This window comes from Marinobacter sp. L-46 (assembly GCF_056859535.1).
The window spans coordinates 1-57,671 of sequence record NZ_JBSXOP010000045.1 but is presented as its reverse complement, the minus strand read 5'-3'; the positions used below and the strand labels follow the sequence as shown (position 1 = coordinate 57,671).

Annotated in this window: 54 protein-coding genes and 1 pseudogene; 28 read left to right on the top strand and 27 right to left on the bottom strand. The window is 59.4% G+C overall.

Annotation, left to right across the window (positions count from 1 at the left end):
- The first annotated feature begins 96 nt into the window (after positions 1-96).
- From AC13DJ_RS05255 to AC13DJ_RS05245, 3 genes are all read left to right on the top strand, one after another.
- Complete coding sequence (locus tag AC13DJ_RS05255) at positions 97-2,286, top strand: hypothetical protein (protein WP_482934037.1); 2,190 nt, start codon at positions 97-99, stop codon at positions 2,284-2,286.
- A gap of 61 nt (positions 2,287-2,347) precedes the next feature.
- A complete protein-coding gene (locus AC13DJ_RS05250; RefSeq protein ID WP_476131454.1) occupies positions 2,348-3,166 on the top strand; it encodes a glucosaminidase domain-containing protein in 819 nt (272 codons plus the stop codon).
- A 12-nt stretch (positions 3,167-3,178) separates the two neighbouring features.
- Complete coding sequence (locus AC13DJ_RS05245) at positions 3,179-4,075, top strand: acyltransferase (RefSeq protein WP_474540868.1); 897 nt, start codon at positions 3,179-3,181, stop codon at positions 4,073-4,075.
- On the opposite strand, the gene AC13DJ_RS05240 is transcribed toward AC13DJ_RS05245, so the two are convergent.
- The 4 genes from AC13DJ_RS05240 to zapE all read right to left on the bottom strand — a co-directional run bounded on the left by AC13DJ_RS05240 (position 4,076) and on the right by zapE (position 11,516).
- The gene (locus AC13DJ_RS05240) at positions 4,076-6,766 is read right to left on the bottom strand and encodes a LuxR C-terminal-related transcriptional regulator (RefSeq protein ID WP_482934036.1); all 2,691 of its coding nucleotides are present in this window, start codon (positions 6,764-6,766) and stop codon (positions 4,076-4,078) included.
- A gap of 190 nt (positions 6,767-6,956) precedes the next feature.
- Positions 6,957-8,318: a DUF1329 domain-containing protein gene (locus AC13DJ_RS05235; protein ID WP_482934035.1), complete on the bottom strand. Its 1,362-nt coding sequence runs from the start codon at positions 8,316-8,318 to the stop codon at positions 6,957-6,959.
- A 33-nt stretch (positions 8,319-8,351) separates the two neighbouring features.
- Positions 8,352-10,142 carry a DUF1302 domain-containing protein gene (locus AC13DJ_RS05230; RefSeq protein ID WP_482934034.1) on the bottom strand — a complete coding sequence of 597 codons (1,791 nt, stop codon included), beginning with the start codon at positions 10,140-10,142 and terminating at the stop codon, positions 8,352-8,354.
- A gap of 273 nt (positions 10,143-10,415) precedes the next feature.
- On the bottom strand, positions 10,416-11,516 hold the full coding sequence (zapE, locus tag AC13DJ_RS05225; RefSeq protein ID WP_482934046.1) for a cell division protein ZapE: 1,101 nt from the start codon (positions 11,514-11,516) through the stop codon (positions 10,416-10,418).
- A 233-nt stretch (positions 11,517-11,749) separates the two neighbouring features.
- Here zapE and AC13DJ_RS05220 point away from each other — a divergent pair, with 233 nt between their 5' ends.
- Positions 11,750-12,187, top strand: coding sequence for a Z-ring associated ZapG family protein (locus AC13DJ_RS05220; RefSeq protein ID WP_199457179.1), 438 nt, complete (start codon positions 11,750-11,752; stop codon positions 12,185-12,187).
- Between the two features lie 254 nt (positions 12,188-12,441).
- On the opposite strand, the gene AC13DJ_RS05215 is transcribed toward AC13DJ_RS05220, so the two are convergent.
- From AC13DJ_RS05215 to AC13DJ_RS05165, 11 genes are all read right to left on the bottom strand, one after another.
- Positions 12,442-13,185 (bottom strand): Nif3-like dinuclear metal center hexameric protein, encoded by a 744-nt coding sequence (locus AC13DJ_RS05215; protein ID WP_482934033.1) that lies wholly within the window; start codon positions 13,183-13,185, stop codon positions 12,442-12,444.
- A gap of 220 nt (positions 13,186-13,405) precedes the next feature.
- Entirely contained in the window at positions 13,406-14,467 is a 1,062-nt protein-coding gene (gene hisC / locus AC13DJ_RS05210) for a histidinol-phosphate transaminase (RefSeq protein WP_482934032.1), read from the bottom strand.
- A 253-nt stretch (positions 14,468-14,720) separates the two neighbouring features.
- On the bottom strand, positions 14,721-16,025 hold the full coding sequence (hisD, locus tag AC13DJ_RS05205) for a histidinol dehydrogenase (RefSeq protein WP_482934031.1): 1,305 nt from the start codon (positions 16,023-16,025) through the stop codon (positions 14,721-14,723).
- Between the two features lie 241 nt (positions 16,026-16,266).
- The gene (gene hisG, locus AC13DJ_RS05200; RefSeq protein ID WP_474540234.1) at positions 16,267-16,917 is read right to left on the bottom strand and encodes an ATP phosphoribosyltransferase; all 651 of its coding nucleotides are present in this window, start codon (positions 16,915-16,917) and stop codon (positions 16,267-16,269) included.
- 27 nt (positions 16,918-16,944) lie between these two features.
- Positions 16,945-18,207: a UDP-N-acetylglucosamine 1-carboxyvinyltransferase gene (gene murA, locus AC13DJ_RS05195; RefSeq protein ID WP_273132121.1), complete on the bottom strand. Its 1,263-nt coding sequence runs from the start codon at positions 18,205-18,207 to the stop codon at positions 16,945-16,947.
- Positions 18,208-18,226: 19 nt separating this feature from the next.
- Positions 18,227-18,475: a BolA family protein gene (locus tag AC13DJ_RS05190; protein ID WP_022989665.1), complete on the bottom strand. Its 249-nt coding sequence runs from the start codon at positions 18,473-18,475 to the stop codon at positions 18,227-18,229.
- Between the two features lie 60 nt (positions 18,476-18,535).
- Positions 18,536-18,847 (bottom strand): STAS domain-containing protein, encoded by a 312-nt coding sequence (locus AC13DJ_RS05185; protein ID WP_199457174.1) that lies wholly within the window; start codon positions 18,845-18,847, stop codon positions 18,536-18,538.
- Complete coding sequence (locus AC13DJ_RS05180) at positions 18,844-19,497, bottom strand: MlaC/ttg2D family ABC transporter substrate-binding protein (protein ID WP_058341295.1); 654 nt, start codon at positions 19,495-19,497, stop codon at positions 18,844-18,846. Before AC13DJ_RS05180 ends, AC13DJ_RS05185 begins: the two co-directional genes overlap by 4 nt.
- A 38-nt stretch (positions 19,498-19,535) precedes the next feature.
- Positions 19,536-19,985, bottom strand: coding sequence for an outer membrane lipid asymmetry maintenance protein MlaD (mlaD, locus tag AC13DJ_RS05175; RefSeq protein WP_022989668.1), 450 nt, complete (start codon positions 19,983-19,985; stop codon positions 19,536-19,538).
- Between the two features lie 22 nt (positions 19,986-20,007).
- Positions 20,008-20,790: a lipid asymmetry maintenance ABC transporter permease subunit MlaE gene (gene mlaE, locus AC13DJ_RS05170; RefSeq protein WP_482934030.1), complete on the bottom strand. Its 783-nt coding sequence runs from the start codon at positions 20,788-20,790 to the stop codon at positions 20,008-20,010.
- Positions 20,787-21,599, bottom strand: a complete 813-nt coding sequence (locus AC13DJ_RS05165; protein ID WP_482934029.1) for an ATP-binding cassette domain-containing protein — start codon at positions 21,597-21,599, stop codon at positions 20,787-20,789. Before AC13DJ_RS05165 ends, mlaE begins: the two co-directional genes overlap by 4 nt.
- Before the next feature lie 137 nt (positions 21,600-21,736).
- On the opposite strand from AC13DJ_RS05165, the gene AC13DJ_RS05160 reads away from it, so the two are divergent.
- From AC13DJ_RS05160 to yjgA, 12 genes are all read left to right on the top strand, one after another.
- Complete coding sequence (locus AC13DJ_RS05160) at positions 21,737-22,726, top strand: KpsF/GutQ family sugar-phosphate isomerase (protein WP_482934028.1); 990 nt, start codon at positions 21,737-21,739, stop codon at positions 22,724-22,726.
- On the top strand, positions 22,727-23,308 hold the full coding sequence (locus tag AC13DJ_RS05155; RefSeq protein ID WP_482934027.1) for a KdsC family phosphatase: 582 nt from the start codon (positions 22,727-22,729) through the stop codon (positions 23,306-23,308). It abuts the gene before it with no gap.
- On the top strand, positions 23,305-23,904 hold the full coding sequence (lptC, locus tag AC13DJ_RS05150; protein WP_199457169.1) for an LPS export ABC transporter periplasmic protein LptC: 600 nt from the start codon (positions 23,305-23,307) through the stop codon (positions 23,902-23,904). The genes AC13DJ_RS05155 and lptC overlap by 4 nt, the downstream gene beginning before the upstream one ends.
- Positions 23,888-24,457, top strand: a complete 570-nt coding sequence (gene lptA / locus AC13DJ_RS05145) for a lipopolysaccharide transport periplasmic protein LptA (RefSeq protein ID WP_289102736.1) — start codon at positions 23,888-23,890, stop codon at positions 24,455-24,457. The genes lptC and lptA overlap by 17 nt, the downstream gene beginning before the upstream one ends.
- Positions 24,435-25,160 carry an LPS export ABC transporter ATP-binding protein gene (lptB, locus tag AC13DJ_RS05140; RefSeq protein WP_022989675.1) on the top strand — a complete coding sequence of 242 codons (726 nt, stop codon included), beginning with the start codon at positions 24,435-24,437 and terminating at the stop codon, positions 25,158-25,160. Before lptA ends, lptB begins: the two co-directional genes overlap by 23 nt.
- A gap of 133 nt (positions 25,161-25,293) precedes the next feature.
- A complete protein-coding gene (locus AC13DJ_RS05135; protein WP_199457199.1) occupies positions 25,294-26,826 on the top strand; it encodes an RNA polymerase factor sigma-54 in 1,533 nt (510 codons plus the stop codon).
- A 96-nt stretch (positions 26,827-26,922) separates the two neighbouring features.
- A complete protein-coding gene (gene hpf, locus AC13DJ_RS05130; RefSeq protein ID WP_094623924.1) occupies positions 26,923-27,225 on the top strand; it encodes a ribosome hibernation promoting factor in 303 nt (100 codons plus the stop codon).
- A 95-nt stretch (positions 27,226-27,320) separates the two neighbouring features.
- Positions 27,321-27,791, top strand: a complete 471-nt coding sequence (gene ptsN, locus AC13DJ_RS05125) for a PTS IIA-like nitrogen regulatory protein PtsN (protein WP_058341304.1) — start codon at positions 27,321-27,323, stop codon at positions 27,789-27,791.
- Between the two features lie 34 nt (positions 27,792-27,825).
- The gene (gene rapZ / locus AC13DJ_RS05120) at positions 27,826-28,710 is read left to right on the top strand and encodes an RNase adapter RapZ (protein ID WP_094623923.1); all 885 of its coding nucleotides are present in this window, start codon (positions 27,826-27,828) and stop codon (positions 28,708-28,710) included.
- 6 nt (positions 28,711-28,716) lie between these two features.
- Positions 28,717-28,986 (top strand): HPr family phosphocarrier protein, encoded by a 270-nt coding sequence (locus tag AC13DJ_RS05115; protein ID WP_482934026.1) that lies wholly within the window; start codon positions 28,717-28,719, stop codon positions 28,984-28,986.
- 86 nt (positions 28,987-29,072) lie between these two features.
- A complete protein-coding gene (gene mgtE / locus AC13DJ_RS05110; protein WP_474540232.1) occupies positions 29,073-30,434 on the top strand; it encodes a magnesium transporter in 1,362 nt (453 codons plus the stop codon).
- Between the two features lie 18 nt (positions 30,435-30,452).
- On the top strand, positions 30,453-30,980 hold the full coding sequence (gene yjgA / locus AC13DJ_RS05105) for a ribosome biogenesis factor YjgA (RefSeq protein WP_199457167.1): 528 nt from the start codon (positions 30,453-30,455) through the stop codon (positions 30,978-30,980).
- A gap of 28 nt (positions 30,981-31,008) precedes the next feature.
- Here the strand turns inward: yjgA and AC13DJ_RS05100 are convergent, their stop codons facing one another.
- From AC13DJ_RS05100 to AC13DJ_RS05070, 7 genes are read right to left on the bottom strand one after another with little or no spacing between them, the layout of a single operon-like run.
- Positions 31,009-31,833, bottom strand: a complete 825-nt coding sequence (locus AC13DJ_RS05100) for a carbon-nitrogen hydrolase family protein (RefSeq protein WP_058341307.1) — start codon at positions 31,831-31,833, stop codon at positions 31,009-31,011.
- A 10-nt stretch (positions 31,834-31,843) separates the two neighbouring features.
- Positions 31,844-35,566 (bottom strand): YhdP family phospholipid transporter, encoded by a 3,723-nt coding sequence (locus AC13DJ_RS05095; RefSeq protein WP_474540231.1) that lies wholly within the window; start codon positions 35,564-35,566, stop codon positions 31,844-31,846.
- Between the two features lie 39 nt (positions 35,567-35,605).
- On the bottom strand, positions 35,606-37,087 hold the full coding sequence (gene rng / locus AC13DJ_RS05090; protein ID WP_022989685.1) for a ribonuclease G: 1,482 nt from the start codon (positions 37,085-37,087) through the stop codon (positions 35,606-35,608).
- A complete protein-coding gene (locus AC13DJ_RS05085; RefSeq protein ID WP_474540230.1) occupies positions 37,084-37,686 on the bottom strand; it encodes a Maf family protein in 603 nt (200 codons plus the stop codon). The genes rng and AC13DJ_RS05085 overlap by 4 nt, the downstream gene beginning before the upstream one ends.
- A gap of 4 nt (positions 37,687-37,690) precedes the next feature.
- On the bottom strand, positions 37,691-38,167 hold the full coding sequence (gene mreD / locus AC13DJ_RS05080; RefSeq protein ID WP_022989687.1) for a rod shape-determining protein MreD: 477 nt from the start codon (positions 38,165-38,167) through the stop codon (positions 37,691-37,693).
- Entirely contained in the window at positions 38,167-39,033 is an 867-nt protein-coding gene (gene mreC, locus AC13DJ_RS05075; protein WP_474540235.1) for a rod shape-determining protein MreC, read from the bottom strand. The genes mreD and mreC overlap by 1 nt, the downstream gene beginning before the upstream one ends.
- Positions 39,034-39,062: 29 nt before the next feature.
- The gene (locus tag AC13DJ_RS05070; protein ID WP_036219800.1) at positions 39,063-40,103 is read right to left on the bottom strand and encodes a rod shape-determining protein; all 1,041 of its coding nucleotides are present in this window, start codon (positions 40,101-40,103) and stop codon (positions 39,063-39,065) included.
- 481 nt (positions 40,104-40,584) lie between these two features.
- Here AC13DJ_RS05070 and gatC point away from each other — a divergent pair, with 481 nt between their 5' ends.
- The 3 genes from gatC to gatB are packed head-to-tail and all read left to right on the top strand — an operon-like array spanning position 40,585 to position 43,837.
- Positions 40,585-40,872: an Asp-tRNA(Asn)/Glu-tRNA(Gln) amidotransferase subunit GatC gene (gatC, locus tag AC13DJ_RS05065; RefSeq protein ID WP_482934025.1), complete on the top strand. Its 288-nt coding sequence runs from the start codon at positions 40,585-40,587 to the stop codon at positions 40,870-40,872.
- 33 nt (positions 40,873-40,905) lie between these two features.
- Complete coding sequence (gene gatA, locus AC13DJ_RS05060; RefSeq protein WP_476131100.1) at positions 40,906-42,363, top strand: Asp-tRNA(Asn)/Glu-tRNA(Gln) amidotransferase subunit GatA; 1,458 nt, start codon at positions 40,906-40,908, stop codon at positions 42,361-42,363.
- A 22-nt stretch (positions 42,364-42,385) separates the two neighbouring features.
- Complete coding sequence (gene gatB / locus AC13DJ_RS05055; protein ID WP_482934024.1) at positions 42,386-43,837, top strand: Asp-tRNA(Asn)/Glu-tRNA(Gln) amidotransferase subunit GatB; 1,452 nt, start codon at positions 42,386-42,388, stop codon at positions 43,835-43,837.
- Positions 43,838-44,297: 460 nt separating this feature from the next.
- On the opposite strand, the gene AC13DJ_RS05050 is transcribed toward gatB, so the two are convergent.
- Positions 44,298-45,245: a LysR family transcriptional regulator gene (locus AC13DJ_RS05050; RefSeq protein WP_482934023.1), complete on the bottom strand. Its 948-nt coding sequence runs from the start codon at positions 45,243-45,245 to the stop codon at positions 44,298-44,300.
- 132 nt (positions 45,246-45,377) lie between these two features.
- Here AC13DJ_RS05050 and AC13DJ_RS05045 point away from each other — a divergent pair, with 132 nt between their 5' ends.
- From AC13DJ_RS05045 to AC13DJ_RS05035, 3 genes are read left to right on the top strand one after another with little or no spacing between them, the layout of a single operon-like run.
- Positions 45,378-46,805 (top strand): acetyl-CoA carboxylase biotin carboxylase subunit, encoded by a 1,428-nt coding sequence (locus tag AC13DJ_RS05045; protein WP_476131096.1) that lies wholly within the window; start codon positions 45,378-45,380, stop codon positions 46,803-46,805.
- Positions 46,806-46,841: 36 nt separating this feature from the next.
- Entirely contained in the window at positions 46,842-48,644 is a 1,803-nt protein-coding gene (oadA, locus tag AC13DJ_RS05040) for a sodium-extruding oxaloacetate decarboxylase subunit alpha (protein ID WP_476131124.1), read from the top strand.
- An 18-nt stretch (positions 48,645-48,662) separates the two neighbouring features.
- Positions 48,663-49,328 carry a carbonic anhydrase gene (locus tag AC13DJ_RS05035; RefSeq protein WP_058341316.1) on the top strand — a complete coding sequence of 222 codons (666 nt, stop codon included), beginning with the start codon at positions 48,663-48,665 and terminating at the stop codon, positions 49,326-49,328.
- A gap of 147 nt (positions 49,329-49,475) precedes the next feature.
- On the opposite strand, the gene rimO is transcribed toward AC13DJ_RS05035, so the two are convergent.
- Complete coding sequence (gene rimO / locus AC13DJ_RS05030; protein WP_476131094.1) at positions 49,476-50,816, bottom strand: 30S ribosomal protein S12 methylthiotransferase RimO; 1,341 nt, start codon at positions 50,814-50,816, stop codon at positions 49,476-49,478.
- 262 nt (positions 50,817-51,078) lie between these two features.
- Here rimO and AC13DJ_RS05025 point away from each other — a divergent pair, with 262 nt between their 5' ends.
- The 6 genes from AC13DJ_RS05025 (at position 51,079) to AC13DJ_RS05000 (ending at position 56,179) form a co-directional block, all read left to right on the top strand.
- The gene (locus tag AC13DJ_RS05025; RefSeq protein ID WP_476131092.1) at positions 51,079-51,525 is read left to right on the top strand and encodes a PilZ domain-containing protein; all 447 of its coding nucleotides are present in this window, start codon (positions 51,079-51,081) and stop codon (positions 51,523-51,525) included.
- A gap of 146 nt (positions 51,526-51,671) precedes the next feature.
- Positions 51,672-52,580, top strand: coding sequence for a sulfate adenylyltransferase subunit CysD (cysD, locus tag AC13DJ_RS05020; RefSeq protein WP_199457155.1), 909 nt, complete (start codon positions 51,672-51,674; stop codon positions 52,578-52,580).
- A 1-nt stretch (position 52,581) separates the two neighbouring features.
- On the top strand, positions 52,582-54,240 hold the full coding sequence (cysN, locus tag AC13DJ_RS05015) for a sulfate adenylyltransferase subunit CysN (RefSeq protein ID WP_482934022.1): 1,659 nt from the start codon (positions 52,582-52,584) through the stop codon (positions 54,238-54,240).
- A 198-nt stretch (positions 54,241-54,438) separates the two neighbouring features.
- Positions 54,439-54,651, top strand: a complete 213-nt coding sequence (locus AC13DJ_RS05010) for an addiction module protein (RefSeq protein ID WP_482934021.1) — start codon at positions 54,439-54,441, stop codon at positions 54,649-54,651.
- Positions 54,648-54,950 (top strand): type II toxin-antitoxin system RelE/ParE family toxin, encoded by a 303-nt coding sequence (locus tag AC13DJ_RS05005; RefSeq protein ID WP_482934020.1) that lies wholly within the window; start codon positions 54,648-54,650, stop codon positions 54,948-54,950. The genes AC13DJ_RS05010 and AC13DJ_RS05005 overlap by 4 nt, the downstream gene beginning before the upstream one ends.
- A gap of 212 nt (positions 54,951-55,162) precedes the next feature.
- Positions 55,163-56,179: a nucleoid-associated protein gene (locus AC13DJ_RS05000; protein WP_482934019.1), complete on the top strand. Its 1,017-nt coding sequence runs from the start codon at positions 55,163-55,165 to the stop codon at positions 56,177-56,179.
- 34 nt (positions 56,180-56,213) lie between these two features.
- On the opposite strand, the pseudogene AC13DJ_RS04995 reads toward AC13DJ_RS05000, so the two are convergent.
- The 3 genes and pseudogenes from AC13DJ_RS04995 to AC13DJ_RS04985 all read right to left on the bottom strand — a co-directional run.
- A pseudogene (locus AC13DJ_RS04995) lies at positions 56,214-56,522 on the bottom strand (ISL3 family transposase); the annotation flags it as partial.
- Between the two features lie 21 nt (positions 56,523-56,543).
- On the bottom strand, positions 56,544-57,056 hold the full coding sequence (gene lspA, locus AC13DJ_RS04990; RefSeq protein ID WP_089140475.1) for a signal peptidase II: 513 nt from the start codon (positions 57,054-57,056) through the stop codon (positions 56,544-56,546).
- A gap of 3 nt (positions 57,057-57,059) precedes the next feature.
- On the bottom strand, positions 57,060-57,671 hold a 612-nt coding region (locus AC13DJ_RS04985; RefSeq protein ID WP_482936973.1), incomplete at its 5' end, for a cation efflux transmembrane domain-containing protein.

Genomic DNA, 57,671 nt, shown 5'->3' with positions numbered 1-57,671 from the left:
GTTTGATGCCGGGTGGCCGATTCGTGCCCGCTTTCACGCTCTCCCCTCTGTTTTGCTGCTAGGCTGTGCCGAGATACATCATCCGGATTGCCTTGCATGAAATGTCGCCTGATTTCTGCCCTTGCCCTGCCCTTCCTACTGACCGCCTGCGGCGGTGGTGACAGTGCCATTGATGGCGCCCGCGAGATTCCCAACCGTTTTGGCAATACCGTTAACGCCCTGGACGACTTTAACCCCGGCAGCACCGGCGATTCCGGCAATACCGCCGGCCTGAAAGCCAATGAAGTGCGGATCACCATGGAGGTACCCGCCTTTTATGCCCCGGATGCGGAGCAAACCCGGCGCAACCTGAGAATCGTGATTCCGGACCAGGTGCAGGTATACCGGAGCAACCAGGGTGGGCAAAATCTGGGCACCGTGCCCTACAGCACCAGCACTGGCGAAGACGGCAACTGGATTGTGGCCTTTCCGGACGGCCAGCCCATCGGCCCGGATGTGGTGATTGAAGCCCGTTATTCCGGCGGCGGCCAAACTATTGCGATGAAAGCCCTGGCAGCCGATTCAGACCGGGATGTGAAGGTAAACCCCTTCTCCCATTACCTGGTGCAAAACGGACTTGGCGGTTACTCCTCCACCGAATTTCAGGCCGTGATGGACTGCGTGAACGACCGGGGCGGCGCCCTGTGCCTGAACAAGTATGTGTGGTCCAGCCTGGCCGACCAGGTACACGATTTCGAGATCGATATTGCCGGCAACCTGACGCTGGAGGCCGCAGTCAGTACGCTGGCCGGGCGGGCGGATTTCGCCGGCTATATTGAGCAGATGGCGGACTATGCCCTGCTGGGCCCGAATGCGTCTGGCACCATCCGCGCCAGCTCCGCAGATTACAACTCGGTGTTTCTGGGGCTGGAGCTGGGCCCGACTTTCCGTGATGCCCGCTTCCCCGGTGCCGGCCAGTGGGGTGCTCGTACCGCACAGGAAGAAGACCTTGGCGGGGCATTTCTGTACCCGGCCCTGACCCTAACCTCCTTCGAGGCCTTCAATATCAACGTGACCTCCCTGGCCACGGATATTCCCTACGACCGGAGCACCCTGGTTCACGGCTTTACCAATCCGGACGGCCACCAGTTCGCCCGGGAAACCGGCTGGACCCGGAACAGCCATTCCAGCTCACCGGGAGCGGCTACTCTCACACCGCCCTCAGAAGACGGCTCCGACCCTGCCCGCCTGCTGGCCGGCCGCGCCCTGTACCAGAGCATTACCGATGAGCCGGGCAGCGCCAACAATGGCTGGACCCGCAATCCCTATTTCATGGATGCCTTCACCTCCGCCCCCGGCGATGAGAACCAAAGCCCGGACCGGGTGCTGGGCAGTTACTTTACCGCCGGCAAGGCCATCGCCCTGGCTGATGCAGACGGCAAGCTGAAGCGCCAGGAAACCCTGGAAGAACAGTATCTCTCCGTGCTGGAGCTGCATCTGTTACGCAGCGAAGATTTCGACATGGCCGGCATTACCGGCAGCGATTACAACCTGGTGTACCTTACTGCCCAGTTTGGTGGCAGTAATCCGGCAGCCTTCGAGACCGGCTATGGTGAGCTGGGCGGCGCTGATGGTGCACTGACCACAAATAACTCTACGATCTATCGTGACAACACGGGGGCTGCGGGTGCAGGAGCGTCATCCGCCGTGACCGACACCTGGAACATTGCCAACCGGCCGGCCCAGCTCAGTTCCGGCACCAAGAATATCGGCCGGCTGGCCCTGTGCCGCAGCTGTACCGAAAGCGAGCCGCCGCTGGGTCTTGGCGCCGCTACGCCCGATGGCTCCCTGCTGGCGTTCAATCTCGACGACGCGGGACTTGGCGATGGCCTGGTGATCGCCGGCAAAACAACCTCCCTGGCCGCCCCCGTTACCGGCGATTACCGGGTTCAGGGCACGATGATCGCTTTGGATACCAACCAGAACCAGCTGTACCAGGTGGCCGGAGGAACGCTCACATTATCCGAAACCGGCGCAGACCTTACCGCCGCCAGCTACCGGGTTAGCCATACCATCACAGAGAACGCGGTCGGCACTCCGGAAAATGAGTTGCTCGACCTTGGGTTCACCGTGACACCCGGTGGCAACGGCACCATCCAACTGGCGGGAGGCGAGCTGGTTCTGAACGGCTTCTATACGGAATCCGGTGACCAGATCTTCCTGGTAGTTCAAGACAACACCGGCCCGGAATTACGCACCGGCTTGCTGATCGCGACACTCATTCCGGAATCACCCGCAGCTCAGTGAACAGGCGTAAGCCGTATAACCTGTTATAATTCCAGCCATATCGATTTTGGCGAGAGGTTTTATGACGTTAATCTCCCGGGCACTTTTGCTGTGTGTTCCCCTGGTGTTATTTGCAATTGCCGGTGCTTTGTACTCCCCCGAAGCCCCGAAAAGTGAAGACACCGACATTGCCCTGGGCTCCCTGCCCAAGTTGCCTGAGTGGACCGCCGACGGCCTGCCGGATTTTTCCGGGTACCAGGACACCACCGAAAAGAAGGCCGCCTTTTTCTCGTTTCTTTACCCTCGCATTGAACTGGCCAACAACCGCATTCTGCTGGAGCGGGAATACCTGCTATCCCTTTCTGGCAAAGACGAGCTGGCTGACGATGAACTGGAGTGGCTGGAACGGCAGGCGGACCGGCTGAGAGTTGAGGCGAAGAACGGCAGCCCCAAACAGTTTGAGCAACTCACGGAAAAGCTGGATGTGATTCCTCCGTCCCTGATTATGGCCCAGGCCGCCAATGAATCTGCCTGGGGCACTTCCCGCTTTGCCACCGAAGGCAACAACCTGTTTGGCCAGTGGTGTTTTACCCGTGGCTGCGGGCTGGTGCCGCTGAGCCGCCCGGAAGGGGCCAACCATGAGGTGGCAAAGTTTTCGTCGCCTTATTATTCTGTGCGCTCTTACATCCAGAATCTGAACCGGCACCCTGCCTACCAGCAGCTGCGGTCGATACGCTCGGCAGCCCGGGCCGACGGTGATGCGTTTTCCGGCATTGCCCTGGCACAAGGCCTGCTGAGCTATTCCGAAAGGGGCGAGGAATATATAAAAGAGATCCGCGCCATGATTCGCTACAACAACCTGGAATTCTACGACAAGCAATTCCGGGCTCAACTGGACTGACGAGACTTTTCCATGCTGGACTTTTTGCCCGCCCCGTTGAAAGGGGTCCTGGTGGTTTTGCTCATCTTGCTGAACACCCTGATTTTCCTGCCGTTTTTGCTGCTGTTCGCCATCATCAAACTGATTATTCCGGTGAAATTGGTGCGTACCCTGTGCACACGGATGGTGAACCTGATTGCCTGGTACTGGATTGGCTTCAACAACACCCTGGCGGACCTGTTCCACAAGATTGAGTGGGATATTCGCGGCGCCCGGGAGCTGAGCAAGAAGCACTGGTACTTCGTAACCTGCAACCACCAGAGCTGGACCGACATCACCGCCATCCAGTACGCCCTGAACAACAAGATTCCTTTGCTAAAGTTTTTCCTGAAGAAGGAGCTGATCTGGGTGCCACTGCTGGGCATTGCCTGGTGGGGGCTGGACTTCCCCTTCATGCACCGGCACACCAAGGAGCAAATCGCCAGGCGGCCGGAGCTGAAGGGCAAGGATATAGAGGCCACCCGCAAGGCCTGCGAGAAGTTCCGCTACACCCCGGTGACCATTTTCAATTTTATGGAGGGCACCCGCTTTACCCCGGAAAAGCGCGCCCGGCAGAACTCCCCCTACAAGAACCTGCTGAAGCCGAAGGCCGGCGGCACCGCGTTTGTGTTCGGCGCCATGGGCGAGATGATCCACACCATGCTGGATGTGACCATTGTGTACCCGGACGGACGGCCCGGCATCTGGGATTATCTGAGCGGCCGGGTGCGCCGGATTATCATCGATATCCGCACCCGGGAAGTGCCGGAGCGTTTTCTGGGCATGGATTATGAAGGCAACCGGGAGCTGCGGGCTGACTTCCAGCGCTGGGTAAGCGGGATCTGGGCCGAGAAAGATACCCGCATCGAGGAACTTAAAGCGGGCGCCTGATTACAGGATGCCCAGCTCGCGAGCCCGGACAATGGCCTGGGTTCGTGATTTCACGTCCAGCTTGGCGTTGATCCGGCGGGCGTGGGTTTTCACGGTATGCAGGGAGATGTGCAGCTTGTCTGCGATCTCCTGGTTCGACAAACCCTGGGCGATCAGCTCCAGCACACCCTGCTCCCGGTCGCTGATGGGCTCGGCAAGGGTCTCGGTGGCGACAGGCGCATTGTTGAGACCAAACAGCTGGCCCAAATCCCGATTGAAGGCGTTTTCCGGTAGTTGCCGGAAGCATTTCTGCATCAGTGGTGTGAGTTCGTTGACCAGCTCCGCAAACGGACTGATAAAGCGCTCGCTGGCAGCCTGGCGAACCACCTGCTCCAGCTGTTTCCTGGCGGCCGGCAAACCCTTCTCCTGTTGCAGCAGGACGGCACTCAGCAGGCCAACGTGCAGTTCCAGCCCCCAGGGCAAGGTATCGCCGTAACGGCCCAGAACGGCGTCCAGCTGCTCCCTGGCACGAACCAGGTCACCACTGGCCATGTCCGCCCGAACCTGCAGGCAGTCCATCAGCCCCGGCATCATGGGGAACAATTCCGGCACGCAACCACCCTGTCGATACGGCTGAAGCTTTTCGATGGCCTGGGCGGCACTGTCTGTCTGGCCATGGGATAACCAGCAGCTGGCTTTCAAGGCTTCCAGTACCGGCACGTACAGGGATTCATCCACCTGCCAGGCGTGCATGGCCCGCTCTGCCCGGCCAATCCACACAAAGGCATCTTCCAGCCGGCCCTCGGCTTTACACATCAGTACCCTCAGGGCCATGGCCAGCAACAGGCCAAGGTCCCGGGTCTGTTCGGCATGGCGGGAGCAACTTACCAACAGGCGGTCGGCTTCGTCCAACCGGCCCTGATGCCACAGCACCAGCACCAGGTTCAGTTCCAGCCGGGTTTCGCCGATGCGCGCCGGGCGGCTGAGTTCGTGCATGGCGGTGTCCAGGCCGGTTCTGAGCAGCTGCTCGGCATGCCCGAGCGCGCCCTTGCCCAGCTCAATGCGGGCGTGGGCGTAAACCGCCAGCGCCTCGGAACCGGAGTCTCCCGCTTCCCGGGCCAGCTTGGCCGCGGCGCGGTTGGCGTCCCGGGCTTCATGAAATTTGCCGGCGGCACACAAGGCGCTGGCACGAACAATCTGGGTGACCAGCTGGGCCTGGGGTGATAAGCCTCCGGCAGCGAGCGCCTTGTCTGCCATGGCCAGGGCTGGCTGCACGTAGCCTTCGCCCCGCAGGATAAAGGCTTTCAGGGCATAAATACGGGCTTCCTGCTGTTCCCGGTCTTCCGGCGAGAAGCCTTCGAGCAACTGCCGGGCCTGGTGGAACTGTCCGCCAATGGCATGAACCCAGCTGTAAACAATGCGTAATCGCGCGCTGCGCTCCAGCAAGCCGGCAGGCAGGTGTTTGCGCAGGGTAAGCAGCGATGCGGTGTCCTGCCCCAGCAACAGGGCTTCAGTGCCCTCAGAGGCAATGCGCACGACTTCTTCGGCATCTCCGGACAGCAGTGCGTACTTCAATGCCTCCGGAAACTGGTTGCGCTGCCCGAACCAGCGGCTGGCCAGCAGCATGCGAGTGTTGTAACCACCCAGTGCCGGTGTTTTCAGCCAGGCCTGAAGTAAAGGATTGAGGCGATACCAGCGGCCACGGCCGGATACCGGCTGCAGGGGCAAGCCCTTTTCACAGGCAACGGACGGCAGTATGCCCGAGGCGCCAACCGATGCCTGCAGGGCGATAAACAGTTCATCCGACACCCCGTCCAGCTCCGCCATCATGCGCAGCGAATTCATCTGGCCGGGCGCCATCTGCCCCAGCACCGAGCCTTTCAGGAAGCGTTCAACGGAGGCGGTTTCCTGCATCGGCCGGCGTTCCGGACTGCGCAGCAACTCCCGCCGGTACAGGGCCAGCGGTGTAGGCCAACCTTCGGTGAGGCTGTACAGGTGATCAATGGCGACACTGGTAATCAGGCTGTCCGGCCGGGCGTCCCGGAAGTAGGCAAAGGTTTCCGAGCGGGTAAATGCCAGGCTCTCGCGGCCGACACATTGGTAACGGTTTTCCAGCTCAAGGGTGTGGCATTCGAACGGCAACGGCAGCCGGGAGGTAAAGGCTACCGACAGGTTGCCCGGCATATCGCAGACAAGCTGCTGTAGCAGCCCGCCCACCGCAGGATTGGTCAGGTGGTGCAGGTTATCCAGCACCAGGACATCCCGGCCTTGCTGCTCCAGGCGGCCCTTGGCCACCAGCATAACGGCCAGGTTGTCTTCAAACGTGCCGCCACCCTGATTCCCGGGATGAAGGGACTGGGGCAAATCCAGCGCCATGGCGATGAGGGATAATAAACGGGACGGCGCGTTGTCGCCGGCATTCAGGGTAACCCAGCGAATCCGGTCAAACTCACTGGCACCCTCGCTCAGGGCGCTGACCAGGCTGTGGGTTTTGCCGTAACCGCAGGGTGCTTCCAGCATTAACAGTGAGCGGGGCGCGAGGCTATCCAGAATCTGCCTGGAAAGCGCGGGGCGGGGCTGGTGATCTTTGGGAATGGCCGGCAACTGAAGCCGGTGCTCCAGTAAATCCCGAACCAGCTCGCCATTTTGCAGGCTGGTGTTGGCGCCCTGAAACTCGTCGTTGGCGGCGTTGCCTTCGTTAAAGGATTTCACTCACAGTCCCGATTACACCTTTAGTATTAGTGATTAGCCTCGAGAGTAAACCAAAGCAGGGTCTGACTGCAAAAAATTGGCGGGGGCAGACAAAGTCTGTGACGATTTTCCATCGTCACAACGTGATAGCGATCACAAAAAAGGCGGACCATTGCTGGCCCGCCTTTCGATTCCGGCTAAGGGAAACCGGTTAGCGCGTACCCGCCCGGCGCAAAGCCGCCGGCGTGAAATCACGGGACTGGCGCTGAACACCGAAGGAGTACGGGTTGTTTTCTTCGTTGGTCAGGCCCAGAGCCAGGTAGCGACCGGAGAGCAGGTCGTACAGCGCTTCGACGGCGTACCAGGGAACGTCCTGGTCATACATCTGAATCGCGTGGGCCTCGCCCACACGCCACAGTTCGCCACGGCCATCGTAATGGTCGATAACAGAGGCCTGCCAGCTGTCTTCGTCAATGTAGAAGTCACGCTGGGCATAGACATGGCGCTCGCCCTCTTTCAGGGTGGCGCGCACGTGCCACACGCGGTGCAGCTCGTAGCGGGCCAGGTCCTGGTTGATGTGGCCAGGCTGGATAATCTCGTCGTAGCTCAGACCACGATCCAGCAGCTTGTAGGAGTTGTACGGGATGTACATCTCTTTCTTGCCAATCAGCTCCCAGTTGTAGCGGTCCGGAGCACCGTTGTACATGTCCAGGTTGTCTGAGGTACGCATACCGTCAGCCGCGGTACCCGGGCCGTCATAGGCCACCTGTGGCGCACGGCGCACACGGCGCTGGCCGGCGTTGTACAACCAGGCACGGCGTGGTTCGGCTACCTGGTCCAGGGTTTCGTGAACCAGCAGTACGTTACCGGCCAGGCGCGCCGGCGCGGTGATGGACTGCTTGAAGTAGAACAGGACGTTGTCGTCTTTACCCGGCTCGTAGTCGGTCAGGTAGCTGTTCCACACCAGTTCTTCCTGGAACTTCACCACAGAGAAGTCGCCGCCCGCGGTCGGTGTTACCTGGCCCACGTTGCGCTGCACAGAGCCACCCCGGTAACGGGTAATGTGGTTCCAGATCACTTCCAGGCCATTCTGGGGAATCGGGAACGGCGTGGCATCCTGGTAGTTGTCGATACCGTTACCGCCAGACACCAGTTCTGTCTTGGTGGCATTCGCAACCGTCTCATCCATGATCTTCTTCGGATAAGTGGCGGTACGATGGGTCGGGTATACCGGAATCTTGTAGTTATCGTACTTGCGAATCATCGCCACCTGGCCCGGAGACAGTTTGTCTGCGTGCTGGTCTACGTTGCTCCGGTCAATCACGAACTTCGGCTGCTCATCGGCGAAAGGGTTCAGGTAAATGCCATCGCCCTTGTAACCGGCCGGCGGCGTAGACAGCCCGCCGTCCCACGCCGGGATGTCGCCGCCGTTACCGGCTTTCTCCGCACCCATCGGGGTGAGGGTATCACCCAGCTTGGCCGCTTCCTGGGCAGAAACCGCGCCCCAGGCCTGCCCTGCAAACAGGGATGCAGTCAGAACGCCGGTAGCCAGTAGTTTCTTGTTCAGTTTCATTTAAATTACCTCGTTAAACGAATTCGATCCGGTTCAGAAGGAGTAGGAAACACTCGCGCTCACGAAATCCCGGTCGGTCATTTCGTTATACGGCTTGCCACCAAAGTAGTTGGTATAACCGATGTTGCCGGTGATCTTGTTCTGGTATACGCCTGTCAGCGACAAACCGATGGCTTTGTTGCCTTCGTTGAAGGCACCGCCGGGTTGCGGGGCGTAGCCTTTGATGTCGTGACTCCAGAAAACAGACGGAGTCAGGTTAATGCCCGCGATAGCGTTCGGGTAGTCCCAGGACAGGTTGGTGCGGTAGCCCCAGGAGAAGGAGGTTACGAAGCCGTCGTTGGTGCAGTTTTCGGGGTTGAGGTTCTTAAGAGGACCATCCTCACAAAGCCCGCCTTCAATCGCACCAATACCAAAGGTACCGGAGCGGCCATAGCGAGCTTCGTCTTTACCTGGCAAGTCGTGGATATAGGTTGCACCTACTTCTGCCACCAGTGACATCCGACTGGCACCCATCACCTGATCAAAGAACTTGATCAATGTCATCTGAGCCTGGGAAACACCGTAGCGGTCGTATCCAGATACGGCTACACCATCAGTGCCATCATTTTCAGCGGCGATCCGCTCTGCATCACGCGCATACAACAAACTGTATTCTGGGGACTGAAGTCCACCATAAATCAGCTCAAACGCGTTCCACTGAATCGGCATCTTGTCACGATACGAATATTCTGCACCCAGCGACCAACCACCAGGCGTTGTGGTGTTAATACTCACACCATAGAGATTGATATCTTCCGGATATTCAATGAAATAGTTCGGGAAGTTCGGGTTGTCTTCGCCACCATTCGTACGTCCGCTGATGTAGGGCAGACGGCTGTGGTACTTGATGTAGTAAAAGCCGAGTTCGGAATCGTTCAGCGCCGGCACATACCAGCGCATAGCAACACCGAACTGGTCTTTGGCATCCGGTTCCTTATCACCCTCACGCTGAATGACCAAACCGGATACGTTGTTAACTGCTTCTGACAGATCACCCCTCAGAAACACCGGACCACAACCATCGGCCACGAAATCTATAGTAGAAAAAAAGGTTCCGCAGTCATCTATGCGAACCTTTTCCCAGTCTGCCTGGACAAAGCCTTCAACCGTGATGTTCTCGGTAATACCGGCTGACATATAGAACATCTCGACCGGCAGCAGCGCGTCTTTCAGCTGGGCACCGGGAGCACGGAAAGCCCGAATATCTACCGAGTTAATGATGTTGATACCGCCCTGGATATAGGTACTCTCACCCCAGCTGACCACCTGTTTGCCGTAGCGGGCACTGACCGGTATGTCGCCCAGATACCAATCGGTGAATACATAGGCATCCAGCAGTTCGCCAACGGAGGCATATGCCTTAGCCTCGTCGTTCAGCTCAACGTAACGCCGACCTTCGTCCTTGAGCTCAAAGTCATACCAATAACGACCACGAACAAGCGCACCCACACGGGTCAGATAGTTGGAGTCAACGCTGTAATCAAGAAACAGCTCACTGTTGCCTTTAACAATCTTGGAAACGGTGTCACCTTTGTCGAAGTTCCGGTTACCGTCATCGTAGTTGTTGGTAGACGCTGTACCACGACCATCGTGGGGAGCGAGCAGGCGCTTGTCCGCATCTTCCGTCCGCCAGGAGGCACCCGCCGAGAGCGTGGTGTTGAACTGCGCTTCAACATCGCCCATGTAAAAGGAGATGGCGGAGGCCGGGGTGGATACGCCGGCGGCTATGGCTACGGCCAGTGGTAACTTGGTCCAACGCTGCCACGGTTGAGTTTTTCTTGTCATTGGAAGGCTACTCCGTTGTTGTTCTGAGTCGCTGCTCGATTGTTCTGGTGTTTTTGTCCTGGCGGCTGTACTTACAGTGCCGTGATGGTTGCACTATAACTAAGGCCTTTGGGAGCTTTGATCAGTCAAAAGTATGATTTTGCTGTCTCTCTCCCTTCATGGTGTTCTCGCACTCCCTCACTATAGACAAGATTCGGGAGTGCAACCATTTCGGAATGACTAAGGGCGAGGCTTAGGTAGAGCAGCCACGAGTGTTCGTGACCGAAAGGCTCTTTAAGGCTTGTGCGGTGCTTCCAGATACTCCCGGGACTGCATTTCCAGCAACCGGGACTCGGTACGCTCGAACTCGAAACTCAACCGGCCGCCGCTGTACAGCTCGGTGATGGGCGCGGCGGCGGAGATGATGACTTTTACGTTGCGGTCGTAGAACTCGTCGATCATGTTGATAAACCGGCGGGCCTGGTCGTCATTGTTCTTGCCCAGCTGCGGCACGTTGCTGATGATGATGGCGTGGAACTGGCGGGCCATTTCGATGTAGTCGTTCTGGCTGCGGGGGCCGTCGCACACGGCTTTGAAATCGAACCACACCACATCGTCGGCATGGGCTTCGGCCGGGATTTTGCGGCCGTTAATTTCCATGGTTTTGCTGTGCTTTGCCGCTTCTACCGCCAGGGCATCGAAGCTGTTACGCAGGCTGATATCAGCCTGGTCGTCCAGCGGGCAGTGGTAGAGCTCCGCCTGCTCCAGGGTGCGCAGCCGGTAGTCCACGCCACCGTCGACATTCACCACATCGGTGTGCTGTTTCACCAGGGCGATGGCCGGCAGGAAACGGGCCCGCTGCAGGCCGTCTTTGTAGAGGCCATCCGGCACAATGTTGGAGGTACACACCAGGGTGACGCCCCGGCTGAACAGACCATCCATCAGGGTGGCGAGGATCATGGCGTCGCCGATGTCGGACACAAAGAATTCGTCAAAACAGATAACCCGGGTTTCGTCTGCGAATTTCTTGGCGACCATTTCCAGCGGGTTCTTCTCGCCTTTGAGCTGCTTCAGCTCGTTGTGCACCCGCTGCATAAAGCGGTGAAAGTGCACACGCATTTTGCGATCAAACGGCAGCGCCTCGAAGAAGGTGTCCATCAGGTAGGTTTTACCACGGCCAACGCCGCCCCAGAAGTACAGGCCTTTGACCGGATCTTCCTTACCCTTCTTCAATTTGCGGCGGAGCTTGGACAGGCCGCCCTTGCTGCGTTCGCTTTCGGCCTCCACCAGTTTGTCGTACAGTGCCTGCAGGCGCTTTACGGCATCTTCCTGGGCCGGATCCTTGTGAAAGTCCGGGCGCTCAAGATCCTTTTGGTAGCGTTGCCAAGGGGTCAGGTTCGCGACGGTTTCGGAGGACATGGCTTCTGTCATCAGGATTTTCCTGCCTGCTAGGTGGATTTTCGGGCGCGGTATTGTCGCTTATTTCACGTTTTTTCGCCACGCCGCACGGGCGCCGGGGCAATAAGACGATTGGCGCAGTGTTTCGGCATGGGATACATCCGTTCGGGGGGGTATACTCCTTGAACGAGGAATGGCTCACTTGCAGGCAATGAAAGGACGATTTTTATATGACAAACCTGATTGTGGCGGCGGTTGTCGCGTTGGTGGTTGGCATTGTCATCGGGCTTATGTTTGGCCGGTCTGGCCAGGGAGCTTCGTTGCGACAGCGCCGGGCGGAGCAGCAGGTTGATGAGTTGCGTAGTGAGTTTACGCGGTATCAGGCCCAGGTGAATGAGCACTTTATGGAGTCTGCGCATTTGCTGCGGCGGTTTAATGATGCGTACCGGGATGTGAATCAGCATATGGCCCGGGGCGCGAATCGTCTGTGCAATGATGAAGACTGGCTGGAGGAGCTGGGGCAGGATTCTTCTGGTCGTCTTGGCCATTCCGAGGCTGAGCCTTCCGAGCCGCCTCGGGATTATGCGCCGAAGTCTGATCCGGAGGCCAAGGGTACGCTGGCCGAAGATTACGGTCTGAATGCGGATGGGTCTAAGCGGTCAGCTTAATTACATTTTAGCCCCCTGATATGGGGGTTTGGTTTTCTGGCTTGGTACCACGACTCTCCTAGCCTTCTGAGTTTGGTGTCTGGCCAGTCTGGGGAACGGCTTTCCAAAAACCGCTCCTTGCGGCACATCCATGTGGCGCTTCTGCTCCGCCATCCATGGCTCCGCAAATTTTTGGAAAGCCGTTCCCCAGACTGGCCGATCCTAACTGCTCAGGGATCGCTGGAATGAGCCTCCCCTTTCAGCTTCCCTGTCGTTTACACCGGGTTATCGCAGTCGATGAACTGGTGCATTACTCCGAATTCCCTTGCTAATGCTTCGCCCAGAGCCTGAACACCATACCGTTCGGTCGCATGGTGGCCGGCCGCGTAGTAGTGAATCCCGCACTCTCTGGCCGTGTGAGTCGTCGGCTCGGAGATCTCGCCGCTGATGTAGGCGTCGACACCCGCATCCAAAGCCGCGTTGATGAACCCCTGAGCTGCCCCGGTGCACCAGGCGACAGTCTTGATCATTTCCGGGCCATTGCCTACGTGAAGCGGCTGCCGGTTCAGGGCTCTGGCGAGGTGCAGGCCGAACTTTTCGGATGACATGGCTTCGGGCAATTCACCTTGCCACACTAATCCACTCATTGGGCGTGGATTCTGGATGCCAAGTATATCGGCGAGCTGGCGGTTGTTGCCGTACTCGGGGTGGTCATCCAGTGGCAGGTGGTAGGCGACGAGGTTTATGTCGTTGTCCAGAAGCTGCTTGATGCGGTTCTTTTTCATTCCGCGAATGGTCTGATCTTCACCTTTCCAGAAATAGCCGTGGTGGACCAGGATCATGTCTGCGTTTTGTTTTACGGCTTCGTCGATCAGGGCCTGTGATGCGGTCACACCGGAAACGATGACGTCTACATGTTCACGCCCCTCGACTTGGAGGCCATTCGGAGCGTAGTCCTGAAAATTTTCGGGCGCTAACCATTCGTTTATTTTCGCGAGAACGTCGCTTCGGTTTGCCATGTCTACCTCCCTTATTCTTGCGATATTTCTGAACGGATCAGCGCGCACACTGTACGAGGCGAGGGGCTGGAAAGGCTTTCCAAAAATGTGCGGAGCCATGGATGGCGGAGCAGAAGCGCCACAGGGAAGTGCCGCAAGGAGCGGTTTTTGGAAAGCCTTTCCTGCCCCTTGCTATGCACGATAGATGAAGCGCTGATTTTCTCCCAAATTCGCTGCCGATTTAGAGAGAATCCAGGCCCTTGATCAAAGCGTTGTTCTGATCGCTGGTGCCAATGGTGATTCGCAGGAAGTCACTAATTCGCGGCTTATTGAAGTGGCGAACGATGATGCCCTGCTCTCTCAATTTTGCTGCGATCTCTGCACCTTCGTGGTCGGGATGACGAGCGAACACAAAGTTCGCTTTTGATGGCAGCACTTCAAAGCCCCTCTGCTCAAGCTCTTCCGTCACTCTCTTCCGCTCACGGATCACACCGCTACAAGAATCTTCAAACCATTGCCTGTCTTCAAAAGCGGCAACGGCGCCAGCCAGCGCCAGGCGGTCCAGCGGATAGGAATTAAAGCTGTCTTTCACGCGATTCAGAGCCTCGATCAGCTCTTCATTACCCACCGCAAAGCCGACGCGCAGCCCTGCCAGCGAACGGGCCTTGGAGAGGGTCTGACAAACCAGCAGGTTCGGATACTGGTTTACCAGACGAATCGCCGTATCACCGCCGAAGTCCACGTAAGCTTCGTCTACCACCACCACGCTGTCCGGGTTGGCTTGCAGGATCTCTTCCACGTGTTGCAGGCCCAGGTAGCGACCAGTCGGCGCGTTCGGGTTCGGGAAGATGATGCCACCGTTGGGGCGTTTGTAGTCTTCCGGGTTGATCTCGAAGCTGTCGGTCAGCGGAATCACCGTGCTTTCGATCTGGTACAGGCCGCAGTACACCGGGTAGAAGCTGTAGGTGATATCCGGGAACAGGATCGGTTTGTCGTGTTTCAGCAAGCCCTGAAAAATGTGCGCAAGAACTTCGTCCGAGCCGTTGCCGACAAACACTTGCTTTGCATTAATCACAAAATCAACGTGGTAGTCGGCGATCGCTTCTTTCAGCGCCAGGCCTTCCGGATCCGGATACAGGCGCAGGTTGTCGTTCAGCTCTTTTTGAATCGCTTCGATCACCTTCGGCGACGGACCAAACGGATTTTCATTGGTGTTCAGCTTCACCAAATTAGCCATTTTTGGCTGTTCGCCAGGTACATACGGCTGCAATTCGCTGACCAGCGGGCTCCAGTATTTACTCATATATCTTGAACTCCAAAATGGTGCAGGAGCCGGGTTGGTTGTATTTATTTGGGAGTTTTCGCAGGGCAGGTAGGGCTTTCCAAAAACCGCTCCTTACAGCACATCCATGTGGCGCTTCTGCTCCGCCATCCATGGCTCCGCAAATTTTTGGAAAGCCCTACCTGCCCTGCTATTCGAACCTTCCAGTACAACCAACCCGGCTCTCAAGCTATTCAGATAGACCAGCAGCACCCAAGGCCACCGCAGAAATCAGTCAGTCTTTGATACGGTACTCGGCCGAACGGGCGTGGGCCGTAAGGCCTTCACCGCGCGCCAACACAGAAGCCACACGGCCCATGCGGTCAGCGCCTTCCGGAGTAAAACCGATCAGGGACGATCGTTTTTGAAAATCGTATACACCCAGCGGGGAACTGAACCTGGCAGTACCACTGGTAGGCAGTACGTGGTTCGGACCAGCACAGTAGTCGCCCAAAGCCTCGGCAGTGTAGCGGCCCATAAAAATAGCCCCGGCATGGCGGATATCATCCAGCATCGCCTGCGGGTCTTCTACCGACAGCTCCAGGTGCTCCGGAGCAATGCGGTTGGAAACCTCAGCCGCTTCTTTCAGGTCAGCCACTTTGATCAGTGCACCACGGCCCAGCATGGAAGTGCGAATGATGTCTTCACGCTCCATAGTCGGCAGCAGCTTGTTAATGCTCGCTTCCACGGCATCCAGGAAATCCGCATCCGGGCTCACCAGAATGCTCTGGGCCTGCTCATCGTGCTCGGCCTGGGAGAACAAGTCCATGGCAATCCAGTCCGGGTCGGTCTTGCCATCGCAGATCACCAGAATCTCGGAAGGCCCGGCGATCATGTCGATACCGACCACACCAAACACCTCCCGCTTGGCCGTGGCCACGAAAATATTCCCCGGACCCACAATCTTATCTACCGAAGGCACAGTTTCCGTACCGTACGCCAAAGCCGCAACCGCCTGGGCGCCACCGATGGTGAACACCCGGTCCACACCCGCAATCGCCGCCGCCGCCAGCACCATGTCGTTCACCACGCCATCCGGCGTAGGAACCACCATGATCACCTCGGCAACCCCGGCAACCTTGGCAGGAATCGCATTCATCAGCACAGACGATGGATACGCAGCCTTACCACCCGGCACATACAAACCAGCCCGATCCAGCGGCGTCACCTTCTGCCCCAGAATCGTTCCGTCTTCATCCTGATACTGCCAGGACTTCTGATTCTGCCGCTCATGATAACCCCGAACCCGCTCAGCAGCCTTCTCAAGAGCCACCCGCTGATCCTGCGGAATCCGCTCCAAAGCCTCCTGAAGACGCCCCTGATCCATCTCCAGCTCCGCCATGGAGTTAACCTTCAACCGGTCAAACTTCTCGGTAAACTCCAGAACCGCCGCATCGCCGCGGGTTTTCACCTCACGCAGGATATGCCGAACCGACTCATTCACCTGGTGGTCAACACTGTCATCCCACGCCAAAAGCTTGGCCAGCGCACTGTCAAAGTCGCCTTGTGTGGTGTTCAGTCTGGTGATTCTGTCGTTCATCTCGTTAATCCTGCGTTGGATTGAATACTGATTTCCGTCGGATTACCCGCCAACAGTTCGGGGATTAAAAAACTCTGGGGCTTCCTAACTCAAAAGTATGCGGAAACCATCGGGTTGGCCCTTCCAAAAATGTGCGGAGCCATGGATGGCGGAGCAGAAGCGCCACAGGGACGTGCCGTAAGGAGCGGTTTTTGGAAGGGCCAACCCGATGGGTGACACACTCCCAAAGTATAGGGAAGCCTTACTCCTGAGAACCGCGCCGACGATCCACAGCCAGTGCCATCTTCTCGATGATGGGATTAATCTGCCCATGTTTCATCTTCATGGAAGCCCGATTCACCACCAACCGCGAACTGATATGGTCAATCAGCTCCCGCGGCTCCAGACCATTGGCCTTCAAGGTATTACCGGTATCCACGATATCTACAATCTCGTCGGCCAGGTCCAGAATCGGCGCCAGCTCCATCGCCCCGTAGAGCTTGATGATATCCGCCTGCCGCCCCTGGGCCGCGTAATAGCGCCGCGCCAGGTTCACAAACTTGGTGGCCACGCGGATGCGCCCCGCCGGAGGCTGCTCGCCCTTCTTGCCAGCGGTCATCAACCGGCAGCGGGAAATGTTCAGATCCAGCGGCTCGTAAAGCCCCGCGCCACCGTGCTCCATCAGCACATCTTTGCCCGTCACGCCCAGATCGGCGCCGCCGTACTGAACGTAAGTGGGCACATCCGTGGCACGGATAATCAGTACCCGCACGTTCGGATCCGTGGTCGGAAACACCAGCTTGCGGGACTTTTTCACGTCGTCCACCAGCTCAATACCGGCTTCCGCCAGCAGCGGCAGGGTTTCTTCGAGGATTCGTCCCTTCGACAAGGCGATGGTGATGGAATCTGTCATGGATCTATCCGGTTTCCCGTTGGTTAATTATGCCGGCAAACGGCGAATACTTGCGCCCAGCAGCTGCAGTTTTTCTTCAATACATTCATAGCCGCGATCTATGTGATAAATGCGGTCCACAATGGTATCGCCATCGGCAACCAGCCCGGCAATCACCAGGCTCGCAGAAGCCCGAAGGTCGGTGGCCATCACCGGAGCGCCGGTCAGGTGCTCCACGCCCTTGATGATGGCGGCATTACCTTCCAGGGTAATATCGGCACCCATGCGGATCAGTTCCTGCAGGTGCATAAAGCGGTTTTCGAACACGGTTTCCACGATGGTACCGGTGCCTTCCGCCACGGCGTTCATGGCCGCAAACTGGGCCTGCATGTCGGTGGGGAACGCCGGGTACGGTGCAGTGCGCAGGCTGACCGCTTTCGGGCGCTTGCCCTTCATGTCCAGCTCGATCCAGTCCGGGCCGGTGGTGATTTCCGCGCCGGCTTCTTCCAGCTTCAGCAGTACCGCTTCCAGCAGGTCTTCCCGGGTGTCTTTCAGTTTTACCCGACCACCGGTCGCCGCTGCCGCCACCAGGTAGGTGCCGGTCTCAATACGGTCCGGCAGTACGTTGTAGTGGCAACCATGCAGGCGCTCTACCCCGTTGATCTCGATGGTCGCGGTGCCGTGGCCCTTGATGTCTGCACCCATGGCGATCAGGCATTCGGCCAGGTCGACCACTTCCGGTTCCCGGGCGGCGTTTTCCAGAATGGTCTTACCTTCCGCCAGGGTGGCCGCCATCAACAGGTTCTCGGTACCGGTTACGGTAACCGTGTCCATGAAGATGTGTGCACCTTTCAGGCGACCGTTGGTTTTCGCCTTGATGTAACCGTTCTCCACCGTGATGTCTGCACCCATCAGCTCCAGGCCGTGGATGTGCAGGTTCACCGGGCGGGTACCGATGGCACAGCCACCGGGCAGGGACACTTCCGCTTCGCCGAAGTGCGCCACCAGCGGGCCCAGCACCAGGATGGAGGCGCGCATGGTTTTCACCAGCTCGTAGGGCGCGTGGAAGTGCTTGATGGTGTTGGCGTGAATTTCCACACTCATCTTTTCGTCGATCATCAGCTCCACGCCCATGCGGCCCAGCAGCTCGATCATGGTGGTGATGTCGTTCAGGTGCGGCAGGTTGCCGATGGTTACCGGCTCATCGGCCAGCAGCGTGGCCGCCAGAATGGGCAGTGCCGCGTTCTTGGCGCCGGAAATGCGAATCTCGCCATCCAGGGGCTTGCGGCCCCCGATCAGAAGTTTGTCCACAATACTTGTCCTGTGCTGTTCAGGCCTGGGCCTGCCGCTCGGCCCACTCGCTCGGGGTGTAGGCTTTCGGGTGAAGGGCGTGAATGGTGCCGTCCATAATGTGCTGGAACAGTACCTTGTTGATCATCTGCTGCCGTTTGATGGTGGGCAGGCCTTCAAATACGTCACCCACAGCAACCACAAGGTAGTGGCTGCCATCGACCTGTACCTGAACCTCGCAACCGGGCAGGGCTTCTTTAACAAGTTCGGTAACCTGGGCGGCGTCCATAGGGATTCCTCGACTGGTTTGAAATCAGGGGCGGAATTGTAACCAATTCCCGGGCGCCGGTCAGCTGTGTGTGGCAAATCCGGGAATCTGGTCTTCCAGATTGCTGAGGGCGGCCAGCGACAACAGGCGGTCGCTGGCACCCTGAAAGGTGAGGGGTTGCTGTTTTCCCAGGGCCAGCCGGTGCCAGCACAACAGCATGGACAACACCACACTGTGGGCGGTGGCCAGGCCGGAAAGGTCAACGGTTAACGGGACGCTGGCCGCCCCGATCAACTGTTCACCCTGCTTGCGCAGGGCGATCACGGTATCGGCGTTCACCTCACCGGTTACGGCGAGAGTATTACCTGAGAGCTCGACAGCCGGAGCGGTCATGAACGGTCCAGCTCCTCATCAAGCTTCAGGGCTTCAACAGCATCGCCCCAACCATCAATCACGGCCTGAACCTGGCCACGGTTCTGCTCCATTTCCTGGGCAAAGCGATCCCGGAATGCCAGGCCGATGTTCACGCCTTCCACAATCACGTTCTCCATCATCCAGCGGCCTTCGCCATTGCGGTACATGGAGTAGGTGACCGGATAGCGGTTGCCGGACGCGCTGATTACTTCCATCTGCACAGACGCACGGTCGTCGTTCTGAGCCAGGATTTCCGCGTCCAGCACGTTGATTTCGAAGTTCTCGGCACTCACCAGCGCCTGGGCGTAGCTATCGAACAGGCTGCGCTTGAACTTGGCCACAAACTCGTCCCGCTGTTCGGGAGAGGTCTGGCGAGCGTAGCGCCCCATTACCCGGGCTGCAATGCGGCGAAAATCCACAAACTGGTCCAGGGTTTCATCCATGCTGGCATAGAAGGCTTCCGGGTCCTGCTCGTAGAGGCCCTTTTCTTCATTGAGCTTCTGCACCAGCTTCTGGGTGTTTTCGTCTACATACTGTTTCAGGTCATCTTCCGGACCGGCCCAGGCCTGGCCCGCCACCAGGGCAACCATGGCAAACATCCAGATGAATCGTTGTTTCAGGGCAAGCATTGTGTTCTCCCGCATTCGTTTCTGTGCTCTGCCCCGCATCAGCGTCCGGAGGCAAAGTTACTGATCAGCCGCTCGAGATTCATGGCAGACTGAGTGGAATAAAAGGTGTCGCCCGGGCTCAGGGACTCGAGGTCGCCACCAACAGATATATCAATGTACTGATCTCCCAGCAGGCCGGATGTACGTATTACTGCTGCACTGTCCGCCGGGATATTGTCGATACCGGCATCGATAGCCAGCACTACCCGGGCCTGGAAGGTTTCGGTATCCAGCTCGATGGATTCGATGGCACCGATGGTGACACCCGCCATCGACACCTTGCCCCGGGGCGCCAGGCCTCCGGTGTCATTGAAGTTGGCATAGAGGGTGTAACGATCACCAGCCGATTTCGGAGACAGTCCGCTCACCTGCAACGCCAGGAACAGCAGGGCGGCCAACCCGGCGATCATGAACAGGCCTACGATTACTTCTGTGGTTCTTTGTGCCATTGCAGGCTCCCTGAAAATTTGATCAGAAATCGCCGAACATGACGGCCGTCAGGACGAAGTCCAGCCCGAGCACCGCCAGCGATGAATAAACAACGGTTTTGGTGGTGGCAGAACTGATGCCGGCGGAGGTGGGCACACAATCATAGCCCTGATACACCGCAATCCAGGCGCAGACAAAACCGAACACCACGCTCTTGATAACGCCATTCAGTACGTCATCCACAAAATCCACTGACGACTGCATGTTGCCCCAGAAGGCGCCTTCGAACACGCCCAGCCAGTCCACGCCCACCAGCATGCCACCCCAGATACCGACTACGGAGAAAATCATGGCCAGCACCGGCATGGCGATAAATCCGGCCCAGAGCCTGGGCGCAATCACCCGGCGCAAGGGGTCCACACCCATCATCTCCATACTGGAAAGCTGCTCGGTGGCTTTCATCAGGCCGATCTCTGCAGTCAATGCTGAACCAGCCCGACCGGCAAACAGCAGAGCCGTTACCACCGGCCCCAGCTCACGCACCAGCGTCAGGGCGATCATCTGGCCGATCGCAGCCTCGGAGCCGTAATCGCTGAGAATGGTGTAACCCTGCAGGCCCAGCACCATGCCGATAAACAGCCCGGACACCACCACAATGGCCAGCGACAGTACACCGACAAAATACAACTGGCGCAGCAACAGCGGAAACCCGGTCGCCGGCCGGGGAATGCCTGCCAGAACGCCCACCAGGAAACGCCCGGACCGGCCAAAGGAAGAAATCACATCCAACCCGCCACGGCCCAGGGCGGCAATACGGTCGATCATAGTGCGCCTCCGTTTACGCCGAAGTCCGCAGCGGCATCGCTGGCCGGATAATGGAACGGCACCGGGCCATCGGGCTGGCCATTCAGAAATTGCTGGACTCGGTCAGACGGATGCTGGCGCAGTTCCTCCGGAGTACCTTCTCCGATCACCTTACCGTCCGCCAGGATACAGGCGTAGTGGCAAATACTGAGAGATTCCGGCACATCGTGGGAGACCAGCACGCTGGTCAGCCCCATGGAACTGTTCAGATCCCGGATCAACTTCACCAGCACGCCCATGGCAATGGGGTCCTGCCCGGCAAACGGCTCGTCGTACATGATCAGTTCCGGGTCCAGGGCAATGCTACGGGCCAGTGCAACCCGGCGGGTCATGCCGCCGGACAGTTCGGAAGGCATGAGTTTACGGGCACCACGCAGGCCCACGGCCTCAAGCTTCATCAGCACGATGTCGCGAATCATGTCTTCCGGCAACCTGGTGTGCACCCTCAGCGGGAAGGCCACGTTTTCATAAACGCTCAGGTCAGTGAACAGGGCACCACTCTGGAACAGCATGCCCATCTTTTCCCGCAACCGGTAAAGGTCTTTGCGCTTGAGGGCCGGCACATTATGGCCGTCCACGGAAACCTGCCCGGAATCCGGCCTTAGCTGGCCGCCGATCAGGCGCAAAAGCGTGGTCTTGCCGGTGCCGCTGGGGCCCATAATGGCGGTGATCTTGCCCTTGGGTATATCCAGCGTTACGCCGTCGAAAATGCGGCGACCACCTCGGGAAAACACCACATCCTTAAGTGTTATGTAAGCAGATGACTCCATAATCCATCCTTCTCGGGGAGCGCCTACATTAAGACAAGAGGTTCATAAATGATATACTTGCCAGCCAATCGCTCACGGCCCGGATGGTAGCCGGGGCAGCCAAACCAAGCAAGCGGACAGAGGGAAAACCAGCCGAGATGACAGACTCCAACTCTTCAGGTGGCCAGGACTACCGCACCTCTGCCCTGCGGGCTATCCGCATCGAACGGGAAGCTATCGAAGCCCTTGAGGGCCGCATTAATGGCGACTTCACCCGGGCTTGCGAGGTCATCATGGCCTGCAAGGGCCGCGTGGTGGTGACCGGCATGGGCAAATCCGGCCACATCGGCAACAAGATTGCCGCCACCCTGGCCAGCACCGGCACGCCTTCATTCTTTGTACACCCCGGCGAAGCCAGCCACGGCGACATGGGCATGATTACCCCGCAGGACGTAGTGATTGCCATCTCCAACAGTGGCAGCACCAGCGAAGTGGTTACCATCCTGCCCCTGATCAAGCGCATGGGCGCTCCGCTGATCAGCATGACCGGCAACCCCAACTCGGTCCTGGCCAAGGAAGCCATCGCCAACCTGGATGTCAGCGTGGCTATTGAAGCCTGCCCCCTGGGCCTGGCCCCCACCTCCAGTACCACCGCCACCCTGGTGATGGGCGATGCCCTGGCCGTGGCCCTGCTGGAAGCCCGCGGCTTCAGCGCCGAAGACTTCGCGTTCTCCCACCCCGGCGGCAGCCTGGGCCGGCGCTTGCTGCTGCGGGTCTCCGACATCATGCATTCCGGCGATGCAATTCCGAAAGTCACCGAAGATGTCAGCCTCAGCACCGCGCTGCTGGAAATCACCCGCAAGGGTCTGGGTATGACCACGGTAGTGAATACAAAGGACGAACTGACCGGCATCTTCACCGATGGTGACCTGCGCCGTACCCTGGATAAATCCGTGGATGTGCACACCACTGTCATCCGGGATGTCATGACCCGCCACGGCAAAACCATCCGCGCCGACCACCTGGCCGCCGAAGCCCTGAACATGATGGAAGAACTGAAGATCAACGCCCTGCCGGTCACCGATGAAAACGGCCAGCTGACCGGCGCCATCAACATGCACGACCTGCTGCGCGCGGGGGTTATCTGAATGACCGGCATGGTTCACCCCCTGCAAAACCAGTGGAACGACGCACTGAAAGCCAAAGCCGCCGCCATCCGCCTGGTGGCCTTTGACGTAGACGGCATTATGAGTGATGGCCGCCTGTACTTCAGCGCCGGCGGCGACGAGCTGAAAACCTTCAACATCCTGGATGGCCTGGGCCTGAAACAGCTGATGCACGCCGGCATTACCGTGGCGGTGATTACCGGCAGGCGCTCGCCGCTCACCGAAAAGCGCATGAACGACCTGGGCATCAGCCACCTGATGCAGGGCCGGGAAGACAAGCGGGTGGCCTTGCAGGAACTGGTGGCTGACATGGACATTACCGCCGGGCAAATCGGCTACATGGGCGATGACCTGCCGGACCTCCCTGCCCTGCAGTACGCGGGCCTTGGCATCAGCGTGCCCAACGGCCACTGGCTGGTCCGTCAGCATGCCGACTACTGCACGCAGGCAGCGGGCGGTCAGGGCGCCGTGCGCGAAGCCTGCGAACTGATTCTCTGGGCCCAGGGCCAGCTGGAAAACACCCTGGCCCCCTACCTGGCCGAATCACAGGACGACCGGGCATGATCCGGCGGTTCTTTTCCTCACAGGCCGGCAAACCCTGGCTGCGCACCCTGGCCCTGGCGGCTACTGTTGCCGCCACGATTTACCTGATGTGGCAAAGCGGCGAGCCACCGGTACCCGATCCCGAAGCGGCACAGCTTCGGGGCCCCGCCGAGCCGGACGGCTTCGTGGTGGGCGCCGACTACCGGGCCTGGAATGAACAGGGCACCCTGGAAATCCACATGACCAGCCCCCGCATCGAGCAGTTCGATCACGACAGCAGCGCCAGGATGACAGACCCGAGCGCCCGCCTGTTCGGCGAGGGTGAGGCCGAACCGTGGATAATTGAAGCCGATGCAGGTAGCCTGCTGCAGTCTCAGGGGCTGATGCACCTGGAAGGTAACGTGACCGTACTGCGCACCAGCGGCGACTCCCGGGCCACGCTGGCCACGGAAGCGCTGACCCTGGACAACAACGAAGGCACCGTATTCACCGACCTGCCGGTAACCATTACCGAGCCGTTCGGTACCACCCAGGCCACCGGCATGAAGGCCTGGATTGATCAACGCATACTGGAACTCAACTCCCGGGTGGAAGGGCAATATGAAACCGTCAGGTAAGCTCCGTTTTTATCCGCCGGCGCTGCTGGCTGCCGCGCTGATGCTGGCCGCCCCGGCGATGGCCTTTGATATGGACTCGAACACCCCCATCCAGGTGAGTGCCGACTCCGCCCGGCTGGATGACAGCGCCGGCGTGGCCACCTACACCGGCGACGTGGAACTGGTGCAGGGCAGCACCCGGCTGGAAGCCCAGCGGGCGGTGCTGTACCGGGACGACCAGGGCCTGAGCCGCATTGAAGCCAGTGGATCACCCGCCCATTACCGCCAGCCCTCCCGGGAAGGCGAAGGCATGACCAATGCCAGCGCCCTGAACATTACCTGGGCCGCGAAAGACAACCAGCTGACCTTCGAGCGCCAGGCCGTCATCGAACAGGCGGGCAACACCTTCAAGGGTGATGTTATTCATTACAATACGGTCAGCCGGGTGGTCACCGCCGAGGGCGGCAATACAGAAACCGGCGGTTCCGGCCGGGTCGAAATGGTCATCCAGCCGCGTAACACCGGCCAGTCCAGTAACGGGGAAGGTTCTGATGGCAGTACTCAGGGCCAGTAATCTGGCCAAAAGCTACAAGCAGAAAAAAGTGGTCCTGGATGTTTCCCTGGAGATCCGCTCCGGAGAAATCGTCGGCCTGCTGGGCCCTAATGGCGCAGGCAAAACCACCTGCTTTTACATGATCGTAGGCCTGGTGCCGGCAGACCGGGGCCGCATCACCATCGACAGCCAGGACATCACTCCGCTGCCCATGCACGGCCGCGCCCGTAAGGGCATCGGTTACCTGCCCCAGGAAGCCTCGGTATTCCGCAAACTCACCGTGCGGGACAACATCATGGCCATCCTGGAAACCCGCAAGGGCCTGAACCGGGCCGACCGGGAAGCCAAGCTGGAAGAGCTGCTGGAAGAATTCCACATCACCCATATCCGGGACAGCCTCGGCATGGCCCTGTCCGGTGGCGAACGTCGCCGGGTGGAAATTGCCCGGGCCCTGGCCATGGAGCCTGCCTTCATCCTGTTGGACGAGCCCTTCGCCGGGGTAGACCCCATTTCCGTCAGCGACATCAAACACATTATCCGGCACCTGCGGGATAAGGGCATTGGCGTACTGATTACCGACCATAACGTGCGGGAAACCCTGGACATCTGTGAGAACGCCTACATTGTGTCCGGCGGCCACATCATTGCCTCCGGCAACTCCGAGGCCATCCTCGCCAACCAGCAGGTAAAAGAGGTGTATCTGGGGGACGAATTCCGCCTTTAAGCGGAGCGCCCCGCCCTTTCACCGAGGTCTGATTGTGTTGCAGAACGGTAACAAGTAAACTCGGCAAAGATCTTGCAAGGAAATTCGATTTTTTACCGGGATACCAGTCTGTTATGGATCTAAAGCCATGGTTATGAAAGCCTCGTTACAGCTAAAACTGGGCCAGAGCCTGACCATGACGCCCCAGTTGCAGCAGGCCATCCGCCTGTTGCAGCTTTCTACCCTCGATCTCCAGCAGGAAATCCAGCAGGCGCTGGACTCCAACCCCATGCTGGAAACCGCCGAGGACGACGACCACGGCCCGGACGACACCACCGAACAGCAAAGTTCTGACGACCAGCACAACGAAACCGCCAGCGCCCAGGATGACAACGCCCCGGAAAGCAGCAACGACTGGGACGAATCCGAAAACGGGCCGGACTGGAACTCGGAAAACGACATTACCGACACCATTCCTGACGACCTGCCGGTCGATACCGCCTGGGAAGACATCTACCAAACCGCCCCGGCCAGCACTCCGAAAGACGACGACGAGAACGACTCGGACTTCGAAACCCGCAACTCCCCTACGGAAACCCTGCGGGATCACCTGGAATGGCAGCTGAACCTCACCCCCCTGAGCGAACGGGACCAGGCCATCGCGCACGCCCTGATGGACGCCGTGGACGACCGGGGCTATCTCACCTCGCCGCTGGACGAAATCCACGCCGGCCTGCGTGAAGACAGCGATGAAGACCCACTGGACCTGGATGAGGTAGAAGCCGTGCTGCACCGGCTGCAGCATTTCGACCCCCCGGGTGTGTTTGCCCGGGACCTTCAGGAATGCCTGCTGATCCAGCTGAACCAGCTGCCACCGGACACCCCCTGGCTGCGCCAGGCGCGCCAGGTTGTCACCCAGTTCCTGCACCTGCTGGGCAACCGTGACTACGCGCAGCTGCTGCGCCGCAGCCGGCTGAAGGAAGACCAGTTGCGGGAAGTCCTGGCCCTGATTACCAGCCTGAACCCGAAACCGGGGGATGTGATTGATCACGGTGATACCGACTACGTAATCCCCGATGTGATCGTGCGCAAGCATGAAGGCCGGTGGCGGGTGGAACTGAACCCGGAAATTGCTCCGCGCATCCGGGTGAACGCCAGTTACGCCTCGCTGATTCGCCGGGCCGACAGCAGCGCCGACAACACTTACCTGCGCGACCAGCTGCAGGAAGCCAAGTGGTTTATCAAGAGTCTGCAGAGCCGCAACGAAACCCTGCTGAAAGTGGCCACCCGCATTGTCGAGCACCAGCAGGGCTTCCTGGACCAGGGTGAGGAGGCCATGAAGCCCCTGATCCTGTCGGACATCGCCCAGGCCGTGGAGATGCACGAGTCCACCATCTCCCGGGTAACCACCCAGAAATACATGCACACACCCCGGGGCATCTTCGAGCTGAAGTATTTCTTCTCCAGCCACGTGGGCACCGCCGAAGGCGGGGAGTGTTCCTCTACGGCAATTCGTGCCATGATCAGGAAACTGATTGCAGAGGAAACCCCGAAAAAGCCGTTGAGCGACAGCAAAATTGCGGCCATGCTAGGGGAACAGGGTATCAACGTGGCCCGGCGCACCGTGGCCAAGTATCGGGAGGCCATGCACATACCTCCTTCGAACGAACGCAAGCGACTGGTTTAAGCCTTTACCGGCAATCGTTTACCAATATTCACCGGGGCACGAAGCTCTGGTACTCAGTCCGGCGGAACGCCGGCATGATGACAACAGGAGACGCCAATGCAACTCAACATTTCAGGCCATCACGTAGAACTGACCCCTGCACTGAAGGATTACGTCAACACCAAGTTCGAGAAGCTTGAGCGCCACTTTGACCACATCAGTAACTGTCAGGTGACGCTGGAAGTTGAGAAAGTTCGCCAGATGGCTGAAGCTACCCTCCACGTAATTGGTGGCGAGATTCACGCAAAGGCTGAAAACGAGGATATGTACGCGGCAATCGATGCCCTGGTGGACAAGCTTGACCGCCAGATCCTCAAGCACAAGGAAAAGAACGTAGACCGGATGCACGGTAACGGCTAAGCGCCTTCAGGCGCAGGCTACCGGGTAATTCAATCGAACGAGCTGCGGCAGGGCTACCGGCCGCAGCCTTTTTTTTACGGGTTCACAGTTAATCCATGAGCGATACATCCCTGACCATCGACAACATCCTGGCCCCTGCACTGACGCTGTGCCAGGTACCGGCGTCCAGCAAGAAACGGGTGTTGGAGTTTATTGCCGAGCGGATTCACTATCAGGACGAGACTCTCAACGATAACGACATCTTCAACAACCTGGTGTCCCGGGAGCGTCTTGGCAGCACAGGTATCGGGCAGGGTATCGCCATACCCCACTGCCGCCTGGAAGGCCTGGATCGGGTAATCGGAGTGTTGATGACCCTGGCCGAGCCGGTGGACTTCGATGCCATCGACAACCAGCCGGTAGACCTGGTGTTTGCCCTGGTTGTGCCCAAAGAAGCCACCAGCGAGCACCTGGAGCTGTTGAGCCAGCTTGCTGAACGTTTCAACGACAGCGCATTCTGCGAGCGCCTGCGCAAATGCCAGGATGCCGACTCCCTGTATAAGGGCATGACCACCGACAGCCAGTAACCGAGGGCTGTCAAAGTACGGGAGAAGCCTAACCATGAAGCTGATCATCGTCAGTGGCCGGTCCGGGTCGGGCAAAAGTACGGCACTGCACGTACTGGAAGACCTGGGGTTCTATTGCATAGACAACCTGCCCATCGGCCTGCTGTTTCCCCTGACCCGGGAAGCCGTGGCCCACGAGGCCCCCGGCCGCCTGAAGAAAATGGCGGTCAGTATCGATGCCCGCAACCTGTCCGGTGAACTGGCCAATTTCGAGGACATCTACCAGCGGCTGGGTGATACCGGGATCGAGATCGAAATCATCTTCCTGGATGCCGACGAGCAATCCCTGCTCCAACGGTTCCACGCCACCCGGCGCAAGCACCCCCTGAGCGACGACAAGACCTCTCTGCGCGAAGCCATCAGCAACGAGAAACAGCTGCTGGAACCGCTGTCGAAGCTGGCCGACCTGTATATCAACACCACCGGCCTATCCATGTACGAGTTGCGCGACATGGTGAAACAGCGGGTGGCCGGCCGCAAGGAACAGGAAATCGCCCTGCTGTTCCAGTCATTCGGTTTCAAGCACGGCGTGCCGGTAGATTCCGATTATGTATTCGACGTGCGCTGCCTGCCCAATCCGTACTGGGACACCAGCCTGCGCAAGCACACCGGCACCGACCAGCCGGTAATCGATTTCCTGGAGCGGGAACCGCTGACCGGGCAAATGGTGGACGACCTCACCGGTTTCCTGAACACCTGGCTACCGTCCTTTGCCGACAGCAACCGCAGCTACATGACCATTTCCATCGGCTGCACCGGTGGCCAGCACCGGTCGGTGTATGTGTGCGAGCAATTGGGCGCTTACTTCCGCAAGCAGTACCGCAACGTGCAGGTGCGCCATACCGAGTTGCCTCACCTGCAAGCCCGGGGAGAGATCTGAGCCGCCATGATCTGCCGCCCCATCACAATTATCAACAAGCTCGGGCTGCACGCCCGGGCCACCAACAAGCTGGTGACCACCGCCTCCCGGTTTGACAGCAAGATCACCCTGAAGGCCAAGGGCCGGGAAGTGGATGCCCGCAACATCATGCAGGTGATGATGCTGGCCGCCAGCCAGGGCACCGAAGTGGAGCTGACCGCCGATGGCCCGGACGAACAGGAAGCCATCGACGCCCTGATTGCACTGATCGACGACTATTTCGGCGAGGGTGAATAAAACTTCGTAATTCACCTGCAAGTCTTCCTCACCTGTGTAACCTAACTCCGCTATAATACAAAGGTTTTCTGATCGCAGGTGGTTTCATGACCGACATTCTGGAAAAAAGTCAGGCCCGACAGCGGCTTCGCTCCCTCAGTGAGGCCCTCGACAGTGGTGCCCTCAAACAGGTAGCGCGCATCCTGAATGGCGGCCTGAGCCCCAGTGATATTGCCCACCTGCTGGAATCTTCCCCGCCACGGCAGCGGGTTTTGCTGTGGAAGCTGGTCGACAAACAACTGGAAGGTGAAGTCCTCCAGTACATGTCGGACGACATCCGGGCCGACTTCCTGAGCGAGTTCAACGCCCAGGAACTGGCCAACCTGCTGGAAGACTTCGAATCGGACGACCTGGCCGACTTGCTGCAGCAGCTGCCGGATACGGTGATCCAGGAAGTCTTGGACACCATGGACGAGCAGGACCGGCAGCGGGTAGAGGAAGTACTCTCGTACCCGGAAGACACCGCCGGTGGTCTGATGAACACCGATACGGTGACGGTGCGCCCGGACATCACCATTGACGTTGTTCTACGTTACCTGCGCCGGCACCGTACCCTGCCGCCGATGACCGACAGCCTGATTGTGGTCAGCCGGCGCGACGAATTTATCGGTATTCTTCCCATTACCCGCATGCTGGTATCCAATCCCGGTGCCACCGTGCGGGAGGTCATGGATACCGATATAGAGCCGATCCACGTCACCCTGTCCGACACCAAGGTTGCCACCCTGTTCGAGCGCTACGACCTGATCTCCGCGCCGGTGGTGGATGAAACCAACCGGCTGCTGGGCCGGATCACCATCGATGACGTGGTCGACGTTATCCGGGATGATGCCGACCACTCCCTGATGAGCATGGCCGGCCTGGACGAAGACGAAGACACATTTGCCCCGGTGATGAAAACCACCAAGCGCCGGGCGGTCTGGCTGGGCGTAAACCTGATTACTGCCTTTACCGCCTCGGCAGTCATCGGCCTGTTTGAAGAAACCATCCAGCAGGTGGTTGCCCTGGCGGTACTGATGCCCATCGTAGCCAGCATGGGCGGCATTGCCGGCAGCCAGACCCTGACCCTGGTTATCCGCGGCATGGCCGTGGGCCAGATCAGCGGCGCCAACGTAGGCTGGCTGCTGAACCGGGAGTTTCTTTCCGGCGTACTCAACGGCCTGTTATGGGCCCTGGTGGTGGCGACAGCCGCGGTGCTCTGGTTTAACGACTGGCTGATTGGTGCGGTAATTGCCGCTGCCCTGGTGATCAACCTGGTAGCTGCGGCCCTGGTGGGCACGGTGTTGCCCCTGTTCCTGAAATCCCGGAACATTGACCCGGCGCTGGCCGGCAGCGTTATCCTGACAACGGTAACCGATGTTGTCGGTTTCATGGCCTTCCTGGGATTGGCCACCCTTTTCTACGCCTGACAGACAAGCCTTATTGCCATGACAGACCAACACGAAGACCAGTTCGAGGAAGATTTCGGCCCTAGTAAATCCCAGCTCAAACGGGAAATGCACGCCCTGCAGGAACTGGGCAAACGCATGCTGGACCTGAGCGATGAACAACTGGCCTCGCTGACCATCAGCGAAACCCTGAAAGCCGCCATTGTGGAATCACGCCGGATTAACCAGCGCGAAGCCCGGCGCCGGCACCTGCAATACATCGGCAAGGTGATCCGCCAGGAAGATGACCCTGAAGCAGTGAGCCGGGCCATTGATGCCTTCCACGCCGGCAGCGAGGAACACACGCGCCGGCACCACCTGGCCGAGCGCTGGCGCGACCGGATGATTGCCGAGGGCGACAAGGTAGTGGGCGAGTTTATTGACTACTGTCCGACCGCCGAGGTGCAGCATCTGCGCAACCTGGTGCGCAACGCCCGCAAGGATGTGGAGAAAGAGAAGAATACCGGCCAGTCCCGAAAACTGTTCCGCGCCCTGCGGGAATGGATCGACGACGCCGAGCAGCAGTAATCACGGTGGGGCGCAACGCCCCACCGCTTTACAAGCGCCGGTGCTGCCACACCGGCATGCGGGTTCTCAGCTGTTCCAGCCGCTCCAGGTCCAGGTCGGCCAGCACCACGCCGGGGCCCTGCTCTAGTTCGCAGACCACCTCGCCCCAGGGATCACAAATCAAGCTATGGCCGTAGGTTTTGCGGCGTTCGCTGTTCTGGCCACCCTGCCCCGCTGCAACCACCCATACCTGGTTCTCGATGGCCCGGGCGCGAATCAGGGCATGCCAGTGGGCATCACCAGTTTGCCAGGTGAAGGCGCTGGGCAGGCACACCCAGTCCGCCCCTTGCTCCCGTAGCGCCCGGAACAGCTCCGGGAAGCGCAGGTCGTAGCAGATTGCCAGCCCCAGCCTGCCCGCCGGCGTATCCACAGTAACCACCTGCTGCCCGGGCTCGAAGCTGTCTGACTCCCGGTACTGGCCGTGGGCATCGTCCACCATGGCATCGAACAGGTGGATTTTGTCATAGCGGGCGACTTCGTGGCCCTGGTCGTCATACACCAGGCAGCTGGCCCGCACCCGGTCCGGAATATCGCTGCCGTCAGGCCGGTTCGCCAGCGGCAGGGAGCCGCCGACAATCCAGAGTTTGTTTTGCCGGGCCTGGTCAGCCAGGAAACGGCGGATGACCGGTTCCGGCCCGGCCTCCTGCTCACCGCAGCCACGCATCTTCCCCGTGGCCAGTACGGCAAAGTTCTCGGGAAGCACGGCCACCTTCGCGCCCTGCCCTGCGGCTTCGGCCAGCAAGCGCCCGGCTTCGTCCAGGTTGGCTGCAACATCGTGGCTGCTGACCATCTGTATGGCGGCTACCTGTGTCATCCTTCCCTCCTTACTGTTCGGCAGTATCAAATACACTGCGCAGATCAACTTTGGGTTCGCTCCAGCTACCGGTGACACTGTAGGTGGCGCTGGTCAGTTTGCTCAAGGGGTCGCCAAGGATCTTGTCCAGCACAAACAAGGCGCCACCAATCGGAGCGCTGGCTCCCATCAGTATGGCAGCCAGGGGCAGGTTCTGGGTAACCGGTAACACCACCACCAGTCGCATATCCAGGCTTTCATCGGCCATGTTGGTGGAGCCGTTGATCTTGAAGGCACCGGATGGGCCCACCAGTTGCAGCTCCGGGTCCATGGTAACCAGCCCGTCACTGATGCGGGCCTTGCCGGAAATGGCATCAAAGGCCACACCCCGCTCGTACAGGTCGGAAAAGTCCAGGCGCAGGCGGCGCCACAAAGTGTCGGTGTTCAGCAGGTTGAAGACCCGGAACAATTGGGCCGAGTTGTTCTGCTCCAGGATCACGCCATCGTCCAGCCGCACGCTGACTTCCCCGCTGAGCGCACTCAGGCCGATATCATTGGGGCCGCCAGGCCAGTCAATATCCAGCTCCACCGCCGTGGCCTGGTTGGTCATGGGGATGGAGCTGCCGGTGAGGGCTTCCAGGTCTTTCAGGGCACCGCCGGTCAGCTGGCCCTGAAAGCGGGTGGTTTCCCGGTCATCCACGACCCGCCAGACCATGTCACCTGCCAGTTCCAGGGCACCCAGGCGGCCTTCAATCGCCTCCACATTCAGCTGGTGCGGGGCCGGGCGCAACCGGAAGCTCCAGCTGCCCGCCGACTCACCCCCAAGCTTGAGGTTACTGATGCGGCCGTCCACATCCGGCCAGCTGCCAATATCCAGCTGGCGGAAGGCTTCCAGCTGTTGCTCCAGGGTCAGCAGCTCAGGCGCTTGGTCCTGTTCGGTTGAAGCGTCCTCCCGACTTAGGTGCAGGATGTGCAGGTCGACCTCAACCACGCCGTCGCCCTGCGGAATAACAACCCGGCCGGCGGCCCGTTCCGATTCGGTATTGACCACCCAGCGGTCGCCCAGGTCCAGCGCGCTGATGGTGATATCGGTGAGCCGGTGGCTGCCCAGGCTCAGGTAATCAAACTGCAGGTCCACGGCAGACTCCTTCCAGAGCAGGTCGAACGCCATCCGGTCCTGCCAGTCTCCGGTAATGCGCACACCTTCCGGAGCGAAAGGATCAACCCGGGCTTCCAGCTGCGCGGTTTGGTCGGCGGTTTTGCCCAGCGGTTCCGGCCAGTCTACGTTCAGGCCGGCAAGGTCGGAGGTCATCACAATGCTCGAGGGCCCGCTGGCATCAATCCGCATCCGCGCGCTGTAATCCAGGGTACCCGCCAGGCCAAAGCTGCTGTCCTCACCCGGCTCCCACTGCTGCAAGAACGCCGGCAGGGCCAGGCGGCCGTCCTGGCGGATCGACAGTGCATCACCCGCCGCATTCTGTGTGAACGAGACGCTGACCGGCTGATCCATAAAACGGGCATGGACCGGGCCACCGGAAAAACCCCGTTCGGTGTGGTAGGTCAGGTCCGTGCGGATTCCGGTCCAGCTGAGGTCGGGCCCTGGCAGGCGGAAACCGCCGTTTTCGGTTTGAACCCGGGCCTGCACGGCGGTATCAGCGCCATCGCTCAGGGGAATATCGATGTTCAGGCCGAGCTGGAACTGGCCGGCAAACCCGGCGCCACTGACCGCCTGCCCTGCCAGTTCGCCCAAGGGGCTGTTCGCCATCCACCAGGCGACTGCCTCGCCCGGCACGCCGGATGCCACATCCACCAGCACCCGGGTAGGCTGCTCGTCACTGCCCGGCACCACCCGGACCACGCCTTCGCTGACCTCAAGGCCCCCGGTCCGGGCCCTGTTCAGGGTAACCAGGGTGTCGGCATTCTGGACTTCAACCCGGCCGGCGGCGGCCTCTACCTCCGGCCAGCGGTCGTCGTAGCGAACCCGGGCATTCTCGAACTCGTACCACATGGATGACACAAAGGAGCCTTTGGGCGCGCCGGAATCAATCCGGCCGTGACCATAGTACTGGCCGCCGGTGATGTCGGCTTCGGTAATCCGGGTGGTGAGCCACTGATACAGCCCCTCGTCGACCACTTTCGATGGTACAAATTCCGCCAGCATTCCGGCCTCGGCGTTCTCCACGCCTACGCGCAGGCCCAGGTAGTCGTCCCCGGCGCGGTCCAGCCGCAGCTCGAAGGCACCGGTCAGGCGGGTATTGTCCTGATAGGAAAACACCAGGTCATCTGCCCGAACCCGGCTGACACCACCAGACACTTGCCAGGACACCCGGCCGGTCATGGCGTTAAAAGCCCAGCTGCCGGTATACAATTCCGGGAAACCCAGGGTGACAGGCTGGTGGGTATCCAGCTCAACAAAGCCCTGATCGGCTGTCAGCTGCAGACGGCCGTTGAGCCCGGTGGCACCAGGTGCGCCGCGCCAAGGCTCAACCCCTAAGCCCCTTACCTGCCCGGACAACATGAAATCCCGGGTCTGCTCCGGCAAATCCAGCAGCATGTCGTCCAGATAGCCGGTGGGGCGGTAGTGGTCCAGTGCATCTTCGGCCACCTCGGGCAAGACAGACAGAGCCCGCACCAGCCGCCGGATCGGGCCCAGCGGCACCGCATCAGCCACCAGCGCAGAGGAATCGGGCTGGTTCAGCAGGCGCACACTGAACGGTTCCACCTGGTCGCCATCCCATTGCCACTTGAGCTCCTGCAGCATCAGGTCGCCGCCCCGGCGCCAGCCAAAGCGGGTGCTGATGTCTTCCAGCGGAGCCAGTGACGCCATGCCGACACCCAGCTGAAGGTACGGGGTTTCCAGGGTGCCCTGTATCTGCTGCAAGTTGCCGTTTTCAAAGGTCAGCCAGGCCCGTCCGCCCAGATCGAACCCTTCCACCCGGATGCCGCGCCAGCTCAGGTCGTCGATCAGGCCATCAAACAGGCGGCCCGAATCCACATCCACATACAGCTGGCCGGTAAAGTCGCCCCGGAAAAAGCGCTGGCCTACCAGCGCGAAACTGGCCAGCTGGGTGGCCATGCCGCTTTGCATGGCACGGCCGGAGGCCTGGAACAGACCACGGGTATACAGCAAATCAAGTCTGGGAATATAGAGATGGCGCAGGTCGTCCTCGTTCTGGCCGATGGCCAGGCTAACCCGGGTAATCCGTACCTCCGGCTCCGACAACCACTGGCCCGCCAGCTTCAGCCACTCCCGGGCTGCCCCTTCATTGAGCGGTTCCAGTTCAGCCATCTGCTCGACCGGGTCCGAGAGCTGGTCTCCGAGTGCCCGAATCAGGGTAAGCACCAGACCATCGGCCTCGAAATCCTCGAACACCAGCCGAAGCCGTGATACCGACGCCAGGAAATCCAGCCGCAGGCGCAGGTGTTCCAGCTCGGCAATGGTGCGGCCGGAATCGGGATTGGAGAGCGTCAGTCCGGAGGCGGTCAGGGACGGGTCGAGCCAGTTCCAGCTGGAGGACAGCCGGGTAATATCTACATCCAGCCCGGTCTGGGCAGATATTTCAGCCGCAATACGGTCGGAAAAGCGGTCGACCTGGGCGGTCAGCTGCCGGCCGATGCCGGCATACAGGGCGAGCAATACCAGAACCACCAGGATCGACCACCAGACCGCGCCTGCAATCAGCTCCAATAGCCGGCCAACCGGGCCGCTTTTTGGCAGCTCCGGCTGATCGGTGTTCTGATCGCGGCTCGACATATGGCAGAGAACTCCCCGGCTGGTTCCGCCGGTCAGGCGTCAGAGCAGAACCACATCGTACTGCTCCTGGCTGTAGAAAGGCTCTACCTGGAAGCGAATGGTCTTACTGATAAAGGTTTCAAGGTCGGCCACGTTGTCGGATTCTTCGTCCAGCAGCCGGTCTACCACTTTCTGGGACGCCATCACGAGGTAGTTTTCCGCCTCGTAGGCCCGGTTTACCCGCAGGATCTCCCGGAAAATTTCATAGCACACCGTTTCGGCCGTTTTCAGGAAACCCCGACCATCGCAAATCGGGCACGGCTCGCACAACACCTGGCCCAGGCTTTCGGTGGTGCGCTTGCGTGTCATCTCCACCAGCCCGAGTTCCGACACCCCGGTAATCTTGGTCTTGGCGTGGTCCCGCTCGAGCATTTTTTCCAGCATGCGGTGCACCTGGCGCTGGTGCTCCGGGTCTTCCATGTCGATAAAATCGATAATGATGATGCCGCCGAGGTTGCGCAGGCGTAGTTGCCGGCTGATAGCCCGGGCCGCTTCCAGGTTTGTCTTGAAAATGGTTTCTTCAAGGTTCCGGTGGCCGACAAAGGCGCCGGTGTTGATGTCGATGGTGGTCATTGCCTCGGTCTGGTCGATGATCACATAGCCACCGGACTTCAGCTGCACCTTGCGGCTGAGCGCCTTCTGGATTTCATCTTCCACGGAATACAGGTCGAAGATCGGTCGCTCACCGGGGTAGTACTCAACCTTGTCGGCAAACTCGGTAACAAACTCCCGCACAAACTCCATCACCCGCTGGTAGCTCTCGCGGCTGTCGATGCGTACCTTTTCGGTTTGCGGCCGGATCAGGTCCCGGATGGTGCGGATAAACAGCGGCAGGTCCTGGTAAACAACGGCCGGAGCCTGCACCTTGCCGATCCGTTCCTTGATAGACACACTCAGCCGGTGCAGGTAGGTCATGTCGGCGATCAACTCTTCCGCCTGGGCAGCTTCTGCCGCTGTGCGGATGATGTAACCGCCCTGCACGTCGCTGTCTTCGGCCGCGGCTTCTTCGATCAGGGTTTTCAGGCGGGCGCGTTCGGTTTCGTCTTCGATGCGCTGGGAAATACCGACGTGGCTGACCCCGGGCATAAAGACCAGATAGCGGGACGGGATCGATAACTGGGTGGTCAGGCGAGCGCCCTTGGTGCCAATCGGGTCCTTGGTGACCTGCACCACCAGGGACTGGCCTTCGCGCAGCAGGGTGCGGATGTCGGGCACGGTTTTCGGGCCGTCTCCGCCTTCGTCGCTGGGCTGTTGGGTGCAGGCTACGTCAGAGGCATGGATAAACGCCGCCCGTTCCAGGCCGATATCCACGAATGCTGCTTCCATGCCCGGCAGCACCCGAACCACCTTGCCTTTATAGATGTTGCCAACGATGCCTTTGCGGCTGGTCCGCTCGATATAGGCTTCCTGCAACATGCCGTTTTCAACCAGTGCCACCCGGGTTTCCACCGGGGTTACGTTGATCAGAATTTCTTCGCTCATACCTGGTTTTCCTTACTGCGCGGCCAGTTCTGCCAGACCGGACAACCGGCCTGAGCGAGTAATTCGGCGGTTTCCTGTAGTGGCAATCCCACTACGGCACTGTAACTGCCTTTCAGTTCCCTGACAAAAATACCGCCACGGCCCTGAATGCCGTAGCCGCCGGCCTTATCCATCGGCTCACCACTGGCCACGTAGGCCCGAATTTCCGGCTCGTCCAGGGTACGGAACGTTACTTCGCTGATGCTCACCCGGGACTGGCAATCGCTTCCCCTGGCGAGCGCCACGGCGGTCATGACCTGGTGGGTTTGCCCGGACAAACGGGACAGCATACTGCAAGCATGGTCATCCGACTCCGGCTTGGCCAGGATCTCGCCGGCCAATACCACGGTGGTGTCTGAGCCCAGCACCAGGTTGTCCGGATGGCCAGCAGCAACCACCAGGGCCTTTTCCCGGGCCAGCCGCTCTACGTAGTGTTCAGGGGATTCGCCGGCCAGCGGGGTTTCGTCGATATCCGCCGGGCAGGCCCGGTGGCTTACGCCAATCTGGCTCAGCAGCTCGGCACGTCGGGGAGAAGCAGATGCCAGGATCAGGCCGGTCATAGGGTTATCCGAGTTTGCGGTTCAGGCTGTCGAGCAGTCCAGACACGAAGGGCCAGGCGACGGCACTGGTCAGCGCCGGCCACAGGTAACTGAAGCCGGGTGTGTCGGCGCCGAACAGCTGTTTAACGAAATGCACCAGCATCTGGTTGATGCCCACTAACAGAAACACCATCAGACACTGCTGGGGCAAGGGATACATGCGCAGGCGGTGATGAACCGTCAGAACCAGGAAGGCAATCAGGGCCATGGCCATGGCGTTGACGCCCAGCGGTGTGGATTCCAGGATATCCAGCAACAGACCCAGGCACCAGGCCATCACGATGCCGAATTGAGCAGGCGCCCGGAAGGTCCAGTAAAAGACGATAAGCCCCAGCCACTCGGGGCGGAACTCGAACCAGCCCACCGGGAACCAGGAAATACTGAGCACCAGCGCCAGCACAACCGTCAGGGCAAACAGGGGGTAGCTGATCACCGACAACATCAGTTCTGCTCCTCCACTTCTCCGAGCGGTACCAGCGGGGCTTCGGCTGGCTCATCCTTCTGCTGGAACACCACCAGTACCAGGCGGCTCTGGTTCAGCCGGGCCTTTGGCACGGCGACAATATCCACAAAGGGCTCGCCCGGCTCCTTGGAAATGCTGCTGACTTCTGCCACCGGATAGCCCCGGGGAAAACGACCGCCCAGGCCCGAGCTCACCAGCATATCGCCTTCGCGGATATCGGCAGTGTCGGGCACATGCACCAGCTCCAGTTCGTCGGTCTCGCCGTTACCCAGCAGAATCGAGCGCAGGCCGTTGCGAACCACTTCCACGGGCACGGCATGGCTGCTGTCCGACACCAGCAAGACCCGGGAGGTAAACTGGCTGGTCTGGATCACCTGGCCCAGCAGGCCTTCGGCATCGAGCACCGCCTGCCCGGCGGTTACACCGTCGTTACTGCCTTTGTTGATGACAACCTCATGGGAGAAAGGGTCAGGGGAGACCGCAACCACTTCGCCGACAATCACCCGGTCGTCCAGCACTTCGGAGGAGTTCAGCAAGCGGCGCAGTTCGTTGTTTTCAGACGCCAGGGCGGCGTATTTGAGGGCCCGGCGCTCGAGAATGAGCAGGCGGGTTTTGAGTTCTTCGTTCTCCTGCTGCAGGTCGTCGCGGCTGACAAACAGGCCGGAGAACCAGTCGCTGAAGCGGTAGGGCGCGTTGCCCAGCCAGTAGACGGGGCCAAGGCCGGTAGCAATCACGCTGCGCACCGGTGCCAGCTTGTCAAAACGGCCATCGGCAGCGATTAACGCTGCCGATACCAGAATCACAAGCAGAAGTCTGAAGCCGGGAACCGGCCCCTGAACGAAGATGGTCTTAATGGCTTAGCCCTCCCACGGGGTCACCCCTCCTGGGAGAACATTCCGATGCCACCGCGATCAATGACTTCCAGCGCCTTGCCGCCACCACGGGCGACACAGGTGAGCGGGTCTTCGGCGATGATCACCGGCAGACCGGTCTCTTCACTGATGAGTTTGTCGAGGCCACGCAGCAGGGCGCCACCACCGGTCAATACGATGCCGCGCTCTGCGATATCAGAGGCCAGTTCGGGCGGAGACTGCTCGAGAGCACTTTTCACGGTCTGGACGATCTGGGCCAGGGATTCCTGCAGGGCGTCCAGGATTTCTTCACTGTTCAGGGTGAAGGCCCGGGGAACACCTTCAGCCAGGTTGCGACCGCGAACGTCGATTTCGCGCACTTCCAGGCCTTCGTAGGCGCAGCCGATTTCGTGCTTGATGCGCTCGGCGGTGGAATCACCGATCAGGCTGCCGTAGTTGCGGCGCACGTAGGTGACGATGGCTTCGTCGAATTTGTCGCCGCCGACACGCACGGAATCCGCATAAACGATGCCGTTCAGGGAGATGATGGCGATTTCGGTGGTGCCGCCGCCGATGTCGACAATCATGGAGCCGCTGGCTTCCTCTACCGGCAGGCCGGCACCGATGGCCGCCGCCATGGGCTCTTCAATCAGGAACACTTCACGGGCGCCGGCGCCCAGGGCAGATTCGCGGATGGCTTTGCGTTCTACCTGGGTGGATTTGCTGGGCACACACACCAGTACGCGGGGGCTCGGGGTGATGAAGCTGTTTTCGTGCACTTTGTGGATGAAGTGCTGGAGCATTTTTTCGGTGACTACGAAGTCTGCAATCACGCCGTCTTTCATCGGGCGGATGGCGGTAATGTTGCCCGGGGTACGGCCAAGCATGCGCTTCGCTTCGGCGCCTACGGCGGCGACCATTTTCTGGGACCCGCTGGTGCGGATGGCGACAACGGAGGGTTCGTCCAGTACGATTCCGCGATCACGTACAAAAATCAGTGTGTTGGCGGTGCCCAGGTCGATGGACAGGTCGCTTGAGAACAGGCCTCGGAGTCTTTTGATCAGCATTAGTGTAGTTTCAACCTGAGAGTTGCGGTTGCGGATGTAGAAGAATCCGGCAACTTTAGCAGTGGCGCCATTTTCAGGCAAGGCGCCATCCGGGGCGGGAGCTTACCATTCTCACATTTTTGGGCGTGTTCCGGGGCCAATCTCTGGCGGGATTCTGGTAATATAAGCGGCTTGTTTTTTTATTCGTGCAAGGATGCCTTGGGGAACCGCCTTCCGAAAACCGCTCCTTCGGCCCCTGCTGGGTCCGGCCCGCAATCACAGATTGCGGTCGCTCAGCAGTCGCATGAAGCTTTGCTTCATAAGCGCTCGGCTGAGCCCATGTGGCGCTTCTGCTCCGCCATCCATGGCTCCGCAAATTTTCGGAAGGCGGTTCCCCAAGGCATCCCCAGGCGGCAGTGCAGTTTCAAACACAACCTGCTTCTGCGGCTGGGTATCATTGCATTAAATTGTTTTCACACACTCTTCTATTGGAGGCAACGTGAGCATTTCCCGCGAGGACATCGAAAAAGTTGCCGTGCTCGCCCGCATCAAGGTGGACGGCGAGCAGGTTTCGGCTCTGGAGAAAGATCTCGGCAATATCCTGGATCTGGTGGACCAGTTGAGTGCCGCAGATACCGATTCGGTGGAGCCCATGGCGCATCCGCTGGATGCGGTGCAGAAGCTGCGGCCGGATGTGGTTACCGAGACCAATCATCGGGAGGCGTTCCAGGCGATTGCGCCGGCTACCGAGGATGGGTTGTATCTGGTGCCCAGGGTTATTGAGTGATTTGGTCGTCCATCAGAGATTTCGGGATTTATCATGCATAACAAGTCTGTAGCAGAGCTTTCCAGAGAGCTGGAGAGTGGCAGGATTTCGAGTGTGGAGCTGACTCAGCAGTTCCTGGACCGTCTGAAGACTGAAGACGGCAAGTACAACAGCTTTATTACCATCTCCGACGAGCAGGCGCTGGCTGAGGCGAAGGCCGCTGATGAGATGCGCGCAGCCGGTAAGGCCACGGTGTGGACCGGGGTGCCGTTTGCTCACAAGGATATCTTCTGCACCAGCGGGGTTCGCACCAGCTGTGGTTCGAAGATGCTGGATAATTTTGTGCCTCCTTACGACGCCACGGTAACCGCCAATTTCAAGGCGGCCGGTGCGGTGTGTCTGGGCAAGACCAATATGGATGAGTTCGCCATGGGTTCGTCCAACGAGTCCAGTTTCTATGGCGCGGTGACCAATCCCTGGGGGCTGTCCAGCGGTGACAAGCGGGTGCCGGGTGGTTCTTCCGGTGGTTCTGCCGCTGCGGTTGCCGCGAGGCTGGTGCCGGCAGCGACGGGGACGGATACCGGCGGTTCTATTCGCCAGCCAGCGGCGCTGTGTGGCATTACTGGCCTGAAGCCGACTTACGGCCGGGTGTCCCGGTACGGGATGATTGCCTTTGCATCTTCCCTGGATCAGGGCGGGCCGATGGCGCGCACGGCAGAGGACGCGGCGTTGATGATGAATGTGATGGCGGGGCACGATCCGAAGGATTCCACCTGTATCGACCGGGAGGTTCCGGATTACACGGCCACCCTGAACGAGCCGCTTAAGGGCCTGAAGATTGGCTTGCCGAAGGAATACTTCAGCGACCAGCTGGCTCCGGCTATGGAAGAGCAGGTTCGCAATGCCATTCGCGAGTATGAAAAGCTGGGCGCGACGGTGAAGGAAGTGTCGCTGCCGAACGCGAAGCTGGCCATTGCGGCTTATTACGTGATTGCGCCGGCAGAGGCGTCCGCCAACCTGTCCCGGTTTGACGGTGTGCGTTACGGCTACCGCTGTGAAGATCCGAAAGACCTGATGGATCTGTACACCCGCACCCGGGCGGAAGGGTTTGGTAACGAGGTGAAGCGCCGGATTCTGGTGGGTTCCTATGCCCTGTCCGCCGGTTACTTTGATGCTTATTACCTGAAAGCCCAGAAGGTTCGGCGTTTGATCCAGCAGGATTTCATCAATGCGTTTAAAGAAGTGGACGTGCTGATGAGCCCGGTGTCGCCAACACCGGCGTTCAAACAGGGCGAGAAGAACACCGATCCGGTGTCCATGTACCTGGAAGACGTGTTCACCATCGCCATCAACCTGGCGGGCATTCCGGCCATGTCGGTGCCGGCCGGGTTTGTTGACGGCTTGCCGGTGGGGCTGCAGATTATCGGGGACTACTTCTCCGAAGCCCGCCTGCTGAACGCCGCCCATCAGTTCCAGCAGGTGACCGACTGGCACCAACGTGAACCCCAATAAGCCCGGACTAGGAGACGAACACATGCAGTGGGATATCGTGATCGGGCTGGAAATTCACGTTCAGCTCGCCACCCAGACCAAGATTTTCTCCGGCTCCAGCACCGCTTTCGGTGCCGAGCCCAACACCCAGGCCAACGCTGTTGACCTGGCCATGCCCGGCACCCTGCCGGTGCCCAACGAGCAGGCATTTCGCTACGCGGTGATGTTCGGCCTGGCCACCAATGCAGAAATCGGCCGCCGCTCGGTCTTCGAGCGCAAGAACTACTTCTACCCGGACCTGCCCAAGGGCTACCAGACCACCCAGCTGGCGCAGCCCATTGTCGGCCCCGGCTATGTCGACATCGACCTGGCTGACGGCAGCACCAAGCGCGTGCGTATTCACCACGCCCACCTGGAAGAAGACGCCGGTAAGTCCCTGCACGAGGACTATCATGGCATGTCCGGCATCGACCTGAACCGCGCCGGCACACCGCTGATCGAGGTGGTCACCGAGCCGGACATGAACACCGCCGAGGAAGCCGTAGCCTTCGCAAAGAAGCTGCACAGCATCGTGACCTCCCTGGGCATCTGCGATGGTGACATGTCTCAGGGCTCCATGCGCTTTGACGTGAACATCTCCCTGAAACCGAAAGGCTCCGACACCCTGGGCACCCGCACCGAAACCAAGAATCTGAACTCCTTCCGGTTCATGGAACAGGCCATCGCCCACGAAGTGGAGCGGCAGATGGATATCCTGGAAGACGGCGGCAGCATCACCCAGGAAACCCGCCTGTACAACGGCGACCGGGACGAGTCCCGCTCTATGCGCACCAAGGAAGAAGCCAACGACTACCGCTACTTCCCCTGCCCGGATCTTCTGCCGGTGGAAATCGACGATGCCTTCATCGAAGACGCCCGCGCCCGCCTGCCGGAGCTACCCGACGCCCGCAAGGCCCGCTTCAAGGAGCAATACGGCCTGAACGACTACGACGCCGGCATCCTGTCTGCCGACGCCAAACTGGCCGCGTTCTTCGAAGAAACCGCTGAACACGGCAAAGATGCCAAACTGGCCTCCAACTGGATTCAGGGCGAGTTCTCCGCACGCCTGAATGCGGAAGAAAAGTCCGTAGCCGAAGCCCCGATTACCGGCGCACAACTGGGCGCCATGGTGACCCGCATCGCCGACAACACCCTGTCCTCTGCGGGCGCCAAGAAGGTGTTCGAGGCGTTGTGGGCGGGTGAGAACGACGATGTAGATGCCATCATCGAAGCCAAGGGCCTGAAGCAGGTGTCTGACACCGGCGCCCTGGAATCCATGGTTGATGAGGTGCTGGCCGGCATGCCGGATCAGGTGGCTCAATACCAGAACGAGGAAGATCCGAAGAAGCGCAAGAAGATGCTCGGCGGCTTCATGGGGCCACTGATGAAGGCTTCCAAGGGCCAGGGCAACCCCAAGCTGTTCAATGAGATTCTTGTTCGCAAGCTTGGCGGTTGATGGTTCTGGCTAGGTGCCGAGGGTCTGACTCCGGCCCTAGCCTGTTAGATATGAGGAGGGTCGGGTTTGGGGCCCCTTCCCAAAAAACGCTCCTTGCGGCACATCCCTGTGGCGCTTCGCTCCGGCCATCCATGGCCTCCGAGATTTTTGGGAAGGGGCCCCAAACCCACCCGTTCAAACTATCGGGGCATAGGCTGTAAAAAAACTGCGCCCAGGATACTTACTTTTTCGGCCGAACCTCTCCATCACATTCTTCCAAACAGCCCGCCCTTCTATTTTTCGATTTTCTTGAGCCTATTACTCCGCGTGCCTGAAGGCCTTGGCGGGAGGTGCCTCCCAAAAATTTGCGGAGCCATGGATGGCGGAGCAGAAGCGCCACAGGGATGTGCCGTAAGGAGCGGTTTTTGGGAGGCACCTCCCGCCAAGGCCCACCACCGAAGTCGACAGGCTAGGGCCGAAACTAAGATCCCAAACGGCGAAACAGCCGCTCAAACTGGGCGATGTTTTGCTGGATGTAGTCGATGAACGCCTGCATGGCCGGCGTCGGGTGCCGGGCCTGGGGGTAGACCACGCACCAGCTGCGGCGCAGGGGGAAGCCGGTGATGTTGAGGGCCTGCAGGGAACCCAGGGCCAGTTCTGAAAGCACGCTGAGCTTTGGCACCACCGCCACACCCAGTCCGGCCAGGACTGCGTGCTTCACTGCATCGTTGGAACCCAGTTCGATGGTTGGCTCCATCTTCAGGCGGTGTTGCTGGCAATAGACCTCCAGCGCCAGGCGGCTGCCGGAGCCGGTTTCCCGGGTTAGCAGCTGGCTGTTGAGGAAGTCCAGAGGCGCTACAACCTCCTGCTCCAGCAGCGGATGGCCGGCCGGGACGATGGGTATGAGTTCGTTGTCGAGAAACGGCAGCGAGGTCAGCGGACGGTCCGGCGGCACCATGCCCATGATCACCAGGTCGTCGCTGTTGTCGTTCAGGCGCTGCAGTGCGGTGGCGCGGTTGACCACGGCCACCGAGACGTTGACCTGCGGGTTCAGTTGCAGGAATGAACGCAGCAGGTAGGGCACCACGTATTGTGCGGTGCTGACGGCCACCAGTTTTAGATCCCCCGCTACCCTGCCCTCCAGAGCCGCCAGGCGGTTCTGCATGTCGGCCAGTTCCTGGAACACGGAGCGCACGCAGGCGGCCATTTCTTCGCCTGCCGCGGTGCAATACAGTTTTCGACCCACGTATTCGAACATGGGCATGCCCAGGGCCTGCTCCAGGTGGCGTACCTGGCTGCTGACGGCGGGCTGGGTCAGGCCCAGCAGGTCGCCGGCTTTGCTGTAGCTTTTCAGGTCGTAGACCGCCTTGAATACCTGCAGCTGCCGGAAGGTCAGGCGGTTGGCGAGTTTCTGGATACTCAGGGGCATGGGCGTTCCCGAATCAGTCTATTCATAAGATATTAGTTATACATAAGCGAAATAATATCAATTTTTCGTGATCCGTCATCCCCGTTACTCTTTTCCCACCTTCATTCGGGACGACGAGACGAGGAATCGCCCATGTTGAAGCCCACGCTTAAAAAAGTTCTGATCGCCAACCGTGGCGAGATTGCGGTGCGTATTGTCCGCGCCTGCGCCGAGATGGGCATCCGCTCGGTGGCGATTTATACCGAGCCGGATCGCTACGGCCTGCACGTGAAGCGCGCCGATGAAGCCTACTCACTGGGCGAAGACCCCCTGACCGGCTACCTGGACCCGGCGCGGATTGTGAACCTGGCGCTGGAGACCGGCTGCGATGCCATTCATCCCGGCTACGGTTTTCTGTCGGAGAATGCCCGCTTTGCCCAGCTGTGCGAGCAGCACGGGATTACCTTTATTGGCCCCAAATCCGATGTTATCCACAAGATGGGCGACAAAACCCAGGCCCGGGACAGTATGCGGGCGGCCGGTGTGCCCATCACCCCGGGTTCCGAGGGCAACCTGGCAGACCTGGATCACGCGCTGAAGCTGGCCAACGAGATCGGCTACCCGGTGATGCTGAAAGCCACCTCCGGTGGTGGTGGCCGGGGCATTCGCCGGTGTGATTCTCCGGAAGAGCTGAAAACCCAGTACCCGCGGGTGATCTCCGAGGCCACCAAGGCTTTCGGTTCGGCCGAAGTGTTCATGGAAAAATGCATTGTGAACCCGCGCCATATCGAGGTTCAGGTGCTGGCTGACAGCCACGGCAATGCCATCCACCTGTTCGAGCGGGACTGCTCCATCCAGCGCCGCAACCAGAAGCTGATCGAGATCGCCCCCAGCCCTCAGCTTACCCCGGAACAGCGCCAGTACATCGGCGGCCTGGCGGTAAAGGCGGCGAAAGCGGTGGGTTACGAGAACGCCGGTACGGTGGAGTTTCTGCTTACCGGCAACGAAGTCTACTTTATGGAGATGAACACCCGGGTGCAGGTGGAGCACACCATTACCGAAGCCATCACCGGGGTGGATATTGTCCGGGAGCAGCTGCGCATCGCCGCCGGCGAACCTCTGAGCTACCGGCAGGAGGACATTTCCTACCGGGGTTACGCCCTGCAGTTCCGGATCAATGCGGAAGACCCGAAGAATGACTTTCTGCCCAGCTTCGGCCGCATTACCCATTATTACGCACCGGGCGGCCCCGGCGTGCGGGTGGATACGGCCATCTATACCGGCTATGAAATTCCGCCCTACTACGACTCCATGTGCCTGAAGCTGGTGGTCTGCGCCCTGACCTGGGACGAGGTGATTGCCCGGGGCAAGCGGGCGCTGGATGACATGCGTCTGCACGGCATTACCACCACCGCCAACTATTACCAGCAGATCCTGGACCATCCGGATTTCCGGGCCGGGGTGTTCGATACCAGCTTTGTGCCGAGCCACCCGGAGCTGCTGAACTATTCCGCCAAACGTCATCCCAGTGAAATTGCCCTGGCCATTGCCGCCACGATCGCAGCCCATGCCGGCTGGTAATCCGCAGGAGGATTGAACATGAGTAACGCCAAGAAAATTGCCAAACGAATTGAAGTATCCGACGTTATCCTTCGTGACGCGCACCAGTCCCTGATTGCTACCCGCATGCGCACCGAAGACATGCTACCGATCTGCGACAAGCTGGACCAGGTGGGTTACTGGTCCCTGGAAGTCTGGGGCGGCGCCACTTTTGATGCCTGCGTGCGTTTTCTGAAGGAAGACCCGTGGGAGCGCCTGCGCCAGCTACGCCAGGCCCTGCCCAACACCCGCCTGCAGATGCTGCTGCGGGGCCAGAACCTGCTGGGTTACCGGCATTACGCCGATGACGTGGTGGAAGCTTTTGTGCAGAAAGCCGCCGACAACGGTATTGATGTGTTCCGGGTGTTCGACGCCCTGAACGATCTGCGCAACCTGGAAACCGCCATGAAAGCGGTGAAAAAAGCCGGCAAGCATGCCCAGGGCACCATTTGCTACACCACCAGCCCGGTGCACACTCCTGAGCTGTTTGTCGAACAGGCCCTGCAACTGAAAGACATGGGCGCGGATTCCATCGCCATCAAGGATATGGCCGGCCTGCTCACCCCCTATGCCACCTTTGAGCTGGTGAAAGCCATCAAATCCGCCGTCGACCTGCCACTGGTGATTCACAGCCATGCCACCGCAGGCCTGGCGGCCATGTGCCAGTTGAAAGCCATCGAAGCCGGTGCCGACCGGATTGATACCGCCATTTCTTCCTTTGCCAACGGCACCAGCCATCCGGCCACCGAATCCCAGGTGGCCGCCCTGAAAGGCACCGACTACGACACCGGGCTGGACCTGGAACTGCTGAGCGAAATTGCCGATTACTTCCGGGAAGTGCGCAAGAAGTACCATCAGTTCGAAAGCGAATTCACCCGGGAAGACGTATCGGTACAGATCAACCAGGTGCCGGGCGGCATGATGTCCAACCTGGCCAACCAGCTGAAGGAGCAGAATGCGCTGGACAAGATCCGGGATGTGTTCAGCGAGATCCCCCGGGTGCGGGCCGACCTGGGCTACCCTCCGCTGGTAACACCCACGTCCCAGATTGTCGGCACCCAGGCGGTGTACAACGTTCTGGCTGGCCAGCGTTACAAGACCATCACCAACGAAGTAAAGCGCTACCTGCAGGGCGGCTACGGCCATCCGCCGGCTGAGGTGAATGCGGATATCCAGAAGAAAGCCATCGGCAATGAAAGCGTAAACGAAGGCCGGCCGGCAGACCTGCTGAGCCCGGAGCTGAACAAATTGCGAGAAGACATTGGTAGTCTGGCCAGCTGCGAGGAAGATGTGCTCACATACGCCATGTTCCCGGACCTCGGCCGGGAGTTCCTGCAGCAGCGCAAAGACGGCACCCTCAAGCCGGAAGAACTCCTGCCGGCCGAGCACAAGGGCCGTGACCGCATGGGCACTTCTGTGGCCACCGAGTTCCGCATTGACGTGCACGGGGAAACCTACGAAGTCGCCGTTACCGGCGTAGGCGCATCCGGCCCCGGAAAGCGCAAGCTGTACCTGTCGCTGGACGGCATGCCCCAGGAAGTGGTGTTCGAGTCGCTGAACGAATACGAGGCCTCAGCCGGCGGTAGCGGCCGCAAGCAGGCCACGGATCCGGGCCATGTCACCACCACCATGCCCGGCAATGTGGTGGATGTACTGGTCAAGGAAGGCGATACTGTCGCCGCTGGCCAGGCGGTGATGATCACCGAAGCCATGAAAATGGAAACCGAAATTCACACCAGCGTGGACGGCACCGTGCAGGCGGTTTACGTCACCAAGGGCGACCGGGTTACTCCGGGCGAAGTATTGATCGAGATTGCCTGACCGGCAGGAGGAAACACTATGGACCACATTGTTCGCGGCGTACTGGATTTTCGCAAGAACGTTTACCCGGAGCACAAAGACCTGTTTGGCGCCCTGGCCGACAGTCAGAACCCGGATGTTCTGTTCTTCACCTGTTCCGATTCACGCATCGACCCGAACATGGTGACCGGCTCCAACCCCGGTGACCTGTTCATCTGCCGTAATGCCGGCAACGTGATCCCGCCCCACAGCAACGAGACCGGAGGCATGACCGCTTCCATCGAATATGCTGTGGCGGTGCTCGGCGTGCGACACATCATCGTCTGCGGCCACACCGACTGCGGTGCCATCAAAGGTGCACTGGATATCCCGGCCCTTAAGGGCCTGCCGCACGTAAAGGAATGGCTGGGCCATTGCCGTTCCGCCATGGAAATCGTTCGTGAACGCCATGGCATTGACGGTGACACGCCGCTGGATCCGAAATACCTGAACGAAGCCATTGAGGAAAATGTGCTGCAGCAGGTTCAGCACCTGCGCACGCACCCTGTGGTGGCGGCCAAGCTGGCTACCGGAAAGATCGAGATTCACGGCTGGGTGTACGATATCAAGTCCGGCAACATTCGTTGCTGCGGGCGGGATAGCATCGAGTTCAAGAATTTCGATGACTATTATGCGGAGACGATTGCTCGGGTTGCTGAGGCCTGACGTCTTTGTGTGGTGTTTGGGCGGGGTTTGGGCGGGGTGGGGATACCTTCCCTCCGGGAAAAAAGAACTCGCTTCGCTCAGACATCTTTTTTTCCTGCGGGAAGGCATCCCCACCCCACCCTTTCTAACTCTTAGCTAACATCCCGATCAGGCCAGTACGGCCCAGAGGTCGTGCTCGTCGGCATGTTCTACTACCGCCTGGACAATCTGGCCTGGCTGCAGCTCGGTCTCGCCATTGAGGTAGACCATGCCGTCGATTTCAGGGGCGTCGGCCTTGGAGCGGCCGATGGCGCCTTCTTCGTCTACTTCGTCAATCAGCACATCAATGGTCTTGCCGATCTTCGCCTGCAGGCGGGCAGCTGAGATTTCTGCCTGTTTGGCCATAAAACGGGCCAGGCGCCCCTCCTTCACTTCTTCCGGCACGGCACCTTCCAGCTCGTTGGCTTTCGCGCCCTCTACCGGGCTGTAGGTAAAGGCGCCCACGCGGTCGAGCTGGGCTTCGTCCAGCCAGTCGAGCAGGTACTGGAAGTCTTCTTCGGTTTCACCGGGGAAGCCGACAATGAAGGTGGAACGGATGGTCAGTTCCGGGCAGATCTCCCGCCACTTTTTGATGCGCTCCAGGGTTTTGCTGTCGTGGGCCGGGCGCTTCATGGCCTTGAGCACGTTCGGGCTGGCGTGCTGGAAAGGGATATCCAGGTACGGCAGGATCTTGCCTTCCGCCATCAGAGGAATAATGTCGTCCACATGGGGGTACGGATATACGTAGTGCAGGCGAACCCACACGCCCATGTCACCCAGCGCTTCACACAGGGACTGCATCTTCGTTTTAACCGGCCGGCCCTGCCAGAAACCGGTACGGTATTTGATATCGACACCGTAGGCAGAGGTGTCCTGGGAGATCACCAGCAGTTCCTTCACGCCTGCATCCACCAGGCGCCTGGCTTCGTCCATCACATCACCAATGGGACGGCTGACCAGCTTGCCGCGCATGTCCGGGATGATGCAGAAGGTGCAGCTGTGGTTGCAGCCTTCGGAAATCTTCAGGTAGGCATAGTGGCGCGGGGTCAGCTTTATGCCCTGGGGCGGCACCAGGTCCACAAAGGGGTCATGGTCTTTATTCGGGGGCACAAACTGGTGCACCGCGCCTACCACTTCTTCATAAGCCTGGGGGCCGGATACCGCCAGCACACCGGGGTGGGTTTCACGGATTTTGTCTGCTTCCACGCCCATGCAACCGGTTACGATGACCTTGCCATTCTCGCTGATGGCCTCGCCGATGGCGTCCAGGGATTCCTGCTTGGCGGCGTCGATAAAGCCGCAGGTGTTTACCACCACGATGTCGGCGTCGTTGTAGGTGGGCACCACGTCGTACCCGTCCAGGCGCAGCTGGGTAAGAATGCGCTCGGAATCAACCAGTGCCTTCGGGCAACCCAGGCTGATAAAGCCGACTTTTCGGCCCTTGGCGGTGTTTTCTGTTTTCTCGGTCATAACGGTTCTGCAGGAATCCCGGAGCAAAGCTCCTGATGAATGTAGGCGGCGATTTTACCTCAGCGGAATTGCAACTGCAGCACTATCCGGTTACCGGTAGCGGGTGGATAGTACGGATCACAGCAGAAAATCCGGGTCATTCTGTGAACCATGGTTCAGATTTAATTCATAAATTTGCAATACTATGCATTAACACCCTTGCTGATCACAATTTGAGCAACTACACTCTCCCAGCAATCAAACACCTGTTCGGAAGTCATCTATGGGAAAGGCAACACATCTGGAAACTGCATTCGCCAGAAGGGTTCGGGTCAAGCCCGTCGCTGCACGGCACAACCTGCGTAACCAGCAGCGGGTGGATGTGTCTGCCGACATATTGATTGAACGAGCGGACGGCAGCCGTCTTGACTGCAAAATTGCCAACCTTTCCCGCTCCGGTGTGATGATATCCTGCTCACAGGACACTGCCCGGACACTGCTACCCGGCCTTATCCCGCCGGCTCCCGGCCAGTCGCTGGAAGTAACCACCCGTTTCAGCGTGCCGGTATTACCCACCCAACCGGTTGCCGTGGTAGCCGAAGGCAATATCGTACACATGCGCCGCGTTGCCAGGGACGAGTTTCATCTGGGCATCCGTTTCTGCGAATTTGAAGGCAACGGCTTTGATTATGTAGACCGTTACGTGGCCAAGCTGCTGGCAGGAAGCTGACCGGCATACCCGCCGGACTGCCCGCGAGTCGCTATATTTTTAGAACAAGAAGTTCTTTTTGCCCATCTTCTTATTCCATATTGCCCTCTGATATAGTCGGTTTTCTGAGTTAAAGCCCTTACTGGCCTTTGCGGCAACGGAAAACCATGACCACATACAACCTCACCCATCTCAAGCAGCTGGAAGCGGAAAGCATCCACATCATCCGGGAAGTGGCGGCCGAGTTCGACAACCCGGTTATGCTGTATTCCATCGGCAAGGATTCCGCCGTGATGCTGCACCTGGCCCTCAAAGCCTTCTACCCGGGCAAGCCCCCCTTTCCCCTGATGCACGTAGACACCACCTGGAAATTCCGGGAGATGATCGAATTCCGTGACAAGCAGGTGAGCCGTTACGGGCTGGATCTGATCGTGCACACCAACGAAGAAGGCGTGAAGCAAGGCATAGGGCCGTTCACCCACGGCAGCGCCAAGCACACCGACATGATGAAAACCCAGGCCCTGAAACAGGCTCTGAACAAGTACAAGTTTGATGCCGCCTTCGGTGGCGCGCGCCGGGATGAAGAGAAATCCCGGGCCAAGGAGCGGGTGTATTCGTTCCGGGATGAACACCACCGCTGGGATCCAAAAAACCAGCGCCCGGAGCTTTGGAATATCTACAACGGCAAGGTCAACAAGGGCGAAAGCATTCGCGTGTTCCCGCTGTCGAACTGGACCGAGCTGGATATCTGGCAATACATCTACCTGGAAAACATCGACATAGTGCCCCTGTATTTCGCCGCCGAGCGCCCGGTGGTGGAGCGCGACGGCACCCTGATTATGGTGGACGACGACCGCATGCCACTGAAAGAAGGCGAAAATCCGGTGATGAAATCGGTGCGGTTCCGGACCCTGGGCTGCTACCCCCTGACCGGCGCCATTGAATCCGGGGCCAACACGCTGCCGGAAATTATCCAGGAAATGCTGCTGGCCACCAGCTCCGAACGGCAAGGCCGGGTAATCGACCACGATTCCGCCGGCTCCATGGAACAGAAAAAGCGGGAAGGGTACTTCTGAGATGTCACACCAGTCTGAACTGATCGCCGACGATATTCTGGCGTACCTGAAACAACACGAAAACAAAGAGCTGCTGCGCCTGCTCACCTGCGGCAGCGTGGATGACGGCAAAAGCACCCTGATTGGCCGCCTGCTGCACGACACCAAAATGATCTACGAAGATCACATGGCCAGCCTGAAAACGGACAGTGCCAAGATGGGCACCACCGGTGAAAAACTGGACCTGGCCCTGCTGGTCGACGGCCTGCAGGCCGAGCGTGAACAGGGCATCACCATTGACGTGGCCTACCGCTACTTCAGCACCGACAAGCGCAAGTTCATCATTGCCGACACCCCGGGCCACGAGCAGTACACCCGCAACATGGCCACCGGCGCCTCCACCGCGCAACTGGCGATCCTGATGATCGACGCCCGCCACGGCGTAATGACCCAGACCCGCCGGCACTCGTTCATCGCCTCGCTTCTGGGCATTCGCCACATTGTGGTGGCGGTGAACAAGATGGACCTGGTGGACTTCAGCGAACAGCGCTTCAATGAAATCCGCGACGAATACCTGGCCTTTGCCACCAAACTCGGCCTGAAGGATGTCCGCTTTGTGCCGATTTCCGCCCTGGACGGCGACAACGTGGTGAACAAGAGTGAGAACACGCCCTGGTTCACCGGCCAGCCTTTGATGGAAATCCTCGAAACCGTGGAGGTCTCCCGGGACAAAAACCTGGAACACTTCCGCTTCCCGGTGCAGTACGTCACCCGCCCCAACCTCAATTTCCGGGGTTTCTGCGGTACCGTCGCCTCCGGCGTGATCCGCCCGGGCGAAACCGTGATGGCCCTGCCCTCACGGCGCACCAGCAAAGTGAAGGAAATCGTCACCTTCGACGGCAACCTGAGCGAAGCCTACATCGACCAGGCCGTGACCCTGACCCTGGAAGACGAAATCGACATCAGCCGTGGCGACATGCTGGTGAAAGCGGACGATGAGCCGGAAGTTCACAACCGCTTTAACGCCAACATTGTCTGGATGACCGATGCGCCGCTGGAAACCGGCCGCCTGTACGACATCAAGCTCGGGCCCACGTTTACCTCCGGCACGGTGAAAAAGATTCACCACCAGACCGATGTAAACACCCTGGAACAGAACCCGAACCCAAGCCAGCTTCAGCTCAACGAAATCGGCCTGTGCGAACTGACCCTGAACCAGCCCATCGCGTTCGACGCCTACCAGCGCAACCACGCCACCGGCAGCTTCATCGTCATCGACCGCCTAACCAACGTAACTGTCGGCGCCGGCATGATCGCGGGCCTGGCCGATGGGCTGGAATCGCTTGATCCGGTTACCCCGAAAGAACGCGAACGCCGCCTGGCCCAGAAACCGGCCATCATCGCCTGCACCGGCAAACAGGCCCCACAACTGGCCCTGGCCGTGGAGCGCGCTTTGTTTGACCAGGGCAAGACGGCGGTGGTGGTATCCGAAGAAAACACCGGCGACGCCGACGAGCGCCGGCGCGTGGCCCAGCTGCTGACCTCCCATGGCCTGGTGGCTGTGGCCGTGAACCTGGGCACTGACATTGCCAATGCCAGCGTTTCTGCGGAGTCTGAGGCGGACATTCCTTCTGCCGTTGCCGGGCTCTTGCAGGAACTGGCTCGGAGTCAGCGGGTTTAAGCTTGGAGTTTGGCTTCTTGTACTGATTCCCCTACCTTGGCGGGCGGGCTTGCCGGGGTGGGGGATGGTTTTTCTTTGGAAAAACAACTCGCTTCGCTCAGACATCTTTTTCCGGCAGAAAAACCATCCCCCACCCCGACGCCGGCAGAGATTTGTAGTGGTACACTGTAAGAACGTTTTCAGGTTGGGAGCCCAAGGATGACTGCTATTACAGCTATTGATGAAATGACTGATATTGAGAAAGTTCGGACTATGGAGCAGCTCTGGCAATCTTTGACGGTAAACAACCAGTTGCCCGAGCTCCCCGAATGGCACGGCAGGGTGCTCGCAGAACGCGCTCAAGCCGTTAAAGAAGGCCGGGTGCAATACACCTCTCTGGCCACTTTGAAGGAGCGTGGCCCAGGGCGATGAAACACAGGGAGGTAAGGCTCACGGAGAGAGCAATTCAGGACATTGAAAACGCTGCAAAGTTCTACGACCAGATCGAGTATGGACTGGGTGCATATTTCTTCGATTCAATCATTGCTGACATAGAGTCTCTGGAATTTTTCGGCGGGCTCCATCAGAGACGCTTTGGCTACTACGCCAGTCCCGCTAAACGCTTTCCCTTCGTAATCTATTACGAAATTAACGAACAGTTCGTTGACGTTATTGCAGCTCTCGACACAAGAGCAAATCCAGCAAACCTAGAACACCGCCTCAATCGTTAGCCGAAGAAACCAACGTTGAGCTACGCCGGTCGTGGGGTGGTGGTTTATTTTTCTGCCGGAAAAAGATGTCTGAGCGAAGCGAGTTGTTTTTCCAAAGAAAAATATACCACCACCCCGCGACCCGCCCCCACAACTCGAAAGCTACAATGAATCCCACGCCGATACATGGCAAAATCCCCGCCCACCAAGATTAACCACAGGAGCTGAATAACATGGCCATCAAACACCTGCGCACCGCCTTCGCCAGCCAGTACCAGCCGGGCCAGCCCGCCCGCCTTGTTGCCGGCGAGGCCCTGCAGGAGCCCGGTGGCGATTACGAAGCCCTGCACAAACAGATGAAGCGCCTGTTCAACAGCAAACCCGGCAAGAAATACGGCCGCTTCTCGGACGACATCGGCGAATGCCCCTTCAGCGCCTGGCTTAAAGACTACCTGGAAGACAAACAAACCTTCGCAGCCATGACCGACCGCCTGTTCGGCCAGTGGCAGGAACTGCTCAACGGCAGCCAGGAAGAGTTTGACGGCCACCTGATGGTGGTGCACGACGCCCTGGCAGATTCGGAAGTGGTGTACCTGTTCATCCTCGAAACCGACGGCGCCATGCGTTTTGACGGCAGCCAGAAACTGGACGCCACGGACGTGCTGAGCCTGTCACGCCTGAACCTGGCAGTGAGGATCGAGCTGGATGAGTGGCGCAACGAAAACTCCAGCGACAACTACATGACCGTCGTCCACGCCCGAGGCACCGGCGACCCCGGCGAATTGTTCCTGCGCCTGTGCGCGTTCACCAACAGCGTGGATGTGGAAAAGGAAACCATGACCTTCCTGGACGCGGTGGAAGCCTTCGCCAAGTCCAGCGAACCGGAAAAGGCCGGTGAAGTCCGCGCCAAGGCCTACGAATTCTGCAAAGACCAGCACGCCCTCGGCGAGCCAGTGGCCATCGAGGCGCTGTCCAGTTACCTGGACGAAAGCCAGCCTGAGCGCTTCAAGGAATTCGCAAGCAAGAACGCAGAAATGCCCGAAACCGGCGTGCTGCATCCGGACCACCGCAAGGTCAAAAAACTGGTGCGCATTGCCGGCTCTGGCGGGGGTATGAGCGTGTCTTTCTCTTCTGACCTGGTGAACCAGGCCGTTTACTACGACCGTGACAAAGACGCCCTGACCATTACCCGCCTGCCCAAGGCTCTGCGGGAGCAGCTGCAGCGGTACCTGGAAGCCCGCGAGGACTGAGTTGTGCTTTCCTAGCCTGCTGGTTTTGGGGGCGGGTCGCGGGGTGGGTGAAGGATTCCTTCTCCACGTACTCATGCAGCCGCAGTGTCATACGGAATCCGTCCACCATCTCCGGTAGCTGGGGCCTGAATGTTGTCTTGCAGGCCCGGCAGGTGTATCGGCGGCGGACCACCCAGAGAGTGACCCGCTTGCCGAACCGTACGAACTCACCCTGCACGCCGCATTCCTCGCAGGCGATGGGATCGGGCACGTCCACCTGGAAGTGCATTTCGTCGTCGGTTGATTTGCAGCCCAGTACTTGGTATTGCGGCAGGTGAAGGATGTTGTCGGGACGTTCGGTCATGGTGTTGTATAGGCGTAGGTGTCAGTCAGATCCATCCGGCTCGGCATTGGTGTTTGCTTTTTTACCCAACAAGCTGCTGGAAACGAAAAGTAAGGCACCGAGGACAATTGCAATATCAGCCAGGTTGAAGGCCGGCCAATGCCAGTCTCGCCAATAGAAATCGAAGGAATCCACAACATAGCCGCGAAAGACCCGGTCAATCAGGTTGCCCATGGCGCCACCGAGGATAAGACTGTAAGCGATGGCTTCTCCTTTATGACGATTTTCAAGGATCAGGTTGATCAGAAAAATCGAGACCACTACCGCGATTCCGATAAAAAAGTAGCGCTGCCAGCCTCCACCATTCGCAAAAAGACTGAATGCGGCACCGGTGTTCCATAGGTGCACCCAGTTAAAGAACGGGGTCACCGAAACATACTCGCCATAGGCCATTGATTGCTGCACCAGCCACTTTACAGCCTGATCAGACGCTGCCAGCAGGCCCGATATGGACAATAGGGCATACGGCGAGAGCTTTTTGCCAATAATGAGCATTATTTAACCCTTCAACGCCAAAATGCGTCTGGCACCGTTAAGTACAATGCCCCCCGCGATGGTGCCGATAATCAGATCCGGATAATTGGAACCGGTCCACGCGACCAGGGCGCCGGCGGTGATGACCCCCAGGTTGATCGCCACGTCGTTGGCCGAGAATATCCAGCTTGCCTTCATGTGCGCCCCGCCTTCCCGATGTTTGGATATGAGCAGCAGACAACTGGTATTGGCAATCAATGCGACGAATGCGATAGCCATCATCACCAGCGATTCAGGCTCACTACCGAATACAAAGCGCCTCACGACCTCTACGAGTACGCCAACAGCCAAAACCAGTTGGACCACACCAGCAACGTGCGCAACACGGACCTGCCTTTTCACGCTATGTCCAACCGCATAAAGGGCAAGCCCGTACACCGCCGCATCGGCAAAATTGTCCAGGGATTCTCCAATCAGGCCGGTGGACTGGGCGATCAGACCGGCAGTCATTTCCACCACGAACAGAAGTGCATTGATGCCGAGCAACCAGCGCAGGGTCCCGGATTCTTGCTTAGCAGAAGCTGCCGAAAACTCGGCGGCCTTGATGGTCTCCGGATTTGCAGCGACGGTTTCCTG

Coding starts and splice junctions, on each gene's coding strand:
- AC13DJ_RS05180 (WP_058341295.1), bottom strand. CDS start 19,497: ATGCTTGCCCTGAAACAACGATTCATCTGGATGTTTGCCATGGTTGCC.
- AC13DJ_RS05035 (WP_058341316.1), top strand. CDS start 48,663: ATGGACCACATTGTTCGCGGCGTACTGGATTTTCGCAAGAACGTTTAC.
- hpf (WP_094623924.1), top strand. CDS start 26,923: ATGCAACTCAACATTTCAGGCCATCACGTAGAACTGACCCCTGCACTG.
- AC13DJ_RS05000 (WP_482934019.1), top strand. CDS start 55,163: ATGGCCATCAAACACCTGCGCACCGCCTTCGCCAGCCAGTACCAGCCG.
- mlaE (WP_482934030.1), bottom strand. CDS start 20,790: ATGATCGACCGTATTGCCGCCCTGGGCCGTGGCGGGTTGGATGTGATT.
- hisG (WP_474540234.1), bottom strand. CDS start 16,917: ATGACAGATTCCATCACCATCGCCTTGTCGAAGGGACGAATCCTCGAA.
- AC13DJ_RS05185 (WP_199457174.1), bottom strand. CDS start 18,847: ATGACCGCTCCGGCTGTCGAGCTCTCAGGTAATACTCTCGCCGTAACC.
- gatA (WP_476131100.1), top strand. CDS start 40,906: ATGCATAACAAGTCTGTAGCAGAGCTTTCCAGAGAGCTGGAGAGTGGC.
- rapZ (WP_094623923.1), top strand. CDS start 27,826: ATGAAGCTGATCATCGTCAGTGGCCGGTCCGGGTCGGGCAAAAGTACG.
- AC13DJ_RS05215 (WP_482934033.1), bottom strand. CDS start 13,185: ATGGCAAACCGAAGCGACGTTCTCGCGAAAATAAACGAATGGTTAGCG.
- ptsN (WP_058341304.1), top strand. CDS start 27,321: ATGAGCGATACATCCCTGACCATCGACAACATCCTGGCCCCTGCACTG.
- AC13DJ_RS05135 (WP_199457199.1), top strand. CDS start 25,294: ATGAAAGCCTCGTTACAGCTAAAACTGGGCCAGAGCCTGACCATGACG.
- AC13DJ_RS05115 (WP_482934026.1), top strand. CDS start 28,717: ATGATCTGCCGCCCCATCACAATTATCAACAAGCTCGGGCTGCACGCC.
- hisC (WP_482934032.1), bottom strand. CDS start 14,467: ATGAGTAAATACTGGAGCCCGCTGGTCAGCGAATTGCAGCCGTATGTA.
- mlaD (WP_022989668.1), bottom strand. CDS start 19,985: ATGGCACAAAGAACCACAGAAGTAATCGTAGGCCTGTTCATGATCGCC.
- mreD (WP_022989687.1), bottom strand. CDS start 38,167: ATGTTGTCGGTGATCAGCTACCCCCTGTTTGCCCTGACGGTTGTGCTG.
- cysN (WP_482934022.1), top strand. CDS start 52,582: ATGTCACACCAGTCTGAACTGATCGCCGACGATATTCTGGCGTACCTG.
- AC13DJ_RS05165 (WP_482934029.1), bottom strand. CDS start 21,599: ATGGAGTCATCTGCTTACATAACACTTAAGGATGTGGTGTTTTCCCGA.
- AC13DJ_RS05045 (WP_476131096.1), top strand. CDS start 45,378: ATGTTGAAGCCCACGCTTAAAAAAGTTCTGATCGCCAACCGTGGCGAG.
- AC13DJ_RS05050 (WP_482934023.1), bottom strand. CDS start 45,245: ATGCCCCTGAGTATCCAGAAACTCGCCAACCGCCTGACCTTCCGGCAG.
- AC13DJ_RS05005 (WP_482934020.1), top strand. CDS start 54,648: ATGAAACACAGGGAGGTAAGGCTCACGGAGAGAGCAATTCAGGACATT.
- rng (WP_022989685.1), bottom strand. CDS start 37,087: ATGAGCGAAGAAATTCTGATCAACGTAACCCCGGTGGAAACCCGGGTG.
- gatB (WP_482934024.1), top strand. CDS start 42,386: ATGCAGTGGGATATCGTGATCGGGCTGGAAATTCACGTTCAGCTCGCC.
- AC13DJ_RS05220 (WP_199457179.1), top strand. CDS start 11,750: ATGACAAACCTGATTGTGGCGGCGGTTGTCGCGTTGGTGGTTGGCATT.
- AC13DJ_RS05100 (WP_058341307.1), bottom strand. CDS start 31,833: ATGACACAGGTAGCCGCCATACAGATGGTCAGCAGCCACGATGTTGCA.
- AC13DJ_RS05010 (WP_482934021.1), top strand. CDS start 54,439: ATGACTGCTATTACAGCTATTGATGAAATGACTGATATTGAGAAAGTT.
- yjgA (WP_199457167.1), top strand. CDS start 30,453: ATGACAGACCAACACGAAGACCAGTTCGAGGAAGATTTCGGCCCTAGT.
- AC13DJ_RS05160 (WP_482934028.1), top strand. CDS start 21,737: ATGACAGACTCCAACTCTTCAGGTGGCCAGGACTACCGCACCTCTGCC.
- AC13DJ_RS05235 (WP_482934035.1), bottom strand. CDS start 8,318: ATGAAACTGAACAAGAAACTACTGGCTACCGGCGTTCTGACTGCATCC.
- lptA (WP_289102736.1), top strand. CDS start 23,888: ATGAAACCGTCAGGTAAGCTCCGTTTTTATCCGCCGGCGCTGCTGGCT.
- lspA (WP_089140475.1), bottom strand. CDS start 57,056: ATGCTCATTATTGGCAAAAAGCTCTCGCCGTATGCCCTATTGTCCATA.
- lptC (WP_199457169.1), top strand. CDS start 23,305: ATGATCCGGCGGTTCTTTTCCTCACAGGCCGGCAAACCCTGGCTGCGC.
- AC13DJ_RS05085 (WP_474540230.1), bottom strand. CDS start 37,686: ATGACCGGCCTGATCCTGGCATCTGCTTCTCCCCGACGTGCCGAGCTG.
- cysD (WP_199457155.1), top strand. CDS start 51,672: ATGACCACATACAACCTCACCCATCTCAAGCAGCTGGAAGCGGAAAGC.
- AC13DJ_RS05095 (WP_474540231.1), bottom strand. CDS start 35,566: ATGTCGAGCCGCGATCAGAACACCGATCAGCCGGAGCTGCCAAAAAGC.
- AC13DJ_RS05255 (WP_482934037.1), top strand. CDS start 97: ATGAAATGTCGCCTGATTTCTGCCCTTGCCCTGCCCTTCCTACTGACC.
- AC13DJ_RS05025 (WP_476131092.1), top strand. CDS start 51,079: ATGGGAAAGGCAACACATCTGGAAACTGCATTCGCCAGAAGGGTTCGG.
- AC13DJ_RS05190 (WP_022989665.1), bottom strand. CDS start 18,475: ATGGACGCCGCCCAGGTTACCGAACTTGTTAAAGAAGCCCTGCCCGGT.
- rimO (WP_476131094.1), bottom strand. CDS start 50,816: ATGACCGAGAAAACAGAAAACACCGCCAAGGGCCGAAAAGTCGGCTTT.
- AC13DJ_RS05245 (WP_474540868.1), top strand. CDS start 3,179: ATGCTGGACTTTTTGCCCGCCCCGTTGAAAGGGGTCCTGGTGGTTTTG.
- AC13DJ_RS05250 (WP_476131454.1), top strand. CDS start 2,348: ATGACGTTAATCTCCCGGGCACTTTTGCTGTGTGTTCCCCTGGTGTTA.
- lptB (WP_022989675.1), top strand. CDS start 24,435: ATGGCAGTACTCAGGGCCAGTAATCTGGCCAAAAGCTACAAGCAGAAA.
- AC13DJ_RS05155 (WP_482934027.1), top strand. CDS start 22,727: ATGACCGGCATGGTTCACCCCCTGCAAAACCAGTGGAACGACGCACTG.
- AC13DJ_RS05230 (WP_482934034.1), bottom strand. CDS start 10,142: ATGACAAGAAAAACTCAACCGTGGCAGCGTTGGACCAAGTTACCACTG.
- hisD (WP_482934031.1), bottom strand. CDS start 16,025: ATGAACGACAGAATCACCAGACTGAACACCACACAAGGCGACTTTGAC.
- mgtE (WP_474540232.1), top strand. CDS start 29,073: ATGACCGACATTCTGGAAAAAAGTCAGGCCCGACAGCGGCTTCGCTCC.